The following is a 55911-nucleotide window of genomic DNA, read 5'->3' as shown; positions in this document are numbered from 1 at the left end:
CGGCCGCGCTGGGCCGCGCCCGCCGTGCTTGGTGGCAACGCTTGCGCAAGGGCACGCCAGGCCGGCATAATTCCCGCCCAGCCAGAGTGCTGCGCCGCTTCGCCGCCTTCTGGCGCGCCCGCCGCTGATGAAGAAAGACGACTCCATGCACGACACTCTCCAGCTGGCCCCCGCCATGCGCGCGGCGGCGCCGGAAATCTACCTGTACGACTCTGCCAGCTTGCAATTGCTCGATGCCAACGACGCCGCCTGCGACAACTTGCAGTACACGCGCCAGGAATTGCTGGCGATGACGCCGTTCACGCTGGCGCCGCAGCTGGACGCGCAGCACTTGGCCGCCGTGCTGGCGGCCCTGGACGACAGCATCGGCGCGCAAGCCCGGCTGCATGTACAGCAGCGCCGCCGCGATGGCAGCCTGTACTCGCTCAGCCTGCAACTGTCGCGCGCCAGCCGCCAGGGGCGCGCCCTGCTGCTGGCCGAGGGCGAAGACTTGCACACGCCGCAGGCGACGGCGGCCGCCCTGGCGCAGGTGCAGTCGCGCTTCAACGCCATCGTCTCGAATACGCCTGGCCTCGTGTACCAGTTCTGCCTGCATGCGGATGGACGGGCATCCTTTGCCTACCTGAGCGACGGCTGCCAGGCCCTGTTGGGCCTGGGGCCGGCACAGCTGCACGCGCGTCCGGAACTGTTCTATCAATTGATCCTGGCCGACGACCGCGCCTCGTATCTGGAATCGATGCAGGCCTCAAAAAACGCCTTGTGGAGCTGGAACTGGGAAGGCCGCATCTGGATCGATGCCTGGAAAGACGTCAAATGGATCAACCTGCGCTCCACGCCGCGCGCGCTGGCCGACGGCACGGTGCAGTGGGAAGGCATCATGACGAATATCACGGAAAGCCGGCTGGAACAGATCGAGGTGCGCCAGTCGCGCGCCCGCCTGGCCGAACTGACTGCGCACATCGACAAGGTCAAGGAACACGAACGCACGCGCCTGGCGCGCGAACTGCACGATGACCTGGGCGGCAATTTGACGGCGATCAAGATGGCGCTGGCCATGCTGGCACGCCGCCTGCCGCCGGACGACCCGCTGCTGCAGGAAAAGGCCGACTATGTCGATGCCCTGGTCGACCGCAGCATCGACGCCGTGCACCGCATTTCGCTGGACTTGCGCCCCTCCATGCTGGACCTGGGCCTGGTCGCCGCGCTGGATTGGCAAGTGAAGGAATTCGCGCGCCAGGCCGGCATCGAATGCCAGTTCATGTCGAACCGCCAGCACATCGAACTGGAGCTGGATCAGGCGACCAGCCTGTTCCGCATCGCCCAGGAGGCGCTGACGAATATCGCCAAGCATGCGCAGGCGAGCAAGGTCAGCGTGCGCCTGGCCAGGCAGCGCCAGCATCTGCGCCTGACCATCGCCGACAACGGCGTCGGCATGCGCCTGTCCGATCGCGCCAAGCCGCAATCGTTCGGCATCCGCGGCATGGCCGAACGCGCCAGCGCGCTGGGCGGCACCCTGAGCCTGATGGACGGGCCGGACGGCGGCACCATCCTGAGCATAAAAATCCGGCTGACCACGCCGCGAGAGGCGATAATAGCGGCTGCAGCCAGTGCGCCCGCGCACAGCGGGCCGCCACCAGAAGCGGCCAGTGGGTGAATTAGATAGGAAACAACGCAGTCATGAAAGAAAAAGCCACCATCCGGGTATTCATCGCCGACGATCACGCGATCGTGCGCGAGGGCTTGAAACAAATCCTCGCCGATACGAAGGACATCATCGTGGCCGGCGAGGCCGAAAATGGCCACGACGCCATCAAACTGTTCCGCGGCTCGAAATGCCAGGTGTTGCTGCTCGACATCTCACTGCCCGACCGCAGCGGCATCGAGGTGCTCAAGCAGATCAAGAAGGAAAAGCCGGAACTGGCCGTGCTGATGCTTTCCATGCACCGCGAGGACCAGTACGCCATCCGTTCGCTCAAGGCGGGCGCGGCCGGCTACCTGACGAAACAGAGCGCGCCGCGCGAACTGGTCACGGCCATCCGCCAGGTGGCGCAGGGCTTGAAATACATCAGCGCCTCGCTGGCGCAGGAGCTGGCCAACACGGTGGGCGAAGACCACGAAACGGCCTTGCACGACACCCTGTCGGACCGCGAATACCAGACCCTGGTCATGATCGCCTCTGGCAAGGCCGTGGGCGCCATCGCCGAAGAACTGAAATTGTCCGTGAAAACCGTCAGCGAATACCGCGCCCGCCTGCTGGTCAAGATGAAGCTCAAGAACAGTGCCGAACTGACACATTACGCCATCCGCAACCAGCTGGTGGATTGACGGCAAAGCGGCATGCATGCTGGCATCGGGCGAATTGACAGGACTTCTCCTTGCTTCTCGCACAATAAGTTCTTTGCCAACTCGCATATCATGAGGATAATGAGAAATATCTAAAAAGGCTGTGCCTACATGTCCAGTAAATTGCCATCTTCACCAGCAAGCGCTCCCGCTGGCGCCACGAGTACTGCCGCCGCTGCGGCGATGAACCCGGCCGATATCGCCCGCGAAGCGTTTCGCCGCCTGGCCACGCGCCGCATCGCCCCCACGCCGAGCGCCTACCGCGATATCTACAATGAAATCGCCGGCATCAGCGAACCGGCGGAGACGCCCGGCGCGCCCGCCGCCGTGCTGGCCGCCAGCGCCAATGTAGAAAAAGGCGCGGAAAGCGGCGCGGAAAACGTCCTGACGCAGTTTGCCGCCAAGATGAGCGAATCGGCGGGCGAACTGGGCGACTTTGGCCGGCGCTTCCAGCGCGCCCTGAAAGCGCGCGACTGGGACAGCTATGCGCGCACCCTGGCACAACTGGCGGAAAAACAGGTCAAGAAAGGCGGCGGCATCGAATTGCCGCCCCTGCCGGACGGCGAACAAACGCGCACCCTGCGCGAATTGCTCAGCCGCACCCTGGGCTTTGCCGTCGCCACCTTGCTGACGGGCACGCCCGCGCTGGTGGAAGAGGCCGAATCGCTGGGCGCGGCCATCAAGCTGGCCCACACGGAAGAAGCGCTGAACGAAGCGGCCCTGCGCCTGAAACAGCTGTGCTACCAGATCGAATTGAAAAGCGGCGACACGGCCGAACAGCAGGAATTGCTGCTGCGCCTGTTCAAGTTGCTGCTCGATAACGTCAGCCAGTTGCTCGACGACGACAGCTGGCTGCGCGGCCAGGTCGATGCCGTGCAAAACCTGATCGCCGGCCCGCTCGACCAGCGCGCGCTGGAAGACGCAACGCGCAGCCTGAAGGAAGTCATCTACAAGCAAGGCCAGCTCAAGCACAGCCTGTCCGACGTCAAGCTGACGGTCAAGAACATGATGATGACCTTCATCGACCGCCTGGGGCAAGTGGCGGCCAGCACGGGAGACTTCCATGAAAAGATCGGCGGCTATTCGGAAAAGATCAGCCAGGCGGAAAATATCAGCGAACTGAACAGCGTTCTCGACGAAGTCTTGCGCGAAACGCGCATGGTGCAGAACGAAGCCTTGCGCGCACGCGACAAGATGGTGCTGGCGCGCCAGGAAGTGCAGGATGCGGAACAGCGCATCCACACGCTGGAAGCGAAGCTCCAGCATATGAGCGAACTGGTGCGGGAAGACCAGCTGACGGGCAGCCTGAACCGCCGTGGCCTGGACGACGTGTTCGAGCGCGAGACGGCCCGCTCCGACCGCCGCGGCACGCCGCTGTGCATCGCCATGCTGGACCTGGACGATTTCAAGCGCCTGAACGATACCTATGGCCACCTGGCTGGCGATGCGGCGCTGAAACACCTGGTGAAGATCGTCAAGGAAACGCTGCGCTCGATGGACGTCATCGCCCGCTTCGGCGGCGAGGAATTCCTCATCCTGCTGCCGGAAACGACGGTCGAGGCGGCGTCATCGACGATGACGCGCCTGCAGCGCGAGCTGACCCGGCATTTCTTCCTGCACGACAACGAAAAGGTCTTGATCACCTTTTCCGCCGGCGTGGCCCTGCGCCTGCCCAACGAAGACCAGGCCGAGCTGGTCAAGCGCGCCGACCGCGCCATGTACCAGGCCAAGCAGACGGGCAAGAATCGGGTGGTGGTGGCGGACTGAGCCACTTCAAACGGTACGCGCCAATAGAAATGCCGCTCATCGAGCGGCATTTCTGCATTCCGGCGCCAGTTGGGCACCTGGCGGGGAGCATCAGCGGTAAGGATGCTCGTCGGCAAAGAAATCGATCAAGCCACCCTCGTGCTCGATCAGGATGGACTTGGCGATAAGGCCCTCGCGCGCCATTTCCGCCGCGATATCGCGCGCGCGCCATTGCGTGGGGATGATGACCACGTCGACGGGCGCTGTTTTCAGCACGTCGCGGTAGACGATTTCCTGGCCCAGGCCCGGCACGAAGGTGCCGGCCTTGTCGGGATCGGAATCGACCACCAGCGGGAAGCGCTGCGCATCGGCGCCGAACTGATGCATGAAGGCGGCGGCCTTGCCCGTACCGCCCCAGATGGCCACGCGCTGGCCGCCCGTGGCCAGGGTGTCAAGCTGGGCGGCAATGGTCTTGCGGCTGCGCTGGGCGGCAACGGCAAACGCATTGCTGTGGCGCGCCTGGTCGCGCAGCGCCTTCGGAATCTGCAGGCGCACCAGCGCATACACGACTTCGCCGTCATAGCCATGCGCCAGTTGCACCACCTCGCCTGCGCGCTGCATCAGGGTACGGAACGATTCCGTCGTGAAGTGCGACATGTGCTCATAAAAGAAATCGGCCAGGCGGCCCGTGGCGAAGACCCGGTCGATGCACGGCACTTCGGCAAACAGCCAGATTGGTTTGTCGGAGCGAGAAGCGGCCCACGCCATCTGCTCGACCAGCGAAGCGGGGTCGGTCAGGTGTTCCAGCACATGGCGGATCACCAGCGCATCGGGCGCGAATTCGGGCACGTCCTGCAGCGGCTGGAAATAGCGCGCGTGAAACTCCACGCCACGGCCCGTTTCCGGCGTGGCGTTCGGATCAAAGCCGATGAACCGCCCCTGCTCGCTGCGCGCGTCGGCCAGCGCGCGCACGAAATGGCCTTCGCCGCAACCGATGTCGATCACCGTGGGCGAAGCCGGCAACTGGGCCAGCAGCACGTCGCGCGTGTCGGCCAGGTGGCCTTTCCAGATGCCGCCCTTGTTGAACATGCGGTTGGGATTGTTTTGATAGGGAATGGCGTCATAGGAAAACGCGCGGTTCCATACGTGGGAGCACTGCGGGCACTGCACGAAATCGTGCGGCTGCACGGCCATTGCCTGCGCTTCGGCCGCACTGGCCGGCCAGCCCAGGGTGGCCAGTGCTTGCTGGCCGCCGTCGAAAAACGCTGCCGCCACCGTGTGGGCACAGACCGGGCACACTGCCGGGAGCAATTGCTGTTTCATGCGAAGATCACTTTCTTGAAATAGGCAATAGTTTCTTTCAAACCATCATGCAGGCTCACCGTCGGCTCCCATTCCAGGGCGGCGCGCGCCTTGGCGATGTCGGGCTGACGGCGCACGGGATCGTCGGCCGGCAAGGGACGGAAGACCAGTTCGCTTTTCGACTCCGTCAGGCGCAGCACCAGCTCGGCCAGTTCGCGGATGGTGAATTCGGCGGGATTGCCCAGGTTCATGGGACCGATTTCCTGCGTCTGGTTCATCATGCGCACCATGCCTTCGATCAAGTCGTCGACATAGCAGAACGAGCGCGTCTGCTGGCCATCGCCGTACAGGGTGATCGGATCGCCGCGCAGCGCCTGCACGATGAAGTTGCTGACCACGCGGCCATCGTTCGGATGCATGCGCGGGCCATAGGTGTTAAAGATGCGCACGACGCGGATATCCACGGCCGACTGGCGGTGATAATCGAAGAACAGGGTTTCGGCGCAGCGCTTGCCCTCATCGTAGCAGGCGCGCGGGCCGATCGGATTCACGTGGCCCCAGTAATCCTCGCGTTGCGGATGCACTTGCGGGTCGCCATACACTTCCGAGGTGGACGCCTGCAGGATGCGCGCGCGCTTGCGCTTGGCCAGGCCCAGCATGTTGATGGCGCCCAGCACCGAGGTCTTGGTGGTCGAGGTGGGGTCATTCTGGTAATGCACGGGGCTGGCCGGGCACGCCAGGTTATAGATGCGGTCCACTTCCACGTACAGCGGCAGCCAGACGTCGTGGCGCAGCAGCTCGAAGCGCTTGTGGCCCAGCAGGTGGCGGATATTGTCCTTGCTGCCCGTGTAGAAATTATCCACACACAACACATCGTGGCCATCGGCGATCATGCGGTCGCACAGGTGCGAGCCGAGGAAGCCGGCGCCGCCGGTAATCAGGGTGGTACGGGCCATCATTGTTCTCCTGCGTTGTCAATCACAGCCATCCGCGCCTGCCACATGCCCCACATGGCGTCTTCGAAATGGCGCGCAAAACGGGGCGCATCGTACAGGGGCGAGGCCAGTACCTGGGCACGCAAGCCGGCGCGCAGGGCCGCCAGCTGCGCCAGGTCTCCGGCTTTCCGGGCCGCGATGGCCACATATTCCTCGTCGTCCGCGGCGACCCAGTCCGGCAAGCCCGCATTGTGCAGTACCGATTCCCCTAAATGCGACAGGAAACTTTTACCGCAGCGCGTGACGATGGGCAAGCCCATCCATAGTGCTTCCATGCTGGTCGTGCCTCCCGGATACGGGAAGGGATCGAGCACGATATCGGCTTGCTGGTAGGCGGCCAGCAGTTCGTCGCGCGGCAAGGCGCCCTCCAGGCGCAGGCGGTCGGCGCCAATGCCACAACTGGAAAACCGGGCAATAGTACGGCTGCGTACGGCGGCGTCACCCAATTGCAGCGCTCTCAGAAACAGTTGGGAACCGGGCACGGCATGCAAGATCCTGGCCCACACGGCCACCACGCCATCATTCATCTTGTTCAGTTTATTGAAGCAGGCAAACGTGACAAAGCCGTTTTCCAGGGCGGGCAAGGGGCTGACGGAAATATCAAAGTCTGGCGGAGTGAAGCACAAATAGCTGTCCGGCATATGCCACAGCGTTTCCGTGAAAGCGCCGCTCTCTTCCAGCGGCGCGACAAAGCGGTCGCCCAGCAGATAATCCATCTGCTGCACGCCCGTGGTGGCGAAATAGCCGAGCCAGGTGGTCTGCACGGGAGCGGGCCGCCAGGCAAACAGCGGCAACCGGTTATCGGCCGTATGGCCAGACAGGTCGAGCAAGACATGCACGCCATCGGCTTCGATCATTTTCGCGGCCTCCTCGTCTGTCTTGTTGACAATGGGACGCCAGGCGGAAAAATGCGGAGCGATGCGGTCCGTCAAGTCATCCACCTTGATCACGGTCGGATAGGCAATCAGTTCGACTCGCCGCGTGTTCAGCGATGCCAGCATGCTTTCCAGGAAATATCCGACCGGATGCTTGCGCAGGTCGCCCGAGACGATGCCGATGCGCAAGCGCACGGCATCGCGCCGGCAAGACCAGCTTTCGAAAGGCTTGCTGGCACTGGACGCCACCGCTTTGCCGTACCGCCTGGCTTCGGCCAGGTGGCGACCTGTGGCGCTCGTGGCGCTGTAACTTTGCAACATCAGCAAGTTACTATGGGCACTGAAAAACTCGGGCATCATAGTGATCGCCCGGCGATAGCTGAGCTCCGCCGGGCCGAGCCGCCCCAATTCCTGCAGAACCAGCCCCATATTGTTCTGCACTTCCACATCGCGCGGCAATAGCCGGATAGCCTTTTGTATACACGGCAACGCGGAGCGGAGCTGCCCCTGCATCAACAAGGCCAGTCCCAGCATCTTCCAGGCCACGCCGTCATTCGCCTTGCGGCGCGTCAGCGCGCGCGCCTCACGTTCCAGCTCAGCATAGCGTTGCTGATCGAATAGCACATTCATGTGGGCATTCGGCTGTTGATCGGACTCGGACGGGGTGCTTGCCGGCGTCGGTTGCATGGCTGCCCCATCGGGTATGCCATTCATACCCAAAAGCAATGCCTGTTGCAAGCGGTCCGCGTCCAGGCTATCGAGCCCGTGCTTGCGCCCCAGCGCCAGCATTTGCTGTGCCGTTTCATGCTGGCCAGACAGGATCAACGCTTCAATATAGTCGAGCCAGCTCGTGGATTGATCAGGTTGCGCCGCGAGTACGACAGCAAAGCAAGGCACGGCAGCGGCAGCGTCGCCAACCCGCATCCACAACAAGCCAAGTTGTCGATTAGCAAATGGCTCCTGCGGCGCCAGTTCGAGGACCGCCAGGAACAGTTGTGCGGCAATGTCCAGCTCGTTGTCACGCAAATGCTGCTGCGCCATGTCCAGCGCCGCATTGATGGCCTGTGTTACCTCTTGCGACAGCGGCGCGGCGGCGGAGCTGTTTGCGTCCATATCAGTCGTTATCATAAAAGCTCGAAGTTAGGCCAGATCGCGCTGCCACGACAGCCACGGCAGGCGGAATGTGCGATTTGGTAACAATATTACCAGCTACGCCTTGCGCCAAGACGAGGAGTATGAGGGGAAAGGGGGGGCTTATAGATGCTTTGCAGAATGATGATGAAGGCCCTCATCACTCCTGTGCACGTAAAGCAGCCGCCCCACATACTGAAAATAAAAAATTTTCCACCCTCAAGTTTTTCCCACACCTGTCGTCTAGCGTGCCGCGGCACGGAAAAATGAGGGTAAAAAAATAAAATAAAGAATGTTTTTCCCTATCAACTTTTTCAGGCAGCCACCGATAAACATTACAACGACGGTTTGATTGCTTCAAAGTACAGAGGCAGACCAACGTGAATAGCACATAGCGCAATGTAGTACCTGTCTGGAGAATTAAAATGGCTGCAGTAATTAACACCAACATCGCTTCCCTGAACTCGCAACGCAACCTGTCGACCTCGCAATCGGCCCTGAGCACCTCGCTGCAACGCCTGTCCTCCGGTCTGCGTATTAACAGCGCCAAAGACGATGCCGCCGGCCTGTCGATTTCCGACCGCATGACGTCGCAAATCAACGGCATGACCCAAGCGACCCGCAACGCCAACGACGGCGTATCGCTGGCGCAAACGGCTGAGGGCGCACTGTCGAGCTCGGGCGACATCCTGCAACGCATCCGCCAACTGGCCGTGCAATCGTCGAACGCCACCAACTCGGCCAGCGACCGTCAAGCGCTGCAAACTGAAGTCGGCCAGCTGAATTCGGAACTGAACCGTATCGCTACCACCACCTCGTTCAACGGCCAGGCTTTGCTGGACGGCACGATGGGTACGGCCAACTTCCAGGTCGGCGCCGATGCCAACCAACTGATTTCGGCCAATGGCGCGAACTTCCTGACCAGCACCTACGGTAACAACCGCGTGGAAAATGCCGCAGTCCAAGCTGGCACGGTCAGCAAAGCCGCCGCTGGTGCCCTGGCAATTTCGGGCAAGTTTGGCGCCGCAACCGTTGCCACCGCAACCACTTCGTCGGCCAAGTCGATCGCTGCCGCCGTGAATGCCAAGACTGCCAATACCGGCGTAACGGCTGACGCGCGTACCGACGCCAACCTGACGTTGGGCGTGGAAGCATATTCCTTCAAGATCAATTCGGATAACTCAGCCGCAGCGGACGCCGTCACCGTATCGTTCGCCGTCACTGGCACTGCCGGTACAGCTGCCGACTTCGCCGCTGGCATCAACGCAATCAATGCGCAAACGGCCAAAACCGGCGTGACTGCCCAGTACGATGCTTCGCAAGGCGGCATCAAACTGAGCAACGCAAGTGGCGCAGACATCCAGATCACCAACACGCAAACCAATACGGTATTGAGCGTGGGCACCTATGATGAAAAAGGTGTCAAGCTGGCTTCGCCGCAAACCGTTGCAGCGTCGACGGCATCGGCAGTTGCCAACGGCCGCGTCACCTTCGACGGCGACAGCAGCTTCTCGGTCAGCGAAACAACCGCAACTGGCTTGGGCCTGTCGGGTGCAGCTGCAGGCGTGAACAAGGGCTCGACCCTGAAAGCAGTGTCCACCCTGGATGTGACGACCTTTGATGGCGCTCAGCTGGCACTGAAGATCACGGATGCAGCCTTGTCCACGGTCAACAGCCAACGCGCACAGTACGGCGCTTTGCAATCGCGCTTCTCCTCGGCGATCAGCAACCTGCAATCGACGACGGAAAACCTGTCCGCCTCGCGCAGCCGCATCGTCGATACCGACTTTGCTGCAGAAACGGCCAGCCTGACCCGTGGCCAGATCCTGCAACAAGCTGGTACCGCCATGCTGGCACAAGCGAACTCGCTGCCAAACGGCGTGCTGAGCCTGCTGCGCGGCTAATCTTCGATTAGCAACGCCACATCGCTGGACTCAGGTTCCCCTGCCGGATTTCTTCGGCAGGGGAATTTTCACTAGGGGAGCAACATGACTATCGACACCATAGCTGCCGCCTCCGCAGCGCGCATCGACAAGAACTATCCATCCGCGGAAGCGGCTATCGCACGCCCGCAGACGGCACGCAGCGCGAACACCGGCATCGACGCGACGGCCAACAAAGCCAAGGAACCGAGCCGCGAAGAGTTGGACCAGGCCGTTTCGGAACTGAACCAGTCGCCACAAGTCAAAACCCAGGGTTTGCAATTTTCCATCGACGAAGACAGCCAGCGCACCGTGGTCAAAGTGATTGATCAGGAAACGCAGGAAGTCCTGCGCCAGATCCCCACCCGGGAAGCGCTGGAAATCGCCAAGTCATTTGCCTCGGCAAAAGGCCAGCTGATCAGCCAGAGCGTCTAGGCCCATGCCGACAGCAAGCGCAAAACCAATGCAGTATCGCAACATAGCAAGGGAAGCGCGAGCCAGGGCCAGCCAGATAACCTCCGGTCTGGCCCTGCCTTTTATCATGCCACTCATGCAACATTCCTCCGTATTTCCCGCCTGACTTTTCCGCAAATAGGAAACAGGGCCATAAAAGCCCCTCTCAAGTCCTGATTAATTCTGCCGATAACAGCTTATATTAGTGTTTTCCTAGGAGCAGACAGTGGCCATCGCACCAACCTTATCCTCTCCGGGCATCGGCAACAGCATCCTGGACGTGAACTCCATCATCGAAAAGCTGATGACCGCCGAATCGGCGCCCCTGGCAGGCTATGACAAGAAAACCGCTTCCTACCAGGCCAAGCTGAGTGCGCTGGGCACCCTGAGCGGCGCCGTGGGTGCCTTCCAGACGTCGCTCTCCGGCCTGAGCAACAGTAACAATTTCCGCGCCGTCTCGGCAATGCCTGGCGACCCGCTGGTATTTACGGCCACGGCCGGCGCCAAGGCCGTGGCCGGCAACTACAATATCAATGTCAGCCAGCTGGCGCAATCGCAAACCTTGACCTCGGCCGGCTACGCCAGCAAGATTTCCACCATCGGCTCGGGCGCCAAGACGACCATTTCCTTCCAGCTCGGTAAAGTTGCCGGCGGCACCTTCGGCATGAACGGCACGGCGCTCAGCGGCGCGACTTTGCAAAATGGCATCAGCAACGGTTCCCTGACACTGAATGGCACGGCCATTCCCACGGATAGCACGATCAAGAGCGCGCGCGCGCTGGCCGAAGCCATCAATGCCAAGAGCAGTACCACGGGCGTGACGGCCACGGCACAGCCGGCCGCCAGCAGCGCCACCCTGTTCGCCGGCTATGGCAATGTTGCCACCGGTGCCGATGGCACCTATGCGCTGTCCGTCGGCGGCATCAATATCGTTACGCAAGGCAATGGCGTGGGTGCCGGCGCCGGCATCACTGGCGCCTCGCTCGACACCACCCTGGCCGGCCCCAACGCCATCTCGAATGCGCTGGCCGATGCCAATATCACCGTCACCGGCAAGGCGGCCGACGGCACCTTGCAATTTACGCGCGCCGACGGCACGAACATCCAGATCGAGGAAGTGGTGACGGGCGACGTCAAGGGCGGCATCGGCCATGCGTCCACGGCCACCAACACGGGCTTCAACGTCACCGTCGCCAGTTCCATCACGCTCAGTTCGACCAACGGCAGCCCCATCACGGTTGCCGGCAGCAATCCGGCCGCGGCCGGACTGACAGCCGGCACGGGCGGCGCCTATATCGGTAGCGGCTTTACCCAGGATGCGACGCAGGCGACCGGCACGGTGGTCATCGATTCCACGAACAACTCGCTGCAAGGCATCCGCGACGCCATCAACAATGCGGGTCTGGGCGTGACCGCCAGCATCGTTTCCGATGGTTCGGACAAGCCCCACCATCTGGTGCTGAGCTCGGCAAAGTCGGGCGCCAATTCAAGCATGAAGATTTCACTCAGCGGCAGCGATGGCCAGCCAGCCGACAGCGCGCTGAGCGACTTGCTGTCGTACGACGCGTCGGGCACGCAAAACCTGAAACAGAACAGCGCCGCGCAGAACACCATGCTCAGCGTCAATGGCATTCCCATCACGAACACTTCGAACAGCATCGACAGCGCCATCGAAGGCGTCACCCTGAACGTGCTGAAGGTGGGCAGCAGCTCCTTGTCCGTTTCCAAGGATACGTCGACGGTGAAGACCAGCGTCACCGCCTTTGTCAAGGCTTACAACGACTTGAACGCGTCGATCGCCAAGATGACGTCCTACAATGCGGAAACCAAGCAGGCCGGCGTCATGCTGGGCGATTCGACCACGCAATCGATCCAGTCCCAGCTGCGCAAGCAGCTGAGCACCTCGATCAGTGGCTTGGCCGGCAACTTGAAGACCCTGGACCAGGTCGGCATTACCTTCCAGAAAGACGGCAGCCTGGTGCTGGACTCGGCCGTGCTGGACAAGGCCATCAGCGCCAACTTCTCGGACGTGGCCGGCCTCTTCTCCGCGCTGGGAAAAACCACGGACAGCAACGTCAGCTTCACCAGTTCGACGGCCGCCACCAAGCCTGGCACGTACGCGCTGAACATCACCAACATGGCCAGCCAGGGCACCCTGAAGGGCGCCCTGACCTTGCCAGCATCGACGACGATCGCCAGCGACACCACCTGGAGCGTCACGCTGAACGACACGGACCCTGCGGCGGCCAAGAATACGGCCACCGTGACCATTCCTGCCGGTAACTATACGCCCGCCCAGCTGGCCGGCATGATCCAGTCGTCGATCAACGGGGTTAAGACCTTCAGTGAAAACGGCGGATCGGTGACGGCTTCGATCGATGGCAGCGGCCGCCTGGTGGTAGCGTCGGCCCGGTATGGTTCCGTCTCCAACCTGGCCGTGGCCAGCGTGACCGGTACGGGCGTCGAGTCGCTGATCGGCGCCGGCATCACCCCCACCAAGGGCACGGACGTGGCCGGCACCATCGGCGGCCAGCCCGTCATCGGTTCGGGCCAGACCCTGACAGGCGCGCCCGGTTCGCCGGCCGACGGCCTGAAGGTCGAAGTGACGGGCGGTGGCCTGGGCGACCGGGGCACGGTGAGCTTTTCGCAAGGCTATGCCTACCAGCTGAACAACATGGCCGCCTCCTTCCTTGGCACGGACGGCCTCATCACGGGCCGCACCGCGGGCATCAATAACAGCATCAAGGATGTGGCCGACCAGCGCCAGCGCTTTGCCGACAAGCTCAATACCATCGAGGCGCGCTACCGCGCCCAGTATTCGCGCCTGGACGTGACGCTGAGCAAATTGACGTCCACGCAAACTTATTTGACCCAGCAGCTGGCCTCCATCGCCGCCAACCGCTAAGCCCAACCATCAGGAGAACATATGTTTGGAACCCAACAACGCGGCGTCAATGCCTATGCCAAGGTCGGCCTGGAAACGGGCATCGTTTCGGCCTCGCCGCACAAGCTGATCGTGATGCTGTACGACGGCGCCCTGGTGGCCGTGCTCAGCGCGCAGATGCACATGAAATCGGGCAATGTGCCGGAAAAAGGCAAGTCCATCTCGAAAGCCATCCAGATCATCGACAATGGCTTGCGCGCCAGCCTGGACAAGGAAGCGGGCGGCCAGATCGCCGAAGGCCTCGACGCCCTGTATGAGTACATGAGCGCGCGCCTGCTGACGGCCAATCTGAACAACGATGTTACCCTGCTGGAAGAAGTACAGCGCCTGCTGACCGACCTGCGCGAAACTTGGAACGCCATCGGCGCCACCCCCGCCGCCATTCCCGGTGCCGATTTGAAACGTATGCCCAGCCTTGCGAGCGCCTGACCCATGATGACGAATCAAGAAGTCCTGACCACCTACGAAGCCATGCAGACCCTGACGGGCCAGATGGTAACCGCCGCCACCAACGCCGACTGGGACGAGCTCGAAGCGCTGGAACAGCGCATCAGCGCGCATGTGGCCACGCTGAAGGCGAATGAAGAAAAAGTCGTGCTGGAAAGTGCTGGCCGCCAGCGCAAGGTTGCCCTGATCAAGCAGATCCTGGAAGACGACCGCAAGATCCGCGACCTGACCATGCCATGGATGGCACAATTGTCCAAGCTGATCAACAGCACCGGCACTGAACGGCGCCTGGCCAACGCCTACGGCGCGTAAGCGCACACGGGGGCGCCATGTTGCCGAAGATGGATGCGATCGGCATGACGCCCTTGACCCCGGTCAAGGCCACGCGGGCGGCCGATGCCGTCGCCGACCCGCGCCAGGCCGAGTTCCAGCGCTCGCTGCAGGGACTCATCGGCAAATCCATGCAGGGACAAGTACTGGCCCGCATGGGCGACGGCAGCTTCCTCGTGCGCGTGGCCGGCACTCCGGCCCGCATGCAGCTGCCCGCCGGCGCCCAGCCGGGTACGGAAATCCCCCTGACCTTGATCGGCATCAATCCCCGCCCCTCTTTTCAGATCGGCAATAACCGCGACCAGCCCGCCAGCGCCCTGCTGACGTATGCGGATGCGGAGGCAGAACCGGACGCGGCCGAAACGCGTGGCCCCCAGGCCGGCGCCGCCCAGGCGGGCACGCGCGCCAGCAGCACGGCCGCCACCCTGCTCAGCCGTGCCCCCCTGACGCCAGCCAATCTGCTGCCCGCCCTCGCAGGCGACACGCCTGCGCCCGAGCTGAGCACCACCGCGCGCGCCATCAGCAGCGTGCTCAGCCAGGCCGAAAGCGTGCCCGGCGCGCCCCTGTCGCTGGTCGGCAAGACGCCGCTGATGGCCACGCCGGGCGCCGCTCCGGCCCAGGTAGCCCAGAACCTGCGCGACGCCGTCGGCAGCAGCGGCCTGTTCTATGAATCGCATGTGGAGGAATGGGCCGAAGGCAAGCGGCCGCTGGCGTCGCTGCTGCTGGAGCCGCAAATGCAGAAGGCGGCACAGGGCGACATGGCCAGAACGGGGACCGACCTGGCCTCGGCACAACTGATCAATTTACAGCTGCATACGCACGAACAGGCGCGCGTGCAGTGGCAGGGCGAAGCCTGGCCCGGCCAGAAGATGCAATGGGATATCAGCAAGGATGCGCCGGAAGGACAGCAGCACGATGGCCGCGATGGCGACGAGGAAGCGACGGCCTGGCGCAGCAATGTGCGCTTCCAGTTTCCCCTGCTGGGCGATCTGGCCGCGCACGTGGTCTTGCAGGGCGGCCGCGTGGCCATCCAGCTGCAAGCGGGCAGCGAAGGCAGCGCCGACACCTTGCGCCAGCATGCGGCGCGGCTGGAAGCGTCGCTCGACGCGGCGGGATGGCCATTATCGTCGCTGACGATCGCCGGCAAGCCGGACGCTGCCGAGCCAGCGGAAGCAGATGATGCTTGACGACACCAGGCGCAAGGTGCCGCAGACGGCCGTCGCATTGGCCTACCAGAGCGGCACGCCGGCGCCCAAGGTGGTGGCCAAGGGCAGCGGCCTGATCGCGGACCAGATCATCAGCACGGCGCGCGAACACGGCGTCTTCGTGCATGAATCGAAGGAATTGGTGGCGCTGTTGATGGATGTCGACCTGGACCGCCAGATTCCGCCCGGCCTGTATCGGGCGATTGCGGAACTGCTGGCCTGGTTATATCATATTGAATCTGCGAATGGCGGGCCGATCCCGCCGCCGCCCGACACCAGCGTCAACCTCACCGATACATAGACAGGCATCAATGCAAGCACATATTATGGATTCCGGCCTCGAAAACTGGCATGATTTTGAAGTGGAATCGCGGCGGGAAATCATCGCCTTGCTGCGCAGCATCAGCGAAAAGAACCAGCTGATCCGCATGCTGATCCACGGTGAATCCGATGTGTGCGTCACCTCCATCCTGGAAGTCGATGCCGAACGCGATACCGTCATCCTCGACCGTTCCGTGAACGCCGACCAGAACCGGCGCATGGTGGCCGCCACTGGCATCTCGTTTGAAACCTCGCTCGACAAGATCCGCATCCTGTTTGCCAGCGCCCTGGTGGAAGAGTGCAATTATGGCGGCACGCCCGCCTTGAAAATTGCCATTCCAGAAACGCTGATCCGCTTGCAGCGGCGCGAGTATTACCGCATGACGACGCCCGTGAGCAATCCCGTGCGCGTGGCGATTCCCCTGCCGCCATCGCTGGGCGGCGCCGACACCCTGTTTCCGCTGGCCGACATCAGCTGCGGCGGCATCGCCATCCTCGACAATAAACTGATGCTGGGCGAAACCATCGGCAGGGACTATCCCGGCTGCCGCATCGACCTGCCCGACGTCGGCATCGTCACCGCGACTTTGCAAATTCGCAATTCGCTGGACATGACCCTGCTGAACAACAAGCTGAACCGCCGCCTGGGCTGCCAGTTCGTCGACCTGCCACGCAGCATGCTGGCGCACGTGCAGCGCTATATCACGCGACTTGAGCGCGAGAGAAATGCGCGCATGGCGGGGTTGGGTTAAGGAAGAATTGAAGGCCACAAAACGTCCCGCCAAAGCGTAGCGAGCGGCGATGATTTGCGGCCGAGACGCGCAGCTGTACTGAAGTACAGCGAGCATCGCAGGCCGCAAAGGGCGCCGCGCAGTAGCTTTGGTGCGACGTTTACACCTGCATGTTCATGATCTCATGATATGCCGAGACTAACTTATTGCGCACCTGCACCGTCGCCTGGAATTCGATGCTCGACTTTTGCATCGACACCATCACGTCCGACAGGCTGACCTTTTCATCGCCCATGGTAAAGCGCTGGCCCAGCGCCGACGAGGCCTTTTGCGCGCCGCTCACGGAGTCCAGCGCGCTCTTGAAGGCATCGGCAAAATTCACCTTTGCTGCCGGCATCTCGGTCTGGATCGCCGGTATTTTCGCCTCCGGCCGCGTGGCCGCCGACTTCAGTTGCGCGATCATCGCCTCGATCCTGCTGCTATCGATACCGCCTGTTTTCACTTTACCTCCCGATTCTGGTCTGCTGCATAACTGTTCCTTGCCTGTTGCACCCAGAGAACAAAACCCTGGTTTGCCAGGCAACGACGGGTACAATAACTTCCGTCACATGTTGCCAGGGTTCCACAATACCAGCGCCAACGCCAGCCGCTCGGCCGAGCAGGCGGCAAAAGCGCCTTCTATTTGGACGATTGAAGCGCGTGACAGTGGCGGATAATTCTGCATATCGCCCCCTCCTCCCGAGGAAGCGGCCCCCACGCAGCAACGAATACCCGTCAAACCACACGCCCTGGAAGGCAATCATGGCTGTAGCCGAAGAAATCGATGTAAACCGCATACCGCCTGAACCGGCGCCTGCCCGCTCGCCCGTGGAATCCGTGCAAGCCTTCGCCAAGACGCCGATGGGCAAGAATTTCCTGCGCGGCCTGGGCGTGGCGGCATTGATCGCCATCGGCGTGGCCCTGTACATGTGGAACCAGCCGCCCGAATACAAAGTCCTGTTCTCCAATTACACGGACCGCGACGGCGGCGCCATCACCGCGTCGCTGGACCAGCTGGGCATCAAGCACAAGTTTTCCGAAGGCGGCGGCGCCATTCTCGTGCCATCCGAACAAGTCCACGATGCGCGCCTGAAACTGGCCGCGCAAGGCTTGCCGAAGGGCGGCAACGTGGGCTTCGAGCTGATGGAAAACCAGAAACTGGGCGTGTCGCAGTTCCTGGAACAGGTCAATTTCCAGCGCGCGCTGGAAGGCGAACTGGCGAAATCGATCGAATCGGTGTCCGCCGTCGACACGGCGCGCGTCCACCTGGCCCTGCCGAAACCGTCCGTCTTCGTGCGTGAACAGCAAAAACCGACGGCTTCCGTGCTGCTGAACCTGCACCCGGGCCGCGGCCTCGACCAGCTGCAGGTGAGCGCCATCGTGCATCTGGTGGCGTCCAGCGTGCCGGAATTGCTGCCAATCAATGTCACCGTGGTCGACCAGGCCGGCACCCTGCTGTCGAACCAGGAAAAGGACAAGGACCGCGCCAACGGCATCAAGAGCCTGGACCCGAACCAATTAAAGTACGTGCAGCAGTTGCAGCAAAGCGTGATCAAGCAAGTCGAATCGATCTTGCTGCCGATCGTCGGCGAAGGCAATGTGCGCGCCGAAGCGACGGCCGACGTGGATTTCTCGCAAAGCGAGCAGGCCGCCGAAACCTACAAGCCGAATTCGCCGCCGGAAGCATCCACCATCCGCAGCCAGCAAACGAGCGAATCGACAGGCGCCGGCAATGCCAACCCGTCCGGCGTGCCGGGCGCGCTGTCGAACCAGCCGCCAGGCGTGGCGACGGCTCCGCTGACGGCCGAGGCGCCAGGCGCCCCGGGCGGCGCGCCGACGGCACCGACACAGAAGGAATCGACGACGAATTACGAAGTTGACAAGACCGTGCGCTACGAACAGAAATCCATGGGCGGCCTGCGCCGCCTGTCGGTCGCCGTCGTCGTCAATTACCGCCGCACCTTCGACAAGGATGGCAAGGTCACGGTCAAGCCGATTTCCCCTGCCGAAATGGTCCAGATCAATAATCTGGTGAAGGAAGCGATGGGCTACAACAAGGAACGCGGCGACAGTTTCAGCGTGGCCAACTCGCCCTTCGACGGCATCGACCGCGCGCCGGAAGGCAAGCTGGAGTGGTGGCGCGACCCGGCCAACTTGCCGCTGGCCAAGGAACTGGCGAAATTCCTCATCACGGCCCTGATTCTGCTGTACATCTTCATCAAGATCGTGCGTCCGATGCTGCGCCCCGTGATGCGCAAGATCGACGATTTCGGCGCGCCGCCGCCCGTCATCGAGCCGGAACTGGCCAAGGACGGCGAAGAAAACGAAGTCCTGCTCAGCGAAGCGGAGCTGGAAGAACTGGAAGAAGATACGGCCCGCGGTTATCGCGAAAACCTGGCGATGGCCAGGAAACTGGCGCAGGAAGACCCGCGCGTGGTGGCCAACGTAATCAAAGCATGGATAGGCAATAATGACTGAGACAACGGGACTGCAAAAAGCATCGATCCTGATGCTGGCACTGGGCGAGAGCGAAGCGGCCGAGGTCATGAAATTCCTCGGCCCGCGCGAAGTGCTGAAACTGGGCGCCGCCATGGCCACCATGAAGGGCATCGCGCACGAGCAGGTGGTCGAGGTGCTCGACGACTTCCGCGCGCAGACGGAACTCAATTCCACCGTCGGCCTCGATTCGGACGAATACATCCGCCAAGTCCTCACCAAGGCGCTGGGCGACGACAAGGCGTCCGTGCTGCTGTCGCGCATCCTGGGCGGCAAGGATGCGTCCGGCATCGAATCGCTGAAGTGGATGGATTCGCAATCCGTGTCCGAGCTGATCCGCAACGAACACCCGCAGATCATCGCCACCATCCTCGTCCACCTGGAACGCGACCAGGCTTGCGAAATCCTCGGCCACTTCACGGACCGTTTGCGCAACGACGTGGTCTTGCGCATCGCCACCCTGGACGGCGTACAGCCGGCCGCCTTGCGCGAACTCAACGACGTGCTGACGAAACTGCTGTCCGGTAACGAAAACATCAAGAAATCGTCGCTGGGCGGCGTGCGCGCGGCGGCCGAGATCCTGAACTTCATGAGCGGCGAGCAGGAAGGCTCCGTCATGGACAATATCAAGAACTACGACAACGACATGGCGCAAAAGATCATGGACGAAATGTTCGTGTTCGACAACGTGATCGATATCGACGACCGCGGCATCCAGCTGCTGTTGCGCGAAGTGCAGTCGGAAATGCTGATCATCGCCCTGAAAGGCGCCTCGCAAGAGCTGCGCGACAAGATCTTCAAGAACATGTCGCAGCGCGCCGGCGAGATGATGCGCGAAGACCTGGAGTCGAAAGGCCCCGTGCGCCTGTCGGAAGTGGAATCGCAGCAGAAACAGATCCTGCAGATCGTGCGCCGCCTGGCGGACGAGGGGCAGATTGTCTTAGGCGGAAAAGGCGAGGATTCGTTTGTCTAATTTGATTCCCAAAGAGCAGCAAACCGCCTACCAGCGCTGGGAAATGACCTCGTTTGGCGACGAGCGTCCCAGCGTGGTGGCGGCGCGCAAGCTGCTCGAACCGGACCCCGAGCCCGAGTTCGACCCATTTGCCGAGCTGCACGAGGAAGAACCGGCTCCGCCGCTCGAATATCCGACGCAGGAAGAACTCGACGCCATCCGCGAGGAGGCGCGCGCCACGGCCTTCGACGAAGGCCGCGCGGCCGGCTATACGGAAGGCCATGCGGCCGGACATGCCGATGGGCACGCGCAATCGTATGCGGAAGGCAAGGCGGCTTCCGCCATCGAGCTGGCGCACCTGCAAACCATCGCCGTCGACTTCGGCACGGCCGTGCACCAGGCCGACGAACTGATCGCCAATGACGTGATGGAACTGGCCCTGCAACTGGCCAAGGGCATGCTGAAGACGGCCTTGCCCGTGCGTCCCGAACTGATGCTGCCCGTGGTGCGCGAAGCCATCGAATACTTGCCTGTGCTACAACAACCTGCCTTGCTGATGCTCAACCCGGAAGATGCGCAAGTCGTGCGCGACGGCATCGGAGACGAGCTCGACAAGGGTGGCTGGCGCGTCATCGAAGACCCCAGCGTGGAACGCGGCGGTTGCAAGATCGACACGGCCAGCAACCAGATCGACGCGCAGACGTCCACCCGCTGGCACCGCCTGACGCATGCGCTGGGCAAAGACCTGGACTGGCTGGCGCCGTGAGCGAGCCCGTCAAAGGCCCCACAGCCCATGCGGCGCGCTGGCGCGCCTACCTGAGCGACTGTTCGGCCGTGGTTGGTTTTGTCGAACCGATGCAGATTTCAGGCCGGGTCACGCGCGTGGCCGGCCTGGTGATGGAAGCCGTGGGCCTGCGCCTGGCCGTCGGCGCCGCCTGCACCGTGCCGCTGCCGAATGGCGGCCGGGTCGAGGCGGAAGTGGTGGGGTTTGAAGGCGAACGCCTGTTCTTGATGCCGCAAAGCGACGTCGAAGGCATCGTGCCCGGCACGCGCGTGTTTTCCGTCGAACCGGCCATTCCCCGCCCCGGCAGCGTGGCGCACCCGCGCCGCCGTCCCAGCGACCGCGCGCGCCACCTGCCCGTGGGTCCGCAACTGCTGGGCCGCGTGCTCGATGGCGCGGGCCGTCCGCTCGACCAGCTGGGTCCGCTGCACACGACCGACAGCGCCCCCATCAACGTTCGCCCCGCCAATCCCCTGGGCCGCGCGCCCATCGTCGACACGCTCGACGTGGGCGTGCGCTCGATCAATGCCATGCTGACCGTGGGCCGTGGCCAGCGCATGGGCCTGTTTGCCGGTTCCGGCGTGGGTAAAAGCGTGCTGCTGGGCATGATGGCCCGCTACACGGAAGCGGACGTGATCGTCGTCGGCCTGATCGGCGAACGGGGACGCGAAGTCAAGGAATTCATCGAGCAGATTCTCGGCGCCGAAGGCCTGGCCCGCTCCGTCGTCGTGGCCGCGCCGGCCGACACGCCGCCGCTGATGCGCCTGCAAGGGGCCGCATATGCGACGGCGATTGCCGAACACTTCCGCGACCAGGGGCAAAACGTGCTGCTGATCATGGATTCGCTGACCCGCTACGCCATGGCGCAGCGCGAAATCGCCCTGGCCATCGGCGAGCCGCCTGCCACCAAGGGCTATCCGCCGTCCGTCTTCGCCAAGCTGCCCGTGCTGGTGGAGCGGGCCGGCAATGGCGAGGAAGGCGGCGGCTCGATCACGGCCTTCTACACCGTGCTGACCGAGGGCGACGACCAGCAGGACCCGATCGCCGACTCGGCGCGCGCGATTCTCGATGGCCACATCGTGCTGAACCGCCGCCTGGCCGAAGCGGGACACTATCCGGCCATCGACATCGAGCAATCGATTTCGCGTGCGGCCCATTCGATCACCACGCACGAGCACCAGCAGCAGGCGCGCAAGCTGAAACAGCTGTATTCGCGCTATGAACGCAGCCGCGACCTGATCAGCGTGGGCGCCTACAGCGCCGGCACCGATCCCGTGCTGGACCAGGCCATCGCCCTGCATGAAAAGATTGAAGCGTTTTTACAACAGCAAATCACGGAGCGGGTCAGCATGGACGAGAGCTTGGGGCAACTTACCGCTCTATTCGAGTGATTAGGGCTTGCATAGCGGGAATATAATCAGTCATGGCTTCTCCTTCCCAACTTGCAACCCTGATCGACCTTGCCCAGCGCGAAACGGACGACTGCGCCAAGCGCCTGGGCGCGGCCCTGAAAGCGCTCGACGATTGCCGTGAAAAGCTCGACATGCTGTCCGGCTACCGCGACGACTATGCCAAGCGCTTCGAGGCCAGCATGAGCAGCGGTATCACGCCCATGGCTTACCGCAACTTCCAGGCCTTCATGGTCAAGCTCGACAGCGCCATCCTGGGCCAGCAGCAGGTGGTCGAGCATGCGCAGGCGCGCAGCGACAATGAAAAGATGCGCTGGCAGCTGGCCGAACGCAAGCGCATGTCGTACACCACCCTGAACAACCGGGCGCAGGAACAGGCGCTGAAGCTGGAAAACAAGCGCGACCAGAAAGCAATGGATGAGCACGCGGCGCGACAAGCCTATTACAAACGCTAAGCAACACTGAGGCAGCATCATGCAAACCCAGCCAACCCCGATTTCCCAGATAGTCTCGCCGAATGCCACGCCGGGCGCCGCCAATCGCAGCCAGCCGTCCGCCAGCGGCACGGCGGGCGACTTCCAGCGCACCCTGAACCGCCAGATCGAGCAACGCCAGGCCAGCCGCAATATGGCGCAAGCGCAAGTACCAGCACCTGCGCCGACGGCCCGCCCTGCTGCCACGCCAGCACCCGCCCAGGCGCCAGCGACCGAAGCGAAGCCGGCGCAGGCAGACACCGAACAGGCGGCCAGCAGCGAACAGCCGCCAGCGCAATCGAGCGAGGCGGCGACACCCGACAGCGCCACGGCCGAGGCCAGCGTGCCTGCCGCCCCCGCCGCAACAGTCACGCCGCCAGCCGATCCGGCCGCCGAGATGCTGGCCCTGGTGGGCAGCATCCAGCTGGCCATCCAGCCGCCAGCGGCCAAGGCCGCGCCGGAACTGCCGGCCCGCGCCAGCGGCAAGGCCGAGGGCAAGAACCTGGCAACAGGACCCTTGCTGGCAGCCGGCCAGGGCAGCGGCAAGGCCGCCGCCACCGTCATCGCGCAAGCCGACAGCGGCGACTTTGCCGACAGCCTGCTCCAGGCCCAGGGCAAGACAGCCGGCACGCCAGGCGCCAGCGTGCCGGCCGGCAAGGCCGAACCTGGCAAGCTGGCCATCGACGCGCAACTGGCAGCCACCGCCAAGGCTGGCGCCGCCATGGCCGAGCCGATCATCAAGGAAACACCTGCCGACCTGAGCCGCCTGGCGGCCCAGTTGCAGCCGGGCGCGCTGCAGCAGGCCGCGGCCGCCGTGGCCGTGCCGAGCGACAAGCTGGCGGGCCGGGTCGGCACGCCGGCCTGGGACCAGCAACTGGGACAGAAAGTCGTGTGGATGGCGGCCGGCGGCGACCAGAGCGCCACGCTGACCCTGAATCCGCCCGACCTGGGCCCCGTGCAAGTGGTACTGACGGTCACCAATGACCAGGCCGATGCCGCCTTCATGTCGGCCCAGCCGGAAGTGCGCCAGGCGCTCGAAGCGGCCATGCCGCGCTTGCGCGAAATGATGAGCGAAGCGGGCATCGCCTTTGGCAGCGCCACGGTCTCGGCCGGCACGCCGGAACAGCAGGACCAGGGTAACCGGGAAGCATCTGGCGGACGCCGTGGCAATGGCCAGGGTGGCGGCGTCTCCGGTGGCGAGATCGCCATCGCGCCGGCCACCGGCACACGCAGCCGGCCCAGCCTGAGTGCCGTGGATACCTTTGCCTGAGGATAATTCGTCGTCCTCGGGCCACAGGCGTGCCCCGCAGCGTAACTTTTCGTCTAAAAACAGCGAGTTGAGGGCGCTTCCGCCCTCTTTTCACTGCATCCTTCTGCGCAGAATTTGCTGATAATGACATAATGGCGTCGTGATCCACTTCCATGCACTCGAGTACCATTGAAAGCAAATCCAAAAATGAAAGCAGATCCGAAAGCAGATGCAGGCCTGGCTCCCGCCGGCGCCTCGAAAAAGAAGCTTCTGATCATCGTGCTGGCCTCGGTGCTGGTGGCTGGCGGCATCGGTGGCGGTGCCGCCTGGTACTTCCTGCATGGCAAGGCCGATAAAGAAGAATCGGCGCCCAGCAAGAAAAAACATGCCGCGTCCAAGGCAGGTCCGCCCGTCTTCGTGCCCGTCGATGCCTTCACCGTCAACTTGCAGCCGGAAAATGGCGAACAATACCTGCAGATCGCGTTTACCCTGCAGGTGAGCAGTCCGGAAGAAATGGATTCCATCAAGCTGAACATGCCGAAGGTGCGCAGCCGCCTGCTGCTGCTGCTGTCCGGCAAGAAGGCATCCGAACTCAATACCGTGGAAGGCAAGCAGCAGCTGGCGGCCGAAATCATCAATCAGGTGAACCAGCCGTTCGAGGACAAAGGGCCGGAGCAGGACGTGACGGACGTATTATTTACCGCATTCATCATTCAATAAGCAGCCATGGCCGATAATTTCCTCTCCCAGGAAGAAGTCGATGCCCTTCTGAAGGGCGTCAACGGAGACCAGGACGACGCGCAGGCGCCGGAAGATGTCACGGGAGTTCGTACCTACAACCTGGCAACCCAGGAGCGCATCGTGCGCGGCCGGATGCCAACGTTGGAAATTATCAACGAGCGTTTCGCCCGGCTGCTGCGCGTGGGCCTGTTCAACTTCCTGCGCCGCAGCGCCGAAGTGTCGGTCGGTTCCGTGCGCGTCTCGAAATACAGTGAGTTCATCCGTAATCTGGTGGTGCCGACCAATCTGAATTTGGTGCACATGAAGCCGCTGCGCGGCACGGCCCTGATGGTCTTCGATCCGGGCCTGGTCTTCCTGCTGGTCGACAACCTGTTCGGCGGCGACGGACGTTTCCATACGCGCGTCGAAGGGCGCGACTTTACGCAGACGGAGCAGCGCATCATCCTGCGCATCCTCGACATCGTCTTCGAGGCGTACACCAAGTCGTGGGAACCGGTCTTCCCCGTCGAGTTCGAATATATCCGTTCAGAAATGAACACGCAGTTCGCCAACATCGCCACGCCGAACGAGGTAGTGGTGGCGTCCACGTTTACGGTGGAATTGGGCTCCGTTTCCGGACAAATCCACTTCTGCATGCCGTATTCGATGATCGAGCCGATCCGCGATTCGCTGACCTCGAGCCTGCAGGGCGAGGCGCTGGAGGTGGACAAGCGCTGGATCCGCCTGATGACGCAGCAGATCCAGATCGCCGAAGTCGAGCTGGTGGCCTCGCTGGGCACGGCGCGCGTGTCGTTCGACGAAATCCTGAACATGAAGGTGGGCGACATCATCCCCCTGAATATTCCCGAACTGATCGCCGCCACCGTCGACGGCGTGCCCGTGATGGATTGCACCTACGGCGTGTTGAACGGACAATATGCATTGAAGGTGGAGAAACTCCTCGCCAATGCCGATAACATGAATAACCACTAAATAAAATACCCGGGCCGCTGCGGTCCGCATCAGTACAACAGGAGAAACACATGTCTGACAACCAAGACGACCAAAGCGCGGAAGACGATTGGGGCGCGGCCATTGCCGAGCAGGCCAAGGCGGAAGCCGAAGCGCTGCAGAACCAGGCCGCCAATACGGCCAGCGCGGCCAGCGCCGCCGTGTTCAAGGACTTTTCCAAGCAGGCATCAAAGTCGGAAACGCACAACGATATCGATTTCATCCTCGATATCCCCGTGCAACTGACGGTCGAACTGGGCCGTACCAAGATCGCCATCAAGAACCTGCTGCAGCTGGCACAGGGTTCCGTGGTCGAGCTCGACGGCCTGGCCGGCGAACCGATGGACGTGCTGGTGAACGGCTGCCTGATCGCCCAGGGCGAAGTGGTGGTGGTGAATGACAAGTTCGGCATCCGCCTGACCGACATCATCACGCCTTCCGAACGCATCCGAAAACTCAATAAATGAAGCCTGGCCTGTTGATTTCCACTGTGCTGCCGCTCCTGGCGGCATGCAGCATTGCCCAAGCTGAACCGGCAGCCACCTCGGCACCGGCGGCCAGCGCCGCCAGCGCTTCCGTCGCGGTGGCGAGCGAGACGCCGCCAGCCGCCGCAGCGGTGCCGGCTTCCGCGCCTGCCGCCGTCCTGCCCGCCATGCCGCCCGGCGCGCCGATGACGATGGCGCCGACCAGCTCGGCCGGCAGTCTGCTGCAAACCATCCTGGCGCTGATGTTCGTGCTGGCCCTCCTGATCGGTCTGGCCTGGTTCATGAAGCGCTATGGCCCCAAGGTCATGGGCGGCAACAACAAGATGCGCGTCGTCAGTTCGCTCAACCTGGGCGGACGCGAACGCATCGTCCTCGTCGAAGTGGCCGACCAGTGGATCGTCGTCGGCGCCTCGCCCGGCAGGATCAACGCGCTGGCCACCATGCCGCGCCAGGAAGGCGATCTGCCGCAACTGGCCACGGCGCAAAACGGCCCCGCGGCCGCCAATTTTTCCGAGTGGCTGAAACAGACCATCGAAAAACGCAATGGGAAATAAGCAGCAGATGGCGTGGTCCACCTTGAAGACTCCCCTGACCTGGCTGCTGGCGGCAGCCGCCCTGGCCTTGCCGCTATGGGCCATGGCCCAGCCGGGCATCCCGGCCTTCAACAGCACGCCGGCGCCGGGCGGCGGCCAGAATTACTCGCTGCCGGTGCAGACGCTCATCCTGATGACGTCGCTCACCTTTTTGCCGGCGGCCTTGCTGATGATGACCTGCTTTACGCGCATCATCATCGTGCTGTCCCTGCTGCGCCAGGCCATCGGCACGCAATCGGCGCCGCCGAACCAGGTGCTGGTGGGCCTGGCCCTGTTTTTGACCCTGTTCGTCATGGGCCCCGTGTTCGACAAGATTTATACGGATGCGTACCAGCCCTATCAGGAAAACAAGATCACCATGCAGCAGGCGATGGACAAGGGCGTCGATCCCCTGAAAACCTTCATGCTCAAGCAGACACGCCAGGCCGACCTGGCCCTGTTCGCCAAGATGTCGCGCTCGCCGGCCCTGCAAGGTCCGGAAGACGTGCCGCTGCGTATCCTCGTGCCGGCCTTCGTCACCAGTGAACTGAAGACGGCGTTCCAGATCGGCTTTGCCATCTTCATCCCGTTCCTGATCATCGACATGGTGGTCGCCAGCGTGCTGATGTCGATGGGTATGATGATGATGTCGCCGGCCACGATCTCGCTGCCGTTCAAGCTGATGCTGTTCGTGCTCGTCGATGGCTGGCAGTTGCTGCTGGGCTCGCTGTCACAGAGTTTTTACTAGGGGAAATACGATGACACCCGAAAGCGTCATGACCCTGGGCCGCCATGCGATGGAAATCACCCTGATGGTGGCCGCGCCCATGCTGCTGGTCGCCCTCATCATCGGCTTGATCGTGAGTATCTTCCAGGCGGCCACGCAGATCAACGAGGCGACCCTGTCCTTCATCCCCAAGCTGGTCGGCATTTTCGTCGCCATCGTCGTGGCGGGCCCCTGGATGCTGTCCGTCATGCTCGACTACATGCGCCAGGTCTTCACGGGCATCCCGAACCTGGTGGGTTAGTGCAGCCATCGCTGATCCTCCTATGCTGACCCTGTCCAGCATCGAACTCAATACCTGGATCGCAGCACTGCTGTGGCCGCTTAGCCGCATCCTTGGCCTGATCGCGGCCGCCCCCCTGTTCGGCAACGCGGCCGTGCCCGCCACGGTGAAAGTGACCCTGGGCGCGCTGCTGGCCATGATCATCGCCCCCACCGTGCCGGCCTTGCCTGCCGTCAACCCGATGTCCTTGCCCGGCTTGCTGATCCTCACACAGGAGATGCTGGTGGGCCTGGCCATGGGCTTTTCCATCCGCATCGTGTTTTCCGCCATCGAAATGGCCGGAGAGATCAGCAGTCTCACCATGGGCCTGGGCTTCGCCTCGTTCTTCGATCCGCAAACCAAGGGCAGGTCTTCGGCCATCAGCCAGTTCCTCGTCATGCTGGCCACGTTAATGTTTTTGACCGTCAACGGCCACCTGGTCTTGCTGGCGGCGCTGGCGGAAAGCTTTGTCAGCCTGCCGATTTCGTCGAGTCCCATCAGCGGCGGCGGTTTCCAGCAATTGGCGGCCTGGGGCGGGGAAATCTTCCGTTCCGGCCTGCAAATTTCGCTGCCCATCATCGCTGCCTTGCTGCTGACCAACGTGGCGCTGGGCATCTTGACACGGGCCGCGCCGCAGCTGAACATCTTTGGTATCGGCTTCCCCGTCACCCTGGGCGTGGGCTTGCTCGTGATCGGCATGGTCCTGCCCTACCTGGCCACGCCCTTCCAGAACATGTTCCTGCGCGGCATAGAAACAGCGCGCCTGCTGCCGCGCGGCTTTGCCACGCGCGACCGGCCACCGCCGCCCGCGCCACCGAATCCCCTGCGCCCGGCAGCGCCTGCACCGGCGCCGCTGCCGCCCGCGCGCTGATCAGGGCTACCAGCCCAGCGCGTGGCGCAGCAACAGCGCGGAAAGCACGAACATGGTGACGCCGATCAAGCCGTCGAGCACTTGCCAGGCCCGGGGCCGCGCAAACCACGGCGCCAGCCAGCGCGCGCCATATCCCAGCGCTGCAAACCACAGCAGGCTGGCCGCGCTCGCGCCAACAATAAACCAGCCGCGCAGCGCGCCCGGCTGCTGGGCGCCAATACTTCCCACCAGCAATACCGTATCCAGATACACATGCGGGTTGAGCAAGGTGAAGGCCGCCGCCTGAGCCAGGATGGCCGCCAGGCCCAGTCCCGCGCCCCCCTCGGAGGCGCGCAACTGCTGCGGCCGGCGGGCGCGCCGCAGGGCTTGCCAACCGTAGACGGCCAGGAAGACGGCGCCGCCCAGCGCCAGCGCGCTGGCCAGCAAGGGTCGCTGCCCCAGCGCACTGGCCATGCCCAGGACGCCGGCGGCAATCAGGGCCGCGTCGGCCAGCGCGCAAAACAGCACGATGGCACCCACGTGTTCGCGGCGCAAGCCTTGCCGCAAGACAAAGGCATTTTGCGAGCCGATGGCAACGATGAGTCCCAGGCCCAGGGTCAAGCCCTGGAAAAAGACGGAAAAAACCAGCGGTGTGGTGGCGGTCGAGAGTGTCATGCGGCGATCTTGCCAGCCGGAAGGAATGAAGGCAAACTACCTTTTCTACAGCCAATTAAGGAAAACTTCATCCATGCTCGATTATGCCGCCCTCGCCGCGCTGGCCGCCGTCATCCGCGAAGGCAGTTTCGAGCGCGCGGCGCGCGCCTTGCACGTGACGCCATCGGCCATTTCGCAGCGCATCCGCCTGCTGGAAGAGCGCGTCGGCTGCGCGCTGGTGATACGCGACCAGCCCTGCCGCGCCACGGAAACGGGCCGGCGCTTGTGCCAGCACGTGGACCAGGTGCGGCTGCTCGAGCAGGATTTGCAGGGGACCTTGCCGGCGCTGGCAGCGCAGGGGCCCTCGCGCGCCAGCGTGCCCATCGCCGTGAATGCCGACAGCCTGGCCACCTGGCTGGCGCCCGCCATCGCCGCCTTCGCGGCCGAGCACCCGGTGCTGCTGCAAGTGGCCGTCGACGACCAAGACCATACGGCCGAGTGGCTGCGCAGCGGCGCCGTGCTGGCCGCCGTCAGTGCCACGGCCAGGCCCGCATCGGGCTGCAACAGCCGCCCGCTGGGCGCCATGCGCTACCTGGCGGCCGCCAGTCCCGCCTTCCTGCAGCGCTATTTTGCCCACGGCGTGGGCGCCGCCAGCCTGGTGCTGGCACCCAGCCTCGTCTTCAATACCAAGGATGAGCTGCAGGCGCGCTGGGTGCGGCGCCTGTGCCACCGGCATGTTGAATTGCCGCGCCATGCCCTGCCCTCGTCGCACGCCTTCGTCACGGCCGCCCTGGCGGGCATGGGCTGGGGCTTGCACCCGCAGGCGCTGATCCAGCCCTGTCTCGACAATGGCAACCTGGTCGAACTGCTGCCCGGTACGCCACTGGATGTGCCGCTGCACTGGCATACGGCGCGCGCCGCGTCCGGCCTGCTCGACGGCTTGAGCGGCGCCATCCTTGCCGCCGCCCGCACGGGCCTGCTGCCGCCCTGATTGGCCGCCTCAGGGCTGGTCGCTGCTGAGCGCCACGCGCCAGCGCCGCAAGTCGACATTCAAACGCAACTGGTGATGTTTGACCAGGTAGCGCACGCCGACGAGGGCCGCCGCCAGGCCCGACAGGGCGGCTATGCCCAGCGCCCAGCGCGGGCCGAAGGTGTCGGCCACCCAGCCCACGATGGGCGCGCCCAGCGGCGTGCCGCCCGCCGAGATGGCCAGCAGTATAGCCATCACGCGGCCCCGCATGGCGGGCGCCGTCGACAGTTGCACGCTGCTGTTGACGCTGGTGGTAAAGCTTTGCGCGGCGATGCCGATGACCACCAGCATCATGCCGAACAGCCAGTAATTGGGCATCACGGCGGCCAGCGCGCAGGCCAGGCCGAACAGCGCAGCCGCCCCCAGCAGCAAGGCCAGCGTGGGCTGGCCGCGTCCCGCCGCCAGCAAGGCGCCGGCCACGGAACCGCACGCCATCACGGAACTGAGCACGCCATACTGGCCGGCGCCCGCATGGAAGGCCGTCACCGACATGGTCGACAGGAAAATCGGGAAGTTCAGTCCGAAGGTGCCGATCAGGAACAGCATCAGCAAGATAGCCATCAGGTCCGGCCGCTGGCGCACATAGCGGAAACCCTCGCCCAGGCTGGCGCGCGTGGCCTTCAGGCGCGGCGCGCGGCGCAGCAATTCCACGCGCAGCAGCAACAGCGAACCGATCACGGCGGCAAACGAGACGGCGTTGATGATGAAGACCCAGCCGCTGCCAACGCTGCTGATGAGCAAGCCGGCGACCGCCGGACCCAGCATGCGCGCCGCATTGAACGAGGTGGAATTGAGCGCCACGGCATTCGTCAAATCTTCTTCGCCGACGATTTCGGCAACAAAAGTCTGGCGCACGGGCGAATCGAAGGCCGTCACGCAGCCCAGCAGGAAAGCAAACACATACACGTGCCACAATGCTACCTGTCCACTGATGCACAATATCCCGAGTCCCAGCGCCAGCAAGCCCATGGCCGCCTGCGTGCACAGCAGCAATTTCCTGCGGTCAAGCAAATCGGCCGCCATGCCAGTGAGCGGCAGCAACAGCAGTTGCGGGCCGAATTGCAAGGCCATGACGATGCCGACGGCGCTGGCATTGTGCTGCGTCAATTCGCTCAGCACCAGCCAATCCTGCGCCGTGCGCTGCATCCACGTGCCGATATTCGACACGAGGGCGCCGCCGGCCCAGATACGGTAATTGGGAATGCGTAGCGAACGGAATGTGTTGTTCATCTGGGCGTGCGGGCTCCTTGCCGGGGTCGTGGTGAAAAATTCAGCGGATCACTCCGCCAAGCGTTTGAGTAATGCCACCGCCTTGTCCAGTTCGGTGACTTCGTCCGGCGTGAGCCGGGTTTCGATGGTGCGCGCCAGCCAGTCTTCGCGCGCGGCGCGGCTGGCCGCGATCCAGGCGCGGCAGCTGTCCGTCAAGGTCAAGATGGTTTGCCGGCCATCCAGCGGGTCGGGCGAGCCCGTCACCATCTGCGCTTCCGTCAACGCTTGCACGGTGGCGGCCATCGACTGGGGCCGCATGCCTTCGGCGCGCGCCAGGCTGCTGGCCGTGGCGGGACCGTCGCGTTCAAGGCGGCTGAGCACGGATGCCTGCGACATGCTGACATCGCCCAGGTGCGCCTCTTCGCGCAGGCGGCGGCGCAATTTGCCGACCAGGATGCGCAATTCGCCGGCCAGTTGCAGAACTTGTTCGTGGTTTTCTTGTGGGGTGCGCATGCTAGCCATGTGGTGGATCAACAGCCCCTACTATAACACATAGACAGGTAGACTGCACAGTTTGACTGCATACCTTGTCAAGACGGCCATCTTGCGGACGCAAAAAAGCCGGGGCGGGAGATGGCCTCCCTGCCCCGGCTTGCCGCTCATCCGATGCGGATCGCTTAGCTGATGTAGTTGAACAGCGACAAGCCCGAGATGGAGGTGAACGATTTTTGCGCCGCCTGCAGGGTGATCTGCTGCTGGCTGAACAGGGAAATCGCCTTCACCATGTCCAGATCCTGCAAGCCCGACAGGGTGCTCGCATATTGCAGGTCGAGGTCGTCGCCGGCGCTGTCGAGGGTATCGAGCTCCTTCAGGCGCGAACCGACTTCCGCGCGCACCGACAGCACGTTGTCGTAGGCCGTGTCGAGCAGATCGTGCGCCGCGTTCAGGCTGGCCGTCAGGCGCGCCTGCCCCGCGTCGCCCGTGGCCGGCTGGCCCAGTGCGCCGATCAGGTTGGTAATCGTGGTAAAGATCGATTCCTTGCTGCTGGGCTCCAGGGTGAACTTGTCCAGGTCGGCCGGCTTGCCCGCGATATTGACTTGCTGGCCGTCAAAGTTGATGGCGTCGCCCGATTTATAGGCCACCGGCACGGCGGGATTCGGGATGGTCTGGCCCAGGGTCACGTCCGTCACGGTATAGGTCGTCTTGGCATCCGTGCCCGTGCCCGTCACCTGGAAGTCGATCGTGTACTTGTGTCCCGTCAATTTTGTGGGATCGGTGACGGTGCCGCCGGAAATGATGCCTGCGCCGCCGCGCGTGAAGTTGCCCGGATCGGCGGCCGTGGTGAACTTGCCATTGCCCGTCAAATTGTTCTCGAATACGGTCGCGCCCGAGTCGCTGGTGGCCAGGTAGCGCGCCGAGCCCACTTGCAGTTCGCGCTGGCCCTGGTCGCCCACATAGGTGGCGCCGCCCGGCGTCTGGCTGAACGGCTGGGTGGTCGATTTGTAGCCGGAAAACAGGTAGCCACCCGCGTTGTCGGACGTGTTGGCGATGCCCATCAGGTCGGTCAAGCGGCCTTTCAGCTCCGTGGCCAGACTCTGGCGGTCGATATCCTTCAATGCCGGATTACCAGCTTTCAGCACCAGTTGCTGCACATCGGCGATCAGCGAGGTGGTGCTGGCCAGCGCCAGCTCTTCCTGCGACAGGAAATTCTTGGCGTTCGAGCGGTTCGTCACGAATTGCGTGTTGATCGTTTGCGACTGCGTCACTTCCAGCGCGCGCGCCGAGGCGATCGGGTCGTCGGCCGGCGTCAGGTTGCGGCGATTCGCCGACAGCTGCATCTGGGTGCGGTTCAACGCGCCCTGCAGATTGTTCAGCTGCGTGCTGCCCGCGTCATAGATCATTTTGGTACTGATGCGCATGATGCTGCCCTTCCTGATGGCGGCGGGGCGCTATGCGCCGCCGCTTGAATAATTAACGTCCGAGGCCGATGACCACGTCGAACAGGGTACTGGCGATCTGCATGACCTTGCCGCAAGCCTGGTAGGCTTGCTGGTAGCGCAGCAGGTTGGCCGCCTCTTCATCGAGATTGACGCCGGAAACGGCCTGCTGCTGCGTGCTGGTTTGTTGCAACAACGCAAGACTTGCCAGGCCGCTGACTTGTACTTCGCGCGTCTTGTTGCCGACATAGCTGACGGTTTCCGCGTACGAACCCTGGAACGTGGCCTTGCCGCCATCGAGAATGTTCTTCGTCTGCAAGCCCGCCAGCAAGGAGGCATTGCGGTTGTCGCCCACGCCGCCCGAGTTCGGCGCGATGGTGAATTTATCGCCCTGCGCGGGCGCGCCCGTCATGTTGACGTTGATGCCGCCAAAGCTGAAGCTGTCGCCTTCCGTGTACGGAATGTTCGCCGTGCCAGCCGGGTACGTGGTGGTGGCGCCGTTCAAGCCTTTCACCGTCACGGCCTGGCCCGCGGGGAAACCCGACAGCGAAGTGGTCGCCTTGTCGTACGTCAAGGTGACGGTACCCGTCAAGGCGTTGCCCGGCGTTAGATACGCTTTGTCCACGCTACCTGCGCCGAGCTTGCCGCTGCCCGTGTTGCTGACGGGCGCGCCCGTGGCGATCGGCGCGCCGGCGGCCAGCTTGTTGCGGTCGGTAATCGCCACGGCCAGGTCGGAAGCGCCGTGCGCGGTCGGCCTGACCATGAAGTTGTCGCCTTCGGCAGCCGCGCCCGTGATCGAGAAATCCACGCCGTCGATGGTTTGCGGCACGGTTTGCGGATAGGGGTTGATGGTCGTTTTCGCGCCGTCGCTCTGGCGCGTCACCACATAATTGGCGCCGTCATACTTGACGGCATAATCGCTGGCCGTCAGCTTGGTCGGATCGCTGACCTTGGCCGACAGCACGGTCGTGCTGGTTGCGTTATTGCGGTAGTCGGCGCCGATGACGGGATCGGGCAACTTGAAGAAATCGCCCCCCATGTCGCCATTCAAGTCCTGGCCCAGCTTGTGCTGCTCATTGAAGGTGGAGGCCAGCGCGATGGCGACCTTGCCCAGCGAATTCTGGATGCGGTCCAGGCTTCCGCTGCGGAATTCCAGCAAGCCGCCCAGCGCACCGCCGCTGAGGGAGCTTTCCGACAGCTTGGTGACGGAAGTGCCCGTCACATAGCCCACGTCCAGGCGGTTCGGGTCCGTCGGCGACGGCGTGGTGGCCAGTTCAAAGTTCTTGTCGCCCACCACCAGCGGCTGGCCCGAGCCGATCGAGACGGTAATCGAGTTGCCGGCGCCAGGCTGAACAGTTGCCTTGACGTATTTGTTCAGCTCCGTGATCAGCTGGTCGCGCTGGTCCAGCAAATCGTTGGGCTGATTGCTTTCATTCACGGTGAGGTTGGTAATCGCCGTATTGAGTTCCGCGATCTGCTTGGCGTAGGAGTTGATCACCTTGACGTTCGAGGTGATCTGCGAATTGACGCCGTCGCCGATTTCCGTCAGGCGCGCGCTGAGGCCCTGGAAACGGGCCGTCAGCGAATTTGCGCTCGACAACAATGCCTGGCGCGACGAGACGGAAGATGGATTCGAGCTGAAATCCTGCACGCCCTTGAAGAAATCGGCCATCGCCGGCGACAGCCCGGCCGTGGGGTCGGCCAGCATATTGTCGATCTGGCTGATCTGCGTGTAATACGCATCGAGCGAACTGGTGGCGGACTGCGCGCCATTAACCTGGGCCGCCATGAAACCGTCGTACTGGCGCTTGACTTGCGATACCTCGGTACCATTGCCAACAAAGCCATAACCGGCATTATTGAACTGCGCCGTCTGCTGCAGCACCACCTGGCGGTTGTAACCGTCCACGTTGGCATTGGTGATGTTATGCCCGGTCGTCGACAGGCCCACCTGCGCTGCAAGCAAACCGCTCTTACCGATGCTGAGTAGATTCGAAGTCATGGTGTCTTATTGGTTACCGTCAAATGTATTTACGGCAGCCGCGGCGAAAACTTGAAGCGCGCGGCTTGCACGGGGGCAAGGCGGGGCGTCAGCCGACCAGAGAATTTTTAATGATTTTTGTCAATTTGGCAGCGTAATTCGGGTCCGTCGCATAACCGGCTTTCTGCAAGCCGTGGGCGAACGTGCTGGCGTCGCCCGCGCTGGCCAGGACTTTTTCGTAGCGTTTGTTGTTGGTAATCAACTGTGCATAATCCTTGAAGCTGTCCGCGTAGCTGTCATAGGCGCGGAATTTTTCCACCTTGCGCTGCGCCTTGCCATTCACATATTCCGTGGTGACGGCTTCCGTGACCTTGCCCTTCCAGTCGCTGGATGCCTTGATGCCGAACAGGTTGTGGCTGCTGCTGCCGTCGCGGGCGATGATTTCGCGCTTGCCCCAGCCCGTTTCCAGCGCCGCCTGGCCCAGCATGAACTTGGCCGGGATGCCGGTGGCGCGGCTGGCTTCTTCCGCATGCACGCCCAGTTTTTCCTGGAAGGCGCGCACGTGCGGCGCCTGCGTGGCGTTGGCCTTGTCGCTCAGGGTCTTGCCGCTGGCGGCGGCGCTGCCGGCGCCTTCCGTCAGGGCGCCCTGCTGCTGGCGGAAGGCGGCCAGCGCCTGCGCCATGCTCGATGAACGGGGAGACGGCGCTTCGGCGCCATCGGCGGCCAGCGCCTGGTTCGACGACGACAGTTGGCGGATCAGCACGTCGGCCAGGCCCGTGCCCCGCTTGGCCAGGTTCTGGCTCGTCTGCTGGTCCAGCATCGAGGTGTACATCTTGCTTTGCTGGCTATCCATGATGCCGTCCTGCGGCGTGGCTTCGCGCATGCTTTTCATCATCATGTTGATGAACATGGCTTCGAATTGCGTGGCCGCCTCTTTCAGGGCGGCGGGATCCTTCGCCTTGGCGGACTGGCGCAAGCCATCCATGCCCTTGACGTCATAGGCGGCGGTATTGCTGAGGTCGGTTTGACTGATCATGGCGTGCCCATCAAATGATTTCGAGTTCGGCGCGCAGCGAACCGGCCGCTTTCATCGCCTGCAGGATGGCCAGCAAGTCTTGCGGCGAGGCGCCGATGGCGTTGAGGGCCTTGACCACGTCGGACAGCGAGGCGCCGCCCTTGACCAGCATGACTTTGCCCGGTTCCTTCTTGATATCGATCTGCGCCGTCTGCGTGACCACCGTGCGCCCGCCCGACAAGGGCGCCGGCTGGCTCACTTGCGGCTCGACATTGATGGTGACGGACAGGTTGCCGTGCGAAATGGCGCATGTTTCCAGGGTCACGGACTGGTTCATCACGACGGAACCGGTGCGCGCATTCATGATGACCTTGGCCGCCAGGCGGGCCGGATTGACTTCGATGCTTTCCAGCTGGCCCAGGAAGGACACGCGCTGGTCGCTGCCGCTGGGCGACTGCACCTGGATCACGCGGCCGTCGAGCGCGGCGGCCGTGCCGGCGCCGTAGCGGCTGTTGATGGCGTCGACCACGCGGCTGGCGGTGGCGAAATCGGTGGCATTCAATTCCAGGCGGATGGTGTTGTTGGCGCCCAAGGCCGAAGGCACGCTGCGCTCGACGGTAGCGCCGCCCGAGATGCGGCCCACGCTCAGGTGATTGATGACGACGGAACTGCCTGCCGCCTGCGCGCCCACGCCGCCCACCAGCACGTTGCCCTGCGCCATGCCGTACACCTGGCCATCGGCGCCCTTCAATGGCGTCATCAGCAAGGTGCCGCCGCGCAAGCTTTTCGCATTGCCCATCGACGATACCGTCACGTCGAGCAACTGGCCCGGCTGGGCAAACGCGGGCAAGGCCGTCGTCACCATCACGGCGGCCACGTTTTTCAGCTGCAAACTGGTGCCTTGTGGCAAGTTGATGCCTTGCTGCTGCAGCATCGCCGCCACGCTCTGGATGGTAAATGGGGTTTGCGTGGTCTGGTCGCCGCTGCCGTCGAGACCGACGACGAGGCCATAGCCCATCAGCTGATTCTGCCGCACGCCGGCGATGCTGGCCAGGTCCTTGATGCGCTCGGCTTGCGCCACGGGCGCCAGCAGCGAGGCAGCCAGGCCGCAGATGGCGAGAAAACGGGGAAAGGTCAACGTTGCCATGATCAGAAAGGCAGCAGGCTGAGGAAGAAGCGCGACGCCATCGAGGCCATTTCGGCGCGGTCGATCTGGCTGTTGGTGCGGTATTCGACGCGCGCTTCGGCCACCTGGGTCGATGGCACGACATTGCCCGTGCCTATGGTGTCGGGATTGACCATGCCCGAGAAGCGGATGAATTCCGTGCCCTTGTTCATGGCGATCTGTTTTTCGCCTGCGACGATCAGGTTGCCATTCGGCAGCACTTCAATGACCGTCACGCCGATCACGCCGGAAAACGTGTTGCTGGCGGACTGGTTGTCGCCATCGGCAAATTTCGTCGCGCCATTTGCCGCCACGGTGCCGCCCAGGCGGCCCTGCAGCATGCCCGGCGTGCTGAAGCCCACGCTGCCCGACTTGTTGCCGGAACTGGCGCCCGCCTTGACGGCATTCGTGCGCTCGGTGATGGCGATCGTCATGGTGTCGCCCACGTGGCGCGCGCGGCGGTCTTCGAAGGCGGGACGGTAGGTCGACGGCTGGTAGATGGAGCCGTTGTTGACGACCACCGGTTCCGGCATCGGCGCGCGCGTGCTGGTCGGATATTGCACGATGGACGTAGGCGTGATGGCGCAGCCGGACAGCAGGACTGCAGAGAACAAAGCGATGATGGGGTATTGCATGGCGAACCTCCGCTGCCATCCGGCGGCGGATGGCATGACGACTATGAAAATTAAAGTTGCGACAATTTCTGCAGCATTTGATCGGATGTGGTGATGGCCTTGCTGTTGATCTCGTAGGCGCGCTGCGTCTGGATCATGTTGACCATTTCTTCGGCCACGTTGACGTTCGATGTCTCGATATAGCCTTGCATCAGCACGCCGGCACCGTTCGTGCCCGGGGTGTTGGTTTGCGCCACGCCGGAAGCGCCCGTTTCCATGTACAGGTTTTCGCCCTTCGATTCCAGGCCGGCGGGATTGACGAAGGTGGTCAGCTGCAGGGAGCCGATTTGCGATGGCGCAACGGTGTCGGGCAAGGTGACGGACACAGTGCCGTCGCGCGCCACGGTCAGGCTCAGCGCATTGGTCGGCACGGTGATGGCGGGCTGGATGACAAAACCTTCGGACGTCACCAGCTGGCCGTTGGCATCCGTCTGGAACGAGCCGTCGCGCGTGTAGGCGGTGGCGCCGTCCGGCATCAGCACCTGGAAAAAGCCGGTGCCGTTGACCATCACATCGCGCGAATTGCCCGAGGCCTGGGGATTGCCCTGCGTATGGATGCGTTCGGTTGCCACGGTGCGCACGCCGGTGCCGATCTGCAAGCCCGATGGCAGCTGGGTTTGCTGCGACGATTGCGCGCCCGGCTGGCGCACATTTTGGTAGAGCAAGTCTTCAAACACGGCACGCGACTTCTTGAAGCCCGTGGTGCTGACGTTGGCCAGGTTATTGGCGATCACGTCCATCTGCGTCTGCTGCGCTTCCAGGCCGGTCTTGGCAATCCAAAGGGAACGAATCATGATTTTTCTCCAATAACAGCGCTAACCAGCCCTGTAGACTATTTCTATGTGACCATTATGCGGTGGCCCCCGTCAATTCAAAGCGAGGATCTGGGTGGCTTTCGCCGCGTTATTCTCGGCATTCTTCAACAAGCTCATTTGCGTTTCGAACTGGCGCGCCAGGGCGATCATGCTGACCATGGAGTCGACGGGGCTGACATTGCTGCCTTCCAGCGCGCCCGTGGTCAATTTGACGGCCTGGTCGGCTTGCGCCACCGTGCCATCCTTCAGGCGGAACAGGCCATCATCGCCGCGCACCAGTTGCTGCTCAGGCGGGTTGACGAGCTTGATGCGTCCCAGCACCGTCGACGGGCCTGGCGGCACGTCGGTGGAAATCGTGCCCACCGTGCCATCGCTGGCGATGGCCACAGTCACGCCGGGCGGAATCGCCATGGGGCCCGTATCGCCTTGCACCATCAGCCCGCCCTGCGTTTGCAGCATGCCGTTTTCATTGAGTTTCAAGGCGCCATTGCGCGTGTAGGCTTCGGAACCGTCGGCCGACTGCACCGCGATCCAGCCGCCGTTTTCCACGGCCACGTCGAGCGCGCGGCCCGTGTGCTGCATCGGACCTTGCGTGAAATCGGAACCGACCGTCGAATCGACGACAAAGGCGCGCGTCGGCATCATGCCGTCGGCCACCACGGGCACGGCGCGGAACGAGTCGAGCTGGGCGCGGAAACCCGTGCTGGTGGCGTTCGCCAGGTTATTCGCCGTGGTCGCCTGCTTGTCCAGGATGTGCTTGGCGCCCGAGCCGGCGGTGTAGATGAGACGGTCCATGTGTTTTCTCCGTGCAAAACGAAAGCCGGGAGCAGTCCGAAAGAACCGCTCCCCTTACTCTTAACGCAGGTTGACGAGGGTCTGCAAAACGGAATCCTGCGTCTTGATAGTCTGCGCATTCGCCTGGTAGGCGCGCTGGGCCGTGATCATGTTGACCAGTTCCGCCGTCAGGTCGACGTTCGACACTTCCACGGCCGAGGCGCGCAAGTTGCCCAGGTTGCCCGTCTTGGGCTCGCCCGTGACGGGCTTGCCCGAGGCCGAACTTTCCACCCAGGCGTTGTTGCCCAGCGGCTCCAGACCGTTCGGGTTGACAAAGTTGCTCAACACCACCTGGCCCAGGCTGCGCGTCTTGCCATTGTTGTACTGGCCCTGGATGACGCCGTCGTCACCCACGATGAACTGGCTCAGCTGGCCCGCCTTGTAGCCGTCCGCTTCCGTTTTCTTTTCCGCCGTGGCGGTGCCCAGCTGGGTCGACTTGGTGAAGTCGACCTGGACCGACAGGGTCGCATTCGCGCCCGTGGCCGGGAAGATCGGCAGGTTGACGGTGACAGGCAAGGTTTGCGGCGGCGTCAGGGCCAGCATGGCGGCCCGGTCCAGGCTGCCGACCGTGTTGAAGACCAGCGAACCGGTCTTGACGGCTGGCACCACGGTCACGGCGCGGATGGCAGCGTCGATCTGGTCGGGCGTGCGGCTCGAGTTGACGCCGTTCGGCACGGCACTGCCGTAGGTGGCGGCGATGGCGGCCAGTTGCGCCGGCGTGGCGCCTGCGGCAGCGGCGGCGGCCGAGACGGCGGCACCGACCGCATTGCCATAGGCGACGGCGGCCGTCGTCACATTGGCCGGCACCAGCGGCACGGCCGTGGCGGCAGCCTGGTAGGCGGCGCGCGCGGCCAGCGAGGCCGGGTCCGTCTGCAAGGCGGCCGCGACCTTCATGCTGGTTACTTCCGTGCCGTCAATGGCCGAGTAGACATCCCAGGTATTGGTGCCCGTCTTGACATAGAAATTGGCCATGTTGTGGGAATTGCCCAGCGAATCGAAGACTTCGACGGGGAACTGCTTGTGGTACGAGGTGTCGTCCGTCGACTTGAACGGCACCGTGGTCGGCATGGCCGTGTTCGAATTGAGGTTGACTTGCGTGTCGACCTTGGTCGTTGCCTGGGGCTTCATGTCCGACTGGTCGATCTGCAGGGGCACGACGGCGCCGGCGACGATCTTGCCGTTGACGTCGGCCGGATAGCCGGTCAGCTGCGCCAGCTGGGCGTTGACGATGAAGCCGCTCTTGTCGACCTGGAACTGGCCATTGCGCGAGTACTGGATGGCGCCGTTGACGCTGGTACGGAAGAAGCCGCCGCCATTGATGGCGATGTCGAGGGGATTCGACGACGTTTCCAGGTTACCCTGGTTGAATTGCTGGGCGATTTGCGAGACCGACACGCCGATCCCCGCCTGGTTGCCGCCCACGCCATACAGCGAGTTGGCATAAATGTCGGCGAACTGGGCCTGCGACTGCTTGAAACCCACGGTCGACGAGTTGGCGATGTTGTTGCCGATGACGTCCAGCGATTTGGCGGCGCCATTCAAGCCGCTCAGGCCTTGTTGGAAAGACATTGTGTTCTCCTGGTAGAAATTAGGGGTAGAGGGTCACGCTAAGGGGAAGCGGCTTACAGAATCTGTTTCACGTCGGCCATGGTGATGCTGCCCACGCCCGGGACATTCAATTTCACGCCATTCGCGCCCGTCGACACGCTGGCGACCGAACCGAACATCAGCGCCGTTGCATCCTTGAGCTTGGTACCGCCGCGCGTGGCTTCCACCGTGAAGGTGTAGGCGCCATCGGCCAGCACGACCGGCTTGCCATCCTTGTCGAGATCGGCGGTGGAACCGTTCCAGCCCAGCGGCAAGGTGCCCGCCGCCTGTGCGCCCAGGTCGATGGAATGGACTTCCTTGCCATCCTTGTAGATGATGACCTTGACCTTGTCGGCTGCCGTGGCCAGGTCCACGCCCAGCAGCGCGGCGCTCTTGCTCAGGTTGATATCCTTGCCCGCTGTCAACACGCCATGGCCGATGATATTGGCCGCCTGCATCGATTCGGCTTGCTGGTAGCTGGCCTTCAGCGTTTCCAGGGTCGTGTTGAGCTTGTTGACGCCCGTCACGGTGGACAATTGCGCCAGCTGGCTGGTCAATTGCGCATTGTCCAGCGGATTCATCGGATCCTGGTTTTTCAGCTGGGTGACCAGCAAGGTGAGGAATTTGTTCGTTTCCGCTTCGACACTGCCTGCCTCGGCCGTGCTCTTCTTCGGATTCATCGTCGCCATCAGGTCGGTGGTGACGGCGGTATTGGTATCGATGGTTGCCATAATGATCAGTCAGCCTTATTGGCCGATGGTGAGGGTTTTCAGGAGCAGCGACTTGGCCGCGTTCATGGTTTCCACGTTGGTCTGGTACGAGCGCGAAGCCGACAGCATGTTGACCATCTCGTCGACCGTATTCACGTTCGGCATGGTGACGTAGCCCTTCTCGTCGGCCAGCGGGTTCTTCGGGTCGTAGACCAGCTTCATCGGCGACGGATCCTCGATCACCTTCTGCACCTTGACGGCCGTGGCGCCATTGGCCATGGGCACGGCTTCGAACACCACCTGCTTGGCGCGGTAGGCTTCGCCCGTGGCGCTGGTGGCGCTGTCGGCATTGGCCAGGTTGCTGGCCACCGTGTTCAGGCGCTGCGCCTGGGCGCTCATGGCCGAACCGGAAACATTGAAGATATTAAATAGCGACATGATTATTGTCCTCCCTGGATGGCCGTCAGCATGCCCTTGATCTGCGAGTTAAGGAACGTCACGGCCGCCTCGTAGCGGATGGCATTGTCGGCAAAGGCGTTGCGCTCGAGATCCATGTCCACCGTATTGCCATCGACGGCGCCCTGGGCCGGCGCGCGGTACAGCAGCGGCGTGCCGTCGGCCAGGGTCTCGACCTTGCCGCCGCCGGCTGCGCCCGCAGCCGCGGCCACGCCCTTGCCCGGCATATGCTGCGGCGCCGTGCCCTTCAGGGCCGGCGGCACGCCATCCTTGCGCGCCATCGCGCCCTTCAGCGCGGCGGCGAAATCGACATCGCGCGCCTTGTAGTTGGGCGTGTCGGCATTGGCGATATTCGAGGCGAGCAATTCCTGGCGCGTCGAGCGCAGGCTCAGCGCCGTCTCGTTGAAGCGCATGTAATCGTCGAGTTTCCCTATCATGTCAGGCTCCGGAAAGATCTGCCACTGGCGCCCGAGATGGCGGAAGGATGGCGGATTAGTGATGACAGGAAACATAGTACGGCGCCCACCAGCAAGACCATCGCCGGATCAGACCGTACTTTTACCCCTTAATCGGCGCTTCGAACGGGGCCGCGCGCACTATCATGGCACTATTCCAGAGGCCTATCACCATGAAAACACCGCTTGCTTTCCTCTTCGCTCTTGCCTCCCTGCCACTGCTGGCCCAGGCGCAAAACGCCGGCCGCCAGACGCCGGAAACGCTGCGCAACAGCGTGGAACAATTCCTGCAAGTGCAAAGCAACGGCTTGCCCGGCAAGGTGACGGTGACCGTCGGCGCCGTCGATCCGCGCCTGAACCTGGCCGCCTGCCCCGCGCCGCAAGCGTTCATGGCGCCGGGCGCGCGCGCCTGGGGCAAGACCACCGTGGGCGTACGCTGCACGGCGCCAAGCAACTGGACCATCTATCTGCAAGCGAACGTGGCCGTCGTCGGCGATTACGTGGCCAGCGCCGTGCCGCTGGCGCAAGGGCAAGCCATCGACGCCAGCCAGCTGGTAACGATGCAGGGCGACCTGGCCGCATTGCCGGCAGGCATCGCCACGGACATGGCCCAGGTGGTGGGTGCCAGCACGAATATTTCCTTGCCACCCGGCACGCCGATGCGCCTCGACACCCTGCGCCGCAAGCCGGTGGTGATGCAAGGCCAGCTGGTACGCGTGGTTTCCAGTGGCAATGGTTTCCAGGTGGCATCAGAAGGGCGCGCCATCGGCAGCGCCGGGGATGGCCAGACGGTGCAGGTACGCACGCAGAGCGGCCAGCAGATCAGCGGCGTGGCGCGCGCAGGCGGCTTGGTGGAGGTCGCCTTTTAAACACGGATGGACAGCGATATTGTGGTCTGGCGCACTAAAGTTTCGGGAGAAGGTGCCGATAATGACACATATCCCGGAGTTTTTTGACTTCGACCAGACGAGGATCACGCTGTGAAAATTACCGACAACACCATTAAAAGCAATCCCGGCCTGCCGGTGGCGCCCGCGAGTACCTCGGGCGCCCGGAATGCCGAGAAAGCCCAGGCAACACCGACAACGTCGGACAATGTACGCCTGTCGCCGCAAGGACAGGCATTAGCGGCCAGTGCAACTGCCGGCAGCGGCGCCGTGTTCGACACGAAAAAAGTCGAACGCATCAAGCTGGCGATCGCCGACGGCCAGTTCCAGGTCAACTCAGAAAAAGTGGCGGACGGTCTCCTCGACACGGTCAAGGACTTGCTGCACTCACGAAATAGATAGGTTCCCTCATGCAATCAGTGACTCCGTTTTCCAGCCTGCGCGACGAGCAACAGCTCATGACCACATTGCTGGCATTGATGAAAGAAGAACAGCGGCATCTGGTTGCGGCTGACATCGATGCAATCACGGAGCTCACGGTGCGCAAGACGGCACTCGTAGGACAATTGAGCCAGCTAGCGGCGCAACGCCACCAGGCGCTGGCGGCGGCCGGTTTCATGGCGGCCGAAGCGGGCATGGAAGACTGGCTGGTGGGCGCGGGCGAAGCGGAAGCGGCGCCCCTGTGGAAAGCCCTGCTCGAGACGACGCGCGAAGCCAAGGAACAAAACCGCCTGAACAGCCTGCTCGTCAACAAGCATATGGTACATACGCAAGGCGCCCTGAACGCCATGCGCCCCCCGGCCCAAAGCGGCAATTTCTACGGTCCCAGCGGCCAACCGACGACAAACACGGCCAGCCGGCGCGTCGTCATCGGCTAATCCCCCTTAGTTAACAGCAACCCGGCAAGGCGCAGCGACCTTGCCAGCTCAACCGTGCGCGGGACGGCCCGCATGCTGGCGGTATTTCGCCACGATGGCTTGTGCCCTGGCGCTGGCCGCGGCTTGCTGCTCCGGCGTCAGCTCCGCCTGCAGCCAGTGCCAGTACTCATCCTGGTACGGATTGGTGACGCCGGGCGCGAGGATATCGTCGTAGACCTGGCGCAGGGCCAGCAGGTAGCCATACGCTTGCGGCGCATCCTTCCGCACCACCTCGCCATCGCGCAAGTACGCCATCATCAGGGTAGCCACGCTGCTCAGTTCCGCCTCGTCCGCCTGCGCCGTCAGCTGGGCGATGGCTTGCCGCTTCCATGCCTGCACCAGCGGATCGTCGGGACGGTTGCGCAGCGCGCTGCGGTCGCCGAACGGGCCTTCCGACAGGAACAGGGTGGCGGCACCGGGCACGCCCGCCTTGGCGGCGGTGGCCAGGTAGCCGAGCCGGTCCTCGCGCTGGCGCTGTGTCAGGCCCGCGCACAGCTGCTGCTGGGCGGCTTTTTCTTCCACCGTCATCTCGCGGCCCAGCTCGAATTCCATGCCCGGCAAGCGCCCTTCGTGCTGGAAGACGATGCAGTCGTCGATCAGGCTGAACGCCGCATACGCGTCTTCCGCCCTGCCGCTGGCGGCCAGGCGCGCAAGCTGCCGCGCCAGGGTCACGGGAACGGGCGCGGCATCGGCGACGGGGGCGGCGTCGATATTCAGATACGACGCCAGGCTGCGCCCCGCCGGCGCGCTGGCGGCAGCCGCATCCGCTTGCGGCGCGCCGGCGTCGGGCGCGGGCCAGTACACGAGCGCCAGTACCGCCGCGATGGCAGCGACGCTGGCGATGCCGGTCAGTTTGCTATTCATGATGAGGTGGCGCATAAAAGGAAATGCACGTTACCACAGGCCTGCGGCAGCGGGCCGCACGCCTCCGCACGCTCAGCCGCCGGCCTTTTTCGGCTGGTGGCCCAGTTTGACCAGCGCGGCCAGGATGGCGTCGACATGGTCGCCCTGCACCTCGATCACGCCATCCTTGACCGTGCCGCCCGAGCCGCACTGCGTGCGCAACTGCTTGCCCAGCAGGGCCAGCGCCATGGCGTCCAGCGGCAAACCCTTGACCACGGTGACGCTCTTGCCGCCACGGCCCTTGGTCTGGCGCGAGACGCGCACCACGCCATCGCCCGCGGGCGCCGCCTTGGCTTGCGCCTTGCATGCGCATTGCGCCAGCGGCTGGCGGCAGGCGGGACACATGCGGCCCGTTTCGGTGGAATAGACGAGACCGCCCAGGGAGCTGCTTTTCATGAGGGAACGATAAAAGAGGAAGAAAGCGCGATTGTACCAAGCGGCAGCCCGCAGTTGACGAGCGTCAGTTGGCTGGCGTAGGTGCCACCGGCGCCGTCGGCACTTCCGTCACCGTTTCGGGGATGCCCGACAAAATCGTCACGGCGACCCGGCGGTTGCGCGCGCGCCCTTCCGCCGTTTCGTTCGGCGCCACGGGGATGTTGTCGGCGTGGCCGACGGCCGTCAGGCGCGACGCCTTGACGCCGCTGGCGATGAACAGGCGCACCACGGCGCTGGCGCGCGCGGCCGACAATTCCCAGTTCGAGGCAAAGTTGGAATTACTGATCGGCTGCACGTCCGTATGCCCTTCCACCTGCACGTCGTGCGTATCGTCCTTGAGCAGCACGGCGACGGCGCGCAGGGCCTGGTCCGATTCCACCGTCAGGCGCGCCGCGCCCGGGTCGAACAGCACGCTGGCATTGATTTCCACGCTCACGCCGCGGCTCGTCTGCGTGACCCGCACCTTGCCTTCCTTCACCAGCGGCGCCAGGGTGGAGGTCAGGTCCTGCGCCAGGCGCGTCATGTGCTCTCGCTCGCGGCGGATGGCTTCCGTGCGGCGTTTCAGGGCCGGGTTCGGCAACGGAATGGCTTGCGGCGCTTCCATGATGATGGGCGGCGCGCCCTTTTCCAGGCTGAAGGCCTGGCCGATGGCATTCTGGAAGACGCGGTACTTGCCTTCGTTGACTTGCGAAATCGCGTACATGACAACGAAGAAGGCGAACAGCAGGGTGATGAAGTCGGCGTACGAGATCAGCCAGCGGTCCTGGTTGTCCGGTTCCTCGTCATACTTCCTGCGCGCGCGCCGCATCATGGTCAGTGCTCGTGCAAGAGGCTGGAAACGCGCTCTTCGATGATGCGCGTATGGTCGCCCGTGGCGATGTCGTACAGCACGGCGGCCGTGATTTCGTATTGCAGCACGCGGCGCGAAACGATGGCCTTGAGTTTATTCGCCACCGGCAGGAACAGCAGGTTGGCCAGGCCGACGCCATAAATCGTCGAGACAAACGCCACGGCGATGCCGCCGCCCAGCTTGCTCGGATCGGTGAGGTTTTCCATCACGTGGATCAGGCCCAGCACGGCGCCCAGGATGCCGATGGTCGGCGAATAGCCGGCCGCCGATTCCCACACCTTGACGGCCTGGCGTTCGGCCATTTCATAGGCGGAGATTTCCACGTCGAGCAGCTGGCGCAGCTTGTCGGGCGCGATGCCGTCGACGATCATCCTCAAGCCCTTGGCGTTGAAGCGGTCGGCCGTGTTTTCCATCAGGCGCTCGAGCGCCAGCGGGCCATCGCGCCGCGCCGTCAGGCTCCACTGCCCGATGTCGCGCGCCAGCGCGGCACGCGTGTCGGCCGGCGGCAGGAAGACCCAGCGCAGCATTTCCAGGCCGCGCACGAAGGTGCGCAGCCGCGTTTGCAGCAGCACGGCGCCGAAGGTGCCGATGACAACGATGGCAAAGGCGGCCGGCTGCAGCAGGGAGGCCATCTTGCCGCCTTCCAGTGCCTGGCCGACCAAAAGGCCCGCCAGCGCCAGCGCCAGCCCGATTACGCTGGACCAGTCCACGCCTGCTCCCTCAAGGTTGCGCGCAGGCGCGCGACGGCCTGGGTATGCAGCTGCGAGACGCGCGATTCCGACACGCCCATCACCGCGCCGATCTCCTTCAGGTTCAGCTCTTCTTCGTAATACAGGCCCATGAGTATTTTCTCGCGTGGTGGCAGCGCGTCGATGGCATCGATCACGGATTGCCGGAAATCGGTATCGAGCAGGGAACGCAAGGGGTCGCTGTCCTCGTCCACGCAGTGGCGGTCGAGGAAGCTGTCATTGCCGTCCGGGTCATGAAAGTCTTCGTAGTACACGAGCTGGTGGCCGCCGCCGTCGCCCAGCATTTCCTGGTAGTCGGCCAGCGACATTTTCAGCAGCTTTGCCACTTCCGACTCCGTCGGCGGATGGCCGAGGCGCTGCTGCAAGGTGCTCATCGCCTCTTCGATCTTGCGCATGTTCTGGCGCATGCTGCGCGGCAGCCAGTCGCTGGTGCGCAATTCGTCGAGCATGGCGCCGCGGATGCGCAGCACGGCATACGTCTCGAACTGCGCGCCATGCGTCTCTTCATAGCGGCTAATGGCATCGAGCAGGCCGATCATGCCGGCCTGGATCAGGTCATCGACCTCGACCGAAGGCGGCAATTTCGCCTTCATATGGTGCGCCAGACGCTTCACCAGCGGAATGTGCTCCGTCAGCAAATAGTCCTTGTTCGATTTCCCTTTGACCGTGTACATAGGCTGCTTATTGTTTTCTCATCTTATCTGGTGCTACGGTTCGATTCAGGCGCTGAACTGGTGCGGGCTCCCCGTCTGGTACAAGGTGCCGCCAAGCACCGGTGCCGCCGAACGGGCCAGCCGCTCGGCCAGTCCGCGAAACGCCACCGACGCGCCCGCCAGCGGAAACGCATCGACCACGCTGCGGCCCAGCCGCGCCGCGCGGTGCAGATACTCGTCGGCAGGCACCGAACCCATCGAGGTCAGCTTCACGGCCAGGTAGCGGCTCGCCGCCTGCGCCATATTATCGTATACCACTTTTGCCTCGGATTCGGAAGCGCCGGTGACGAGAATGCCGAACGGACGGCGTCCCAGTTCCTGGCTCAGGCGCTTGACCAGGCAGTACGCCGCCTTGATCGAGGTGGCGCTGGTCGAGACTTGCACGACGATATCGGACGAAGCCATCAGCGGCACGGGGAAGCAATCGCCCTCGTCTGCCACGACGCCGTCGACCAGCACGATGCCGCTCTGGCGCGCCAGCACCTCGAACGTCTTGCCCAGGCGGCGCAGTTCGTCCTCGCCCGCATAGTCCATGCTGTCCATCAAATGGTTGCGCGCGCCCAGGCTGGCCACGCCGAAGCCTTGCGGCACCTGGTGGATGACCTGGTTCAAGCCGCACTGCTGGCGCGCCACGTCGCGCAGGCTGGCGCCGTGCGCCAGTCCCAGGCGCGCCGCCACGCCATCGCTGCCGCCGCTGGCGTCGAGCAGCAGCACGTCATTGCCGCCATAGACGAGCGACGCGCCCAGATTGACCAGCATGGCGCCCTTGTCGTCCTGCGGCGTGGCCGAGAGGAACGTCATGACGCGCGGCTGCGGGCCGGCCAGCATGCGGCGCAAGCCTTCGGCCTGGTCGAAATCGAAATTAGCCAAGGTGCACCCCGCGCGCTTCATTATTGCGGGCGGCCGCCTGCGCCATCAGGAGCGGCAGTTCGGCATCGGAAAACTGCGTCGCCGCCGCATCGCGCTTGAGCTTGAAGGCGCGGTCGATCAGGTAGCCGCGGTCGGCCAGGTACAGGTCTTCCGGCACGCGCTGGCCGTTCGACACATAAAACAGGTTCAGCTTCTGGCGGATCACCACGTCGAGCACGTTGCCGATCGAGGCCGCTTCATCGAGCTTGGTCATGATGCAGCCGGCCAGGCCGCTGCCCTGGTAGGCGCGCACCACTTCGTTGAGGGTTTCCTGGGTCGCCGTGGAGTTCAGGCACAGCAGGCGTTTCACATCGGCGCCGGCGCCCGACAGCATGGCCACCTGCTCCGTGACCATCTGGTCGCGCTGGCTCACGCCGACCGTATCGATCAGCACCGTGTGCTTGTTCTTCAATTCCTTCAGGGCGATGCGCAAGTCCGCCTCGTCCTTCACGGAATGCACCATCACGCCGAGGATCTTGCCGTAGATGCGCAGCTGTTCGTGCGCGCCGATACGGTAGGCATCGGTGGTGATCAGGGCCAGCTTTTCCGGACCGTGGCGCATCACGCAGCGGGCCGCCAGCTTGGCCGTGCTGGTGGTCTTGCCGACGCCGGTCGGGCCCACGAGGGCAAACACGCCGCCCTGCTCCAGCATGGCGTCTTCATTGGCCACAGTATTCAGGTTACGGCTCAGGACCGTCTTGATCCAGCGCATGCTTTGCGCGCCGTCGAGGCCGGCCGGCAGCTTGTCGATCAGGTAGCGCGCCAGGCTGGCCGAGAAGCCGGCCGCCAGCATTTCGCGCAGCACGACGGCTTTTTGCGGCTCGCGCTGCTGCGTCGAACCCCACGAGATTTCCGCCAGCTGGGTTTCCATCATGCCGCGCATGGCGCGGATTTCATTCATCATGCCGCTCATCTCGGCGGCGGCGTTTTCCTTGACGTGCGCCAGCGCGCTGGCCATCATCTGCTGCATGCGAGCCATGTCCACTGGCTCGGAGGCAGCCTGGCGCGGCGCGGCGGGACGTGGCGCGGCCGGGCGCTGGGCCGGGGCGGCCGGACGCTGCGGCGTGGCGAACTGGGTCTGCAACTGGGGACGGGGCTGGGCCATTTCGGAGGCGGCCGGCGGCGAGGCCAGCGAAGCGGCATCGTCATTGGCCAGCGCGAGGATTTCCACCACGCCATCGGCCTGGCGGTTCGACAGGATCACGGCATCGGGGCCCAGCGCTTCGCGCACCTTGCGCAGCGCATCGCGCGACGAGGCCCCCGTAAATTTCTTCACATTCATGACCGGCCTCCCAGGGCGGGGGTGGCGCAATATTGGCTGAACTGTGTGACCATCGTCGACTCCTGTTGCTTGAGTGCTGTCTTCCACATGGACACAGATCACCCGGACAGTTTCCATTATTAGCGATGCTTACAGGAAATGATCGAAGGAACAGGACGGGAAAGTACCCGTTATTCAGTTTGCCGAGAGGAAATTGATGTTTATTTGACCAAAGACAAGGGCTGGGGTCAGACCCGGCGGGTCTGACCCCGGTACTAATGCTGCCAACTACTGCGCCCCCACCAGCGCCGTGACGCGGATGGTCTTGGTTTCCGGCACTTCCGCATGCGACAGCACTTTGAGCTGCGGCAAGGCGCGGCGCAGGAAACGCGACAGCAAGGCGCGCAGCGGCGCCGGCACCAGCAGCACGGGCGTCAGGCCCAGCGCTTCCTGCTGCTGCGCGGCCAGCCCTGCCTGGTGCGCGATGGTGTCGGCCAGGCCCGGCTCGATGCCGGCGCCGTCGCCGCCATTGCCCATCGCCTGCATCAGCAGCCGCTCCAGGCGGCTGTCGAGGGTCATCACGGACAGTTCGGCCGAGCCGGGGAACAATTGCTGCACGATGGCGCGGCCCAGGGCCACGCGCACCAGCGCCGTCAGGTCGTTCGGGTCTTGCGTGCTGACCGTATGCTCGGCCAGGGTTTCGATGATGGTGCGCATGTCGCGGATGTGCACGCCCTCGGCCAGCAGGTTCTGCAGCACCTTTTGCAAGGTCGACAAGGACAGCATCTTCGGCACCAGGTCTTCCACCAGGCGCGGCGACTCCTTGCCCAGGTGGTCGAGCAGCGATTGCACTTCCGCGCGGCCCAGCAGCTCGGAAGCGTGCGAGGTGATCAGGTGGTTCAGGTGCGTGGCCACCACGGTGCCTGCATCGACCACCGTGTAGCCCATCGACTGGGCCTGGTCGCGCAGGCTCGCGTCGATCCAGGTGGCGGGCAGGCCGAAGGCGGGGTCGTTCGTGGCCAGGCCGGGCAAGGTGCCGCTGGCCATGCCGGGATTAATCGCCAGGAACTGGCCGTTGAACGCTTCGCCCACGCCCACTTCCACGCCCTTGAGGGTGATGCGGTAGGCGGACGGCTTGAGTTCCAGGTTATCGCGGATATGTACGGGCGGCGCCAGGAAACCCACTTCCTGGGCAAATTTCTTGCGGATGCCCTTGATGCGCTTGAGCAATTCGCCACCCTGCGTCTTGTCGACCAGGGGGATCAAACGGTAGCCCACTTCCAGGCCCAGGGTATCGACGGGCATGATGTCTTGCCAGCTGGCTTCTTCCTGCTCGGGCGCCACGGTTGCTTGCGGCACTTCGGCCGGCTTTTCGGCCGCCGCTTTTTCCTGCGTGCGCTTCTTGCTGATCAGGTAGGCGGAACCGGCCAGCAGCGAAGCCAGCAGGATGAAGACCATGTTCGGCATGCCGGGAATCAAGCCCATGCCGCCGATGATGCCGGCGGTAATATATAACACTTGCGGTTTCGCAAACAATTGCCCCACCAGTTGGGTGCCGATGTCCTGTTCGCTGGCCACGCGCGAGACGACGATACCGGCCGCCGTGGAAATGATCAGCGAAGGAATCTGCGCCACCAGGCCGTCACCGATGGCCAGCAAGGTGTAGTTCTTGAGCGCGTCGGCAAAGCCCATGTCGTGCTGCAGCAAGCCCACCAGCAAGCCGCCGACGATATTGATGACGGTGACCATGATGCCGGCGATGGCGTCGCCGCGCACGTATTTGCTGGCGCCGTCCATGGCGCCGTAGAATTCCGCTTCCTGCGCCACTTCCGTGCGGCGGCGGCGCGCTTCGTCTTCGCCGATCAGGCCCGCGTTCAGGTCGGCATCGATGGCCATCTGTTTACCCGGCATGGCGTCCAGCGCGAAACGGGCGCCCACCTCGGCGATACGGCCCGCACCCTTGGTCACCACCGTAAAGTTGATGATCGTCAAAATGATAAACACGACGATACCGACCGTGTAGTTGCCGCCGATCAAGAAGTGACCGAACGCCTCGATCACCTTACCGGCCGCGTCGGCGCCCGTATGGCCTTCCGTCAACACCACGCGCGTGGACGCCACGTTCAGCGACAGGCGCAGCATGGTCGACACGAGCAGGATGGTCGGGAACGCCATGAAGTCGAGCGGCTTGACCGTGTACAGCGCCGTCAGCAGCACGATGATGGACAGCGCGATATTAAAACTGAAGAAGATGTCGAGGATGAAGGCCGGCAGCGGCAGCACCATCATCGCCAGCAGCATGATGATGATGACAGGCGCGGCGATGCCCTTGCTGGCGTTGCCACCCATTCCGCTGAGCCAGGCTGGCATTCTCAGGCCGTTCATGGTGTACTTCCTTTATTCTTGTCTTCTGCGCCGGCTGCGGGCGGTGTCTGTGAGGCGGGATTCTGCGGGTCGAGCTCGGGCGGCACGTCGAGTTTCTTCGGCTTGTCGGGACGCTCGCCCTGGCCCTTGCCATAGCTGCGCAGCTGGAACACGTAGGCCAGCACTTCGGCCACGGCGCCGTACAGCGCCTCGGGAATCTCGTCGCCGATGTCCGTATGCTTGTACAGCGCGCGCGCCAGGGCCGGCGCTTCCAGGATGGCGACCTTGTGTTCGCCGGCCAGTTCGCGGATCTTCGCCGCCACCTCGTCGACGCCCTTGGCCACCACCTGCGGCGCGCCGCGCGAATTCTCGCCATACTTCAAGGCCACCGCGTAGTGGGTAGGATTGGTCACCACCACGTCGGCCGTCGGCACGTCGGCCATCATGCGGCGGCGCGACATTTCATGCTGCATCTGGCGGATCTTCGCCTTGATCTGCGGATTGCCGTCCGATTCCTTCGATTCTTGCTTGACTTCCTGCAAGGACATTTTCATCTTGTTGGCGTAGTGCCACATCTGGTACGGCCCGTCGATGGCGGCGATCAGGCCCAGCGCGCCGACGATCAGCAGGAAAGCCGTGATCAGCAAACTGATCAGATGGGCCGAGCCGGCGCGCAGGGATTCCACCGACAAGCCCAGCACGGCGTCCTTTTGATGCTGCATCACCATCCAGGCGACGACGCCGACGACGAGGGTTTTGGCGATGGCCTTGAGCAACTCCACCAGCGCATTCTTCGAAAACATGTTGCCCAGGCCGCGAATCGGGTTGAGCTTGCCAAAATTGGGGGTGAACGCCTTGGAACTGAACAGCCAGCCGCCCACCAGCACGGGCGAAGCCAGGGCGACGAGCATGATGGCCAGCGCGTACGGCAGGCACGTCAGCAGGACCGAGCCCACGTCGTAGCCGATGCGCAACATCATCGCGTCGGGATTGAGTATCTGCTCCCGGTCCAGGGTCAGCCCGGACACCATGACGGCCGTCAACCGCCGCACGATGGCGTCGCCGGCAAACCACAGGCAGCAGCCGGACGCCATCAACACAGTGAACGTAGCCACTTCACGCGATCGCGGAACGTCGCCTTCCTCACGCGCCTGCTCGAGGCGCTTCGGTGACGCGGCTTCGGTCTTTTCTGCGTCGCTGTCTTCCGACATCAATCAACTCCGGTGAAGTCCTGCAGCCTGGCTAGGCGCAATACGGACTGGGCATGTGGCATTATCGGTTCAATTACCGCAACGCCATCAAGGGAAAAGGAGGGCGAATCCCCTGCTTTTCCTTTGCTCCCCAGTAACCTTAGCGGGACTTGCGCGCCTCGGCCTGTTTCACGGTCTGTTCGATGGCGCCGAACAGGGATTTACCGTCATCGCCCAGCATTTCCAGCCGGACCACGTCGCCAAACAACAGGAATGGCGTGCTGGCGACGCCATCGGCGATCATCTCCTGGTTACGTCGTTCAAAAATACTGGAAAATCCCTTCTTGACTTCCTTGTTGGCGACCCCGCCCGCGCTGACCACGCTGCCGGCGCGCGCGTTGCGCGTCTGGCACAGGTGGGCGAGCAATTGCGGGTAATTGAACGCCATGTCGGCGCCCGCGTGGGGCTGGCCCGTCAACTTGCCGTTCAGGCTGCAGCGCAGCGCGTAATGCACCTTGCCGCCGCGCCAGGCGTCCCCCAGCTCGTCGGGCGTGATGGCGACAGGAGAGCAAGCCATGGCCGGTTTCGCCTGCAGGAAACCATAACCACTCGCCTGCTCGTCCGGCGCCAGGTTGCGCAAGGTGATGTCGTTGACCAGCATCAACAGCTTGATGTTCAGGTGCGCCTGGTCCGGCGTCGATCCCATGGCCACGTCGTCCGTGATGGCGGCGATGCCCGCTTCGTAGTCGATGCCCCACTGCTCGTGCGCCAGCACGATCTCGTCCTGGGCGCCCAGGAAATCGTCGCTGGCGCCCTGGTACAGGCGCGGCGCATCGCGCAGATTGGCGGGCGCCTCGCTGCCCGCCGCCTTGCAGGCCCGCTCGATTTGCTGCAGGTAGGCTGCGCCGGCCACGCGCAGGCTGCTGCGCGGCAAGGGCGCCATGCAGTTGGCGGGATCGAATTCGAAGGCGCGATGGCCGCGGCCGCTATTGATGGTCTGGTACAGCAAATCGAGCTGGGGCGCGATGAAACTCCAGTCGTCGAGCGCCTTTTGCAGGGTCGAGGCGATGCCATCGGCCAGATGGGCCGTTTTCAGGTCGCGCGAGACGACAGCCAGCTGGCCGTCGCGCGTGCCATCCTTCAGGGTAGCTAATTTCATGTGCGGGAAACTTCGTCAAATGCAGGCAATGGAGACTAAAGACGCCAAAAAGCCGGGATATCCCCGGCTTTGGCGGTCAGGAAGGGGCTAGGCCAGGAGCGCGATCTGCTCGGGCGTGAGGTAGCACCACTCGCCTTCGGCGATGCCCAGCGATTCCAGGGTCAGGCTGCCGATGGCGGAACGGTGCAGCGCGCTGCAATGGTTGCCGGCGGCGGCCAGCATGC

The 55911-nt window shown here is 63.5% G+C and carries 59 protein-coding genes (2 of these 59 running past the window's edge); 30 read left to right on the top strand and 29 right to left on the bottom strand.

The annotated features are described in order from the left end of the window. The 4 genes from BLT98_RS13870 to BLT98_RS13855 form a co-directional block, all read left to right on the top strand. Positions 1-128: the end of a membrane protein gene (locus BLT98_RS13870; RefSeq protein WP_034787082.1), read on the top strand. Its footprint begins 460 nt before the window's first position; only the last 128 of its 588 coding nucleotides appear in the window; its start codon lies off the left edge, out of view; it ends in the stop codon at positions 126-128. A 17-nt stretch (positions 129-145) separates the two neighbouring features. Further along, complete coding sequence (locus tag BLT98_RS13865; protein ID WP_225317401.1) at positions 146-1654, top strand: sensor histidine kinase; 1509 nt, start codon at positions 146-148, stop codon at positions 1652-1654. Between the two features lie 23 nt (positions 1655-1677). Continuing rightward, the gene (locus tag BLT98_RS13860) at positions 1678-2325 is read left to right on the top strand and encodes a response regulator (protein ID WP_034753998.1); all 648 of its coding nucleotides are present in this window, start codon (positions 1678-1680) and stop codon (positions 2323-2325) included. A 201-nt stretch (positions 2326-2526) separates the two neighbouring features. Further along, positions 2527-4110 (top strand): GGDEF domain-containing protein, encoded by a 1584-nt coding sequence (locus BLT98_RS13855; RefSeq protein ID WP_092608528.1) that lies wholly within the window; start codon positions 2527-2529, stop codon positions 4108-4110. 90 nt (positions 4111-4200) lie between these two features. Here the strand turns inward: BLT98_RS13855 and BLT98_RS13850 are convergent, their stop codons facing one another. Genes BLT98_RS13850 through BLT98_RS13840 form a run of 3 tightly spaced genes read right to left on the bottom strand, consistent with a single transcriptional unit; the run spans position 4201 to position 8374 of the window. Then, positions 4201-5412, bottom strand: coding sequence for a class I SAM-dependent methyltransferase (locus BLT98_RS13850; protein WP_092608525.1), 1212 nt, complete (start codon positions 5410-5412; stop codon positions 4201-4203). Beyond that, the gene (locus BLT98_RS13845; protein WP_046685913.1) at positions 5409-6350 is read right to left on the bottom strand and encodes a UDP-glucuronic acid decarboxylase family protein; all 942 of its coding nucleotides are present in this window, start codon (positions 6348-6350) and stop codon (positions 5409-5411) included. The genes BLT98_RS13850 and BLT98_RS13845 overlap by 4 nt, the downstream gene beginning before the upstream one ends. After that, positions 6347-8374, bottom strand: a complete 2028-nt coding sequence (locus tag BLT98_RS13840; protein ID WP_170846375.1) for an O-linked N-acetylglucosamine transferase, SPINDLY family protein — start codon at positions 8372-8374, stop codon at positions 6347-6349. The genes BLT98_RS13845 and BLT98_RS13840 overlap by 4 nt, the downstream gene beginning before the upstream one ends. 443 nt (positions 8375-8817) lie before the next feature. On the opposite strand from BLT98_RS13840, the gene BLT98_RS13835 reads away from it, so the two are divergent. The 8 genes from BLT98_RS13835 (at position 8818) to BLT98_RS13800 (ending at position 16766) form a co-directional block, all read left to right on the top strand. Continuing rightward, entirely contained in the window at positions 8818-10296 is a 1479-nt protein-coding gene (locus tag BLT98_RS13835; protein ID WP_092608519.1) for a flagellin N-terminal helical domain-containing protein, read from the top strand. Positions 10297-10380: 84 nt separating this feature from the next. After that, the gene (locus BLT98_RS13830; protein ID WP_070281290.1) at positions 10381-10749 is read left to right on the top strand and encodes a flagellar protein FlaG; all 369 of its coding nucleotides are present in this window, start codon (positions 10381-10383) and stop codon (positions 10747-10749) included. Positions 10750-10993: 244 nt separating this feature from the next. Continuing rightward, positions 10994-13672: a flagellar filament capping protein FliD gene (gene fliD / locus BLT98_RS13825; RefSeq protein ID WP_244517480.1), complete on the top strand. Its 2679-nt coding sequence runs from the start codon at positions 10994-10996 to the stop codon at positions 13670-13672. 21 nt (positions 13673-13693) lie between these two features. Continuing rightward, entirely contained in the window at positions 13694-14140 is a 447-nt protein-coding gene (fliS, locus tag BLT98_RS13820) for a flagellar export chaperone FliS (protein WP_092608516.1), read from the top strand. A 3-nt stretch (positions 14141-14143) separates the two neighbouring features. Beyond that, the gene (locus tag BLT98_RS13815) at positions 14144-14470 is read left to right on the top strand and encodes a flagellar protein FliT (RefSeq protein ID WP_070259351.1); all 327 of its coding nucleotides are present in this window, start codon (positions 14144-14146) and stop codon (positions 14468-14470) included. Between the two features lie 17 nt (positions 14471-14487). Further along, positions 14488-15675, top strand: a complete 1188-nt coding sequence (locus tag BLT98_RS13810; protein ID WP_092608513.1) for a flagellar hook-length control protein FliK — start codon at positions 14488-14490, stop codon at positions 15673-15675. Further along, positions 15668-15994, top strand: a complete 327-nt coding sequence (locus BLT98_RS13805; RefSeq protein ID WP_034787205.1) for an EscU/YscU/HrcU family type III secretion system export apparatus switch protein — start codon at positions 15668-15670, stop codon at positions 15992-15994. Before BLT98_RS13810 ends, BLT98_RS13805 begins: the two co-directional genes overlap by 8 nt. A gap of 25 nt (positions 15995-16019) precedes the next feature. After that, positions 16020-16766 (top strand): flagellar brake protein, encoded by a 747-nt coding sequence (locus BLT98_RS13800; RefSeq protein ID WP_080753686.1) that lies wholly within the window; start codon positions 16020-16022, stop codon positions 16764-16766. A gap of 139 nt (positions 16767-16905) precedes the next feature. On the opposite strand, the gene fliE is transcribed toward BLT98_RS13800, so the two are convergent. Further along, positions 16906-17208 carry a flagellar hook-basal body complex protein FliE gene (fliE, locus tag BLT98_RS13795; RefSeq protein ID WP_230539976.1) on the bottom strand — a complete coding sequence of 101 codons (303 nt, stop codon included), beginning with the start codon at positions 17206-17208 and terminating at the stop codon, positions 16906-16908. Here fliE and BLT98_RS29520 point away from each other — a divergent pair. The 14 genes from BLT98_RS29520 to fliR all read left to right on the top strand — a co-directional run bounded on the left by BLT98_RS29520 (position 17105) and on the right by fliR (position 28849). Further along, positions 17105-17461 carry a hypothetical protein gene (locus BLT98_RS29520; RefSeq protein WP_242704698.1) on the top strand — a complete coding sequence of 119 codons (357 nt, stop codon included), beginning with the start codon at positions 17105-17107 and terminating at the stop codon, positions 17459-17461. The two genes, fliE and BLT98_RS29520, sit on opposite strands and share 104 nt — an antisense overlap. Before the next feature lie 85 nt (positions 17462-17546). Then, a complete protein-coding gene (gene fliF, locus BLT98_RS13790; protein WP_070281292.1) occupies positions 17547-19262 on the top strand; it encodes a flagellar basal-body MS-ring/collar protein FliF in 1716 nt (571 codons plus the stop codon). Next, a complete protein-coding gene (fliG, locus tag BLT98_RS13785) occupies positions 19255-20253 on the top strand; it encodes a flagellar motor switch protein FliG (protein WP_034787109.1) in 999 nt (332 codons plus the stop codon). Before fliF ends, fliG begins: the two co-directional genes overlap by 8 nt. Positions 20254-20296: 43 nt before the next feature. Then, complete coding sequence (locus tag BLT98_RS13780) at positions 20297-20998, top strand: flagellar assembly protein FliH (protein WP_092608742.1); 702 nt, start codon at positions 20297-20299, stop codon at positions 20996-20998. Between the two features lie 89 nt (positions 20999-21087). Then, positions 21088-22404 carry a flagellar protein export ATPase FliI gene (gene fliI / locus BLT98_RS13775; protein ID WP_240317724.1) on the top strand — a complete coding sequence of 439 codons (1317 nt, stop codon included), beginning with the start codon at positions 21088-21090 and terminating at the stop codon, positions 22402-22404. 32 nt (positions 22405-22436) lie between these two features. Beyond that, positions 22437-22877, top strand: a complete 441-nt coding sequence (fliJ, locus tag BLT98_RS13770) for a flagellar export protein FliJ (protein ID WP_070259362.1) — start codon at positions 22437-22439, stop codon at positions 22875-22877. 19 nt (positions 22878-22896) lie between these two features. After that, entirely contained in the window at positions 22897-24165 is a 1269-nt protein-coding gene (locus BLT98_RS13765; RefSeq protein ID WP_092608510.1) for a flagellar hook-length control protein FliK, read from the top strand. A 186-nt stretch (positions 24166-24351) separates the two neighbouring features. Then, a complete protein-coding gene (gene fliL / locus BLT98_RS13760; protein WP_070259366.1) occupies positions 24352-24864 on the top strand; it encodes a flagellar basal body-associated protein FliL in 513 nt (170 codons plus the stop codon). A 6-nt stretch (positions 24865-24870) separates the two neighbouring features. Next, on the top strand, positions 24871-25857 hold the full coding sequence (gene fliM, locus BLT98_RS13755; RefSeq protein WP_034754035.1) for a flagellar motor switch protein FliM: 987 nt from the start codon (positions 24871-24873) through the stop codon (positions 25855-25857). Positions 25858-25907: 50 nt separating this feature from the next. Continuing rightward, complete coding sequence (gene fliN / locus BLT98_RS13750) at positions 25908-26342, top strand: flagellar motor switch protein FliN (RefSeq protein WP_034754038.1); 435 nt, start codon at positions 25908-25910, stop codon at positions 26340-26342. Then, positions 26339-26914 carry a flagellar biosynthetic protein FliO gene (gene fliO / locus BLT98_RS13745; protein WP_092608507.1) on the top strand — a complete coding sequence of 192 codons (576 nt, stop codon included), beginning with the start codon at positions 26339-26341 and terminating at the stop codon, positions 26912-26914. The genes fliN and fliO overlap by 4 nt, the downstream gene beginning before the upstream one ends. Positions 26915-26996: 82 nt before the next feature. Further along, complete coding sequence (gene fliP / locus BLT98_RS13740) at positions 26997-27680, top strand: flagellar type III secretion system pore protein FliP (protein WP_223279098.1); 684 nt, start codon at positions 26997-26999, stop codon at positions 27678-27680. A gap of 10 nt (positions 27681-27690) precedes the next feature. Next, positions 27691-27960, top strand: coding sequence for a flagellar biosynthesis protein FliQ (gene fliQ, locus BLT98_RS13735; RefSeq protein WP_034754044.1), 270 nt, complete (start codon positions 27691-27693; stop codon positions 27958-27960). 22 nt (positions 27961-27982) lie between these two features. After that, on the top strand, positions 27983-28849 hold the full coding sequence (gene fliR, locus BLT98_RS13730; RefSeq protein WP_092608503.1) for a flagellar biosynthetic protein FliR: 867 nt from the start codon (positions 27983-27985) through the stop codon (positions 28847-28849). A gap of 6 nt (positions 28850-28855) precedes the next feature. Here the strand turns inward: fliR and BLT98_RS13725 are convergent, their stop codons facing one another. After that, on the bottom strand, positions 28856-29503 hold the full coding sequence (locus BLT98_RS13725) for a LysE/ArgO family amino acid transporter (protein ID WP_092608500.1): 648 nt from the start codon (positions 29501-29503) through the stop codon (positions 28856-28858). A gap of 73 nt (positions 29504-29576) precedes the next feature. Here BLT98_RS13725 and BLT98_RS13720 point away from each other — a divergent pair, with 73 nt between their 5' ends. Continuing rightward, on the top strand, positions 29577-30473 hold the full coding sequence (locus BLT98_RS13720; RefSeq protein ID WP_092608497.1) for a LysR family transcriptional regulator ArgP: 897 nt from the start codon (positions 29577-29579) through the stop codon (positions 30471-30473). A gap of 9 nt (positions 30474-30482) precedes the next feature. On the opposite strand, the gene BLT98_RS13715 is transcribed toward BLT98_RS13720, so the two are convergent. The 13 genes from BLT98_RS13715 to flgB form a co-directional block, all read right to left on the bottom strand. After that, complete coding sequence (locus tag BLT98_RS13715; protein WP_092608494.1) at positions 30483-31742, bottom strand: MFS transporter; 1260 nt, start codon at positions 31740-31742, stop codon at positions 30483-30485. Between the two features lie 48 nt (positions 31743-31790). Then, positions 31791-32234, bottom strand: coding sequence for a MarR family winged helix-turn-helix transcriptional regulator (locus tag BLT98_RS13710; RefSeq protein WP_092608739.1), 444 nt, complete (start codon positions 32232-32234; stop codon positions 31791-31793). Positions 32235-32398: 164 nt separating this feature from the next. Beyond that, entirely contained in the window at positions 32399-33640 is a 1242-nt protein-coding gene (flgL, locus tag BLT98_RS13705; protein ID WP_170846374.1) for a flagellar hook-associated protein FlgL, read from the bottom strand. Between the two features lie 52 nt (positions 33641-33692). Continuing rightward, complete coding sequence (gene flgK / locus BLT98_RS13700) at positions 33693-35660, bottom strand: flagellar hook-associated protein FlgK (RefSeq protein ID WP_070253730.1); 1968 nt, start codon at positions 35658-35660, stop codon at positions 33693-33695. Between the two features lie 88 nt (positions 35661-35748). Further along, positions 35749-36675, bottom strand: coding sequence for a flagellar assembly peptidoglycan hydrolase FlgJ (gene flgJ / locus BLT98_RS13695; RefSeq protein WP_070253729.1), 927 nt, complete (start codon positions 36673-36675; stop codon positions 35749-35751). A gap of 10 nt (positions 36676-36685) precedes the next feature. After that, positions 36686-37801, bottom strand: a complete 1116-nt coding sequence (locus BLT98_RS13690) for a flagellar basal body P-ring protein FlgI (protein WP_034787148.1) — start codon at positions 37799-37801, stop codon at positions 36686-36688. A 2-nt stretch (positions 37802-37803) separates the two neighbouring features. Further along, complete coding sequence (locus tag BLT98_RS13685) at positions 37804-38454, bottom strand: flagellar basal body L-ring protein FlgH (protein ID WP_034787150.1); 651 nt, start codon at positions 38452-38454, stop codon at positions 37804-37806. A gap of 50 nt (positions 38455-38504) precedes the next feature. After that, positions 38505-39287 (bottom strand): flagellar basal-body rod protein FlgG, encoded by a 783-nt coding sequence (flgG, locus tag BLT98_RS13680; RefSeq protein ID WP_034754070.1) that lies wholly within the window; start codon positions 39285-39287, stop codon positions 38505-38507. A 72-nt stretch (positions 39288-39359) separates the two neighbouring features. Beyond that, complete coding sequence (locus tag BLT98_RS13675) at positions 39360-40103, bottom strand: flagellar basal body rod protein FlgF (RefSeq protein WP_070253727.1); 744 nt, start codon at positions 40101-40103, stop codon at positions 39360-39362. A 60-nt stretch (positions 40104-40163) separates the two neighbouring features. After that, positions 40164-41711, bottom strand: a complete 1548-nt coding sequence (locus BLT98_RS13670) for a flagellar hook protein FlgE (RefSeq protein ID WP_070253726.1) — start codon at positions 41709-41711, stop codon at positions 40164-40166. Positions 41712-41764: 53 nt separating this feature from the next. After that, positions 41765-42460, bottom strand: coding sequence for a flagellar hook assembly protein FlgD (locus BLT98_RS13665; protein WP_034787157.1), 696 nt, complete (start codon positions 42458-42460; stop codon positions 41765-41767). A 15-nt stretch (positions 42461-42475) separates the two neighbouring features. Then, entirely contained in the window at positions 42476-42877 is a 402-nt protein-coding gene (flgC, locus tag BLT98_RS13660; RefSeq protein WP_034754081.1) for a flagellar basal body rod protein FlgC, read from the bottom strand. 2 nt (positions 42878-42879) lie between these two features. Next, entirely contained in the window at positions 42880-43332 is a 453-nt protein-coding gene (flgB, locus tag BLT98_RS13655) for a flagellar basal body rod protein FlgB (RefSeq protein ID WP_034754084.1), read from the bottom strand. 191 nt (positions 43333-43523) lie between these two features. Here flgB and flgA point away from each other — a divergent pair, with 191 nt between their 5' ends. The 3 genes from flgA (at position 43524) to BLT98_RS13640 (ending at position 45115) form a co-directional block, all read left to right on the top strand. Beyond that, complete coding sequence (gene flgA, locus BLT98_RS13650; RefSeq protein WP_092608491.1) at positions 43524-44219, top strand: flagellar basal body P-ring formation chaperone FlgA; 696 nt, start codon at positions 43524-43526, stop codon at positions 44217-44219. Between the two features lie 111 nt (positions 44220-44330). Beyond that, positions 44331-44639: a flagellar biosynthesis anti-sigma factor FlgM gene (gene flgM / locus BLT98_RS13645; RefSeq protein WP_034787161.1), complete on the top strand. Its 309-nt coding sequence runs from the start codon at positions 44331-44333 to the stop codon at positions 44637-44639. A gap of 8 nt (positions 44640-44647) precedes the next feature. Continuing rightward, positions 44648-45115, top strand: a complete 468-nt coding sequence (locus tag BLT98_RS13640) for a flagella synthesis protein FlgN (protein ID WP_034787165.1) — start codon at positions 44648-44650, stop codon at positions 45113-45115. A gap of 48 nt (positions 45116-45163) precedes the next feature. On the opposite strand, the gene BLT98_RS13635 is transcribed toward BLT98_RS13640, so the two are convergent. The 11 genes from BLT98_RS13635 to BLT98_RS13585 form a co-directional block, all read right to left on the bottom strand. Further along, positions 45164-46018, bottom strand: coding sequence for a hypothetical protein (locus BLT98_RS13635; protein ID WP_139179252.1), 855 nt, complete (start codon positions 46016-46018; stop codon positions 45164-45166). A gap of 72 nt (positions 46019-46090) precedes the next feature. Next, positions 46091-46453, bottom strand: coding sequence for a translation initiation factor Sui1 (locus BLT98_RS13630; RefSeq protein WP_092608485.1), 363 nt, complete (start codon positions 46451-46453; stop codon positions 46091-46093). Between the two features lie 64 nt (positions 46454-46517). Further along, complete coding sequence (gene motD / locus BLT98_RS13625; protein WP_092608733.1) at positions 46518-47300, bottom strand: flagellar motor protein MotD; 783 nt, start codon at positions 47298-47300, stop codon at positions 46518-46520. A 5-nt stretch (positions 47301-47305) separates the two neighbouring features. Further along, positions 47306-48052, bottom strand: coding sequence for a flagellar motor protein (locus tag BLT98_RS13620; protein WP_034785295.1), 747 nt, complete (start codon positions 48050-48052; stop codon positions 47306-47308). Next, positions 48034-48765: an RNA polymerase sigma factor FliA gene (locus BLT98_RS13615; RefSeq protein ID WP_010400804.1), complete on the bottom strand. Its 732-nt coding sequence runs from the start codon at positions 48763-48765 to the stop codon at positions 48034-48036. Before BLT98_RS13615 ends, BLT98_RS13620 begins: the two co-directional genes overlap by 19 nt. A 45-nt stretch (positions 48766-48810) precedes the next feature. Beyond that, positions 48811-49674, bottom strand: coding sequence for a MinD/ParA family ATP-binding protein (locus tag BLT98_RS13610; RefSeq protein ID WP_092608482.1), 864 nt, complete (start codon positions 49672-49674; stop codon positions 48811-48813). Beyond that, positions 49667-50995, bottom strand: a complete 1329-nt coding sequence (gene flhF / locus BLT98_RS13605; protein ID WP_034785293.1) for a flagellar biosynthesis GTPase FlhF — start codon at positions 50993-50995, stop codon at positions 49667-49669. The genes BLT98_RS13610 and flhF overlap by 8 nt, the downstream gene beginning before the upstream one ends. A gap of 267 nt (positions 50996-51262) precedes the next feature. Further along, complete coding sequence (gene flhA, locus BLT98_RS13600; protein WP_077407865.1) at positions 51263-53359, bottom strand: flagellar biosynthesis protein FlhA; 2097 nt, start codon at positions 53357-53359, stop codon at positions 51263-51265. After that, complete coding sequence (flhB, locus tag BLT98_RS13595; protein ID WP_092608479.1) at positions 53356-54549, bottom strand: flagellar biosynthesis protein FlhB; 1194 nt, start codon at positions 54547-54549, stop codon at positions 53356-53358. Before flhB ends, flhA begins: the two co-directional genes overlap by 4 nt. A gap of 139 nt (positions 54550-54688) precedes the next feature. Next, entirely contained in the window at positions 54689-55687 is a 999-nt protein-coding gene (locus tag BLT98_RS13590; protein WP_092608476.1) for a fumarylacetoacetate hydrolase family protein, read from the bottom strand. Positions 55688-55774: 87 nt separating this feature from the next. After that, positions 55775-55911: the 3' portion of a pseudouridine synthase gene (locus BLT98_RS13585; protein WP_092608473.1), read on the bottom strand. Its footprint extends 574 nt past the window's final position; 137 of the gene's 711 nt are visible here — the last part of the coding sequence; the start codon falls outside the window, past its right edge; the stop codon is at positions 55775-55777.

Origin of the sequence: Janthinobacterium sp. YR213 (assembly GCF_900099875.1) — a bacterium.
In the GTDB taxonomy this organism is placed as follows: Bacteria; Pseudomonadota; Gammaproteobacteria; order Burkholderiales; family Burkholderiaceae_D; genus Janthinobacterium; species Janthinobacterium lividum.
Note: the sequence above shows the minus strand (reverse complement) of the source record. Positions and strands in the feature narration are given on the sequence as shown.

Coding starts and splice junctions, on each gene's coding strand:
- BLT98_RS13865 (WP_225317401.1), top strand. CDS start 146: ATGCACGACACTCTCCAGCTGGCCCCCGCCATGCGCGCGGCGGCGCCG.
- BLT98_RS13860 (WP_034753998.1), top strand. CDS start 1,678: ATGAAAGAAAAAGCCACCATCCGGGTATTCATCGCCGACGATCACGCG.
- BLT98_RS13855 (WP_092608528.1), top strand. CDS start 2,527: ATGAACCCGGCCGATATCGCCCGCGAAGCGTTTCGCCGCCTGGCCACG.
- BLT98_RS13850 (WP_092608525.1), bottom strand. CDS start 5,412: ATGAAACAGCAATTGCTCCCGGCAGTGTGCCCGGTCTGTGCCCACACG.
- BLT98_RS13845 (WP_046685913.1), bottom strand. CDS start 6,350: ATGATGGCCCGTACCACCCTGATTACCGGCGGCGCCGGCTTCCTCGGC.
- BLT98_RS13840 (WP_170846375.1), bottom strand. CDS start 8,374: ATGGACGCAAACAGCTCCGCCGCCGCGCCGCTGTCGCAAGAGGTAACA.
- BLT98_RS13835 (WP_092608519.1), top strand. CDS start 8,818: ATGGCTGCAGTAATTAACACCAACATCGCTTCCCTGAACTCGCAACGC.
- BLT98_RS13830 (WP_070281290.1), top strand. CDS start 10,381: ATGACTATCGACACCATAGCTGCCGCCTCCGCAGCGCGCATCGACAAG.
- fliS (WP_092608516.1), top strand. CDS start 13,694: ATGTTTGGAACCCAACAACGCGGCGTCAATGCCTATGCCAAGGTCGGC.
- BLT98_RS13815 (WP_070259351.1), top strand. CDS start 14,144: ATGATGACGAATCAAGAAGTCCTGACCACCTACGAAGCCATGCAGACC.
- BLT98_RS13810 (WP_092608513.1), top strand. CDS start 14,488: ATGTTGCCGAAGATGGATGCGATCGGCATGACGCCCTTGACCCCGGTC.
- BLT98_RS13805 (WP_034787205.1), top strand. CDS start 15,668: ATGCTTGACGACACCAGGCGCAAGGTGCCGCAGACGGCCGTCGCATTG.
- BLT98_RS13800 (WP_080753686.1), top strand. CDS start 16,020: ATGGATTCCGGCCTCGAAAACTGGCATGATTTTGAAGTGGAATCGCGG.
- fliE (WP_230539976.1), bottom strand. CDS start 17,208: ATGATCGCGCAACTGAAGTCGGCGGCCACGCGGCCGGAGGCGAAAATA.
- fliF (WP_070281292.1), top strand. CDS start 17,547: ATGGCTGTAGCCGAAGAAATCGATGTAAACCGCATACCGCCTGAACCG.
- fliG (WP_034787109.1), top strand. CDS start 19,255: ATGACTGAGACAACGGGACTGCAAAAAGCATCGATCCTGATGCTGGCA.
- BLT98_RS13780 (WP_092608742.1), top strand. CDS start 20,297: ATGACCTCGTTTGGCGACGAGCGTCCCAGCGTGGTGGCGGCGCGCAAG.
- fliI (WP_240317724.1), top strand. CDS start 21,088: ATGCAGATTTCAGGCCGGGTCACGCGCGTGGCCGGCCTGGTGATGGAA.
- fliJ (WP_070259362.1), top strand. CDS start 22,437: ATGGCTTCTCCTTCCCAACTTGCAACCCTGATCGACCTTGCCCAGCGC.
- BLT98_RS13765 (WP_092608510.1), top strand. CDS start 22,897: ATGCAAACCCAGCCAACCCCGATTTCCCAGATAGTCTCGCCGAATGCC.
- fliL (WP_070259366.1), top strand. CDS start 24,352: ATGAAAGCAGATCCGAAAGCAGATGCAGGCCTGGCTCCCGCCGGCGCC.
- fliM (WP_034754035.1), top strand. CDS start 24,871: ATGGCCGATAATTTCCTCTCCCAGGAAGAAGTCGATGCCCTTCTGAAG.
- fliN (WP_034754038.1), top strand. CDS start 25,908: ATGTCTGACAACCAAGACGACCAAAGCGCGGAAGACGATTGGGGCGCG.
- fliO (WP_092608507.1), top strand. CDS start 26,339: ATGAAGCCTGGCCTGTTGATTTCCACTGTGCTGCCGCTCCTGGCGGCA.
- fliP (WP_223279098.1), top strand. CDS start 26,997: ATGGCCCAGCCGGGCATCCCGGCCTTCAACAGCACGCCGGCGCCGGGC.
- fliQ (WP_034754044.1), top strand. CDS start 27,691: ATGACACCCGAAAGCGTCATGACCCTGGGCCGCCATGCGATGGAAATC.
- fliR (WP_092608503.1), top strand. CDS start 27,983: ATGCTGACCCTGTCCAGCATCGAACTCAATACCTGGATCGCAGCACTG.
- BLT98_RS13725 (WP_092608500.1), bottom strand. CDS start 29,503: ATGACACTCTCGACCGCCACCACACCGCTGGTTTTTTCCGTCTTTTTC.
- BLT98_RS13720 (WP_092608497.1), top strand. CDS start 29,577: ATGCTCGATTATGCCGCCCTCGCCGCGCTGGCCGCCGTCATCCGCGAA.
- BLT98_RS13715 (WP_092608494.1), bottom strand. CDS start 31,742: ATGAACAACACATTCCGTTCGCTACGCATTCCCAATTACCGTATCTGG.
- BLT98_RS13710 (WP_092608739.1), bottom strand. CDS start 32,234: ATGCGCACCCCACAAGAAAACCACGAACAAGTTCTGCAACTGGCCGGC.
- flgL (WP_170846374.1), bottom strand. CDS start 33,640: ATGCGCATCAGTACCAAAATGATCTATGACGCGGGCAGCACGCAGCTG.
- flgK (WP_070253730.1), bottom strand. CDS start 35,660: ATGACTTCGAATCTACTCAGCATCGGTAAGAGCGGTTTGCTTGCAGCG.
- flgJ (WP_070253729.1), bottom strand. CDS start 36,675: ATGATCAGTCAAACCGACCTCAGCAATACCGCCGCCTATGACGTCAAG.
- BLT98_RS13690 (WP_034787148.1), bottom strand. CDS start 37,801: ATGGCAACGTTGACCTTTCCCCGTTTTCTCGCCATCTGCGGCCTGGCT.
- BLT98_RS13685 (WP_034787150.1), bottom strand. CDS start 38,454: ATGCAATACCCCATCATCGCTTTGTTCTCTGCAGTCCTGCTGTCCGGC.
- flgG (WP_034754070.1), bottom strand. CDS start 39,287: ATGATTCGTTCCCTTTGGATTGCCAAGACCGGCCTGGAAGCGCAGCAG.
- BLT98_RS13675 (WP_070253727.1), bottom strand. CDS start 40,103: ATGGACCGTCTCATCTACACCGCCGGCTCGGGCGCCAAGCACATCCTG.
- BLT98_RS13670 (WP_070253726.1), bottom strand. CDS start 41,711: ATGTCTTTCCAACAAGGCCTGAGCGGCTTGAATGGCGCCGCCAAATCG.
- BLT98_RS13665 (WP_034787157.1), bottom strand. CDS start 42,460: ATGGCAACCATCGATACCAATACCGCCGTCACCACCGACCTGATGGCG.
- flgC (WP_034754081.1), bottom strand. CDS start 42,877: ATGTCGCTATTTAATATCTTCAATGTTTCCGGTTCGGCCATGAGCGCC.
- flgB (WP_034754084.1), bottom strand. CDS start 43,332: ATGATAGGGAAACTCGACGATTACATGCGCTTCAACGAGACGGCGCTG.
- flgA (WP_092608491.1), top strand. CDS start 43,524: ATGAAAACACCGCTTGCTTTCCTCTTCGCTCTTGCCTCCCTGCCACTG.
- BLT98_RS13640 (WP_034787165.1), top strand. CDS start 44,648: ATGCAATCAGTGACTCCGTTTTCCAGCCTGCGCGACGAGCAACAGCTC.
- BLT98_RS13635 (WP_139179252.1), bottom strand. CDS start 46,018: ATGAATAGCAAACTGACCGGCATCGCCAGCGTCGCTGCCATCGCGGCG.
- BLT98_RS13630 (WP_092608485.1), bottom strand. CDS start 46,453: ATGAAAAGCAGCTCCCTGGGCGGTCTCGTCTATTCCACCGAAACGGGC.
- motD (WP_092608733.1), bottom strand. CDS start 47,300: ATGCGGCGCGCGCGCAGGAAGTATGACGAGGAACCGGACAACCAGGAC.
- BLT98_RS13615 (WP_010400804.1), bottom strand. CDS start 48,765: ATGTACACGGTCAAAGGGAAATCGAACAAGGACTATTTGCTGACGGAG.
- flhF (WP_034785293.1), bottom strand. CDS start 50,995: ATGAATGTGAAGAAATTTACGGGGGCCTCGTCGCGCGATGCGCTGCGC.
- flhA (WP_077407865.1), bottom strand. CDS start 53,359: ATGAACGGCCTGAGAATGCCAGCCTGGCTCAGCGGAATGGGTGGCAAC.
- flhB (WP_092608479.1), bottom strand. CDS start 54,549: ATGTCGGAAGACAGCGACGCAGAAAAGACCGAAGCCGCGTCACCGAAG.
- BLT98_RS13590 (WP_092608476.1), bottom strand. CDS start 55,687: ATGAAATTAGCTACCCTGAAGGATGGCACGCGCGACGGCCAGCTGGCT.